We start from the raw sequence: 57,671 nt of genomic DNA on the forward strand, positions 1-57,671 counted from the left end.
AGAGTTTTAAGCGCGGCGTGATAATCAAAATCATCATCAAAGGGGGAGGTTTTACTGTCATGTTGATGAAGAATGTCGAGGTTTAGCGCGTTTGGCCACCAGGTTTTGTGTGCCATCGCTTCCGAGGTTTTGCTGCCGTGCATGACAGGGCACTGCCCTCCCGACGTTGAGCGTTGTTGAGACATTGCTTTCTCCTTGCTCTTATTGTTCGACAAGCTTTCTTCACAGCGAATCAGCTTGCGCATTGCGTTAATAGGCAATCAGGCGAAGTGTCTGATTGTCCCGACTAATACAACGTTAATAGGCATTAGACATCCGCGCTAATCTGTTTTGCCAATTACTGTGATTGCTGACACCAGAGTTACCAGTCAGCATACGCTTAATGCCACACCGCTAATGCATTGATAAATAGACACTCCTTTTCCTAACACCTTGTATGGCCACCAAAACACAATGGCAGCATGACTTCGTCAAATCGACATCAAGAAAAAGGCATTATATTTCAGTGTTTAGCGATTAAACTCCATCCCCCACAGAGAATTGTCTTCATCGACTGATGGAAAATAAAACAAAGCAAGCTAGCCTAGTTTTGCAGGCAGAATTTTGTTGTTGCCCTAAGCGATTGAAGCTCACTCAATCACGATTCACATTGTCGCAATTAGGAACACAATTATGAACGCTTCAGATGCACAAAACCTGACATCTCAATTTGATACTTGGTTGAATAGCCACCAAAGTTTGGTCTCTAACCAACTGCAGCACAGCGCGCTCTTTGCGGTACCACGCGATGGCGACAGCTCAGTATCTGGTCAAAATACCATCGGTGCCGGTAAAAATGCGCAAACGGAATCAGCGCAAGGTAAGAAATTGGATGATGCCATTAGCGCTGGCAATCACAGTGAAATTGTTCGCTTGCTCACCGAGTCTACCGGTAATGCGGTATCGAGCATTTTAGGCTTAGCTCAAAGCCGCACCGGCTGGAATCCGCTGGACCCAGATAATGACAAGAATGCCGAAGGGTTTCAGGAGTTTGTGAGCTCCATTCTTAAAGTGCCCTTTTTTAATGTCACCCAATCAGAGCGCACCACGGTGCATTACGAAGAAGAGAACTACAACTCTCTGATTGATAAAGTCGTTGGCCTCTATGACGGAATCACTGAGCAAGATGTTCCGCTGATTAAAAACAGTATTGTGAACCTTGCCAAGGCGTGTACTAGCCGAGTGAATACCCAAAACACCAAAACCTTGTTTGTCCAAAACACCATGAACGCGACTGGGACGGACATTGTCGTCGGTATTCAGCAAACCTTTATGATGATGGAGCGCAGTCACAGCTCAGGTAAAGGTGCGCCTAAAGATCAGTACAAAACTGAGATCACTGTGAATGTGATGGAACTGACCTTTAAAGGTGGACTGTGGAATGAAAGTGCGGCGGAGAAGCTCGCCGATAAATTTGTGAAAAGCTGGGATGACTGGCTGGATGGCACCACAACACCCGCTTCACCGAGCGCGGACCAAATTCAGTTCTGCTTTGGTCCGGCACATCGCGCACGTCAAAAACAAGAAGCGGACGCGATTAAGTAATCATCCTCTGCTCCCTTTATTCAACGGGGGAGTATTGGCCCATCTGTAGACAACACGGCAAGTCGATTGTTGGCTTGCCGTTTTTAATACGCCCACTTACGGTTTTGTAGTACCACACGATAACCGTCCAGATCTTCAAAGGTACGCCCGTCTTTATCCCAGTAGCTATTGTAACTCGGCACAGGTTTAAACCCAGCGGCTTCAATTTGTTGACACGCAGTCTGCCATGCAGCGTGATCCGGCAAGTAAAAGACCAACAGGTTTTCCTGTGACGGTGCTGGACCGACATGGGTGCCGCGATGATGGGTAAATTCAAGGTGATAGTTATGATGTGGGTGACCAATAATGGCGCCATCAAAATCATTATGGCCAGAAAACGTCGCCAATAGCTCAAACCCCAGCCCATCGCAATACATGTTGGTAATGTCGGCCAAATTGTCGGTGGGTCGTGCCACCCGCATCACGGTGTTTTTATCAATCATTGTGCTGGCTCCTCCGGCTCGCAATTCAATGTTTGCATCATGGTGATAGAGTCTGGGGTAAACCCCAGCGCATGGTAAAACGCCTGCGCATCCTGATTAAACGTCATCACTTCTAGTTTAATCACAGTGGCATGATTGTCTTTCGCCCATTGGGTACAGGCCGCCATTAACGCTTTACCTGCACCGGTTCCTCGCGCATCACGGTCAACCACAATGGTATTCACATGACACATGGGATCGTCGACCAGATGAGGAATGTGTTCAAACGACTCCAGCCTTGCCGACAAAAAGCCAATCACTTTGTTTTGATGCTCTGCCACCCAAAAGTACTTATCCGCTTCTTGCAGCGCTTGCTGCAAAAACGCCCGACCGCTTGAGCCAGGCGTTGCAAACAGATGCGGCGCATGTTGATAGTGCATGTCACCAATTTGTACATTCAGGGCGAAGATGGCATCCAAGTCCTCAACCGAGGCACGTCTCACTTGCATCCTTGTGTTCCTTTTCAAGTCTTGGGGTGTTCTGGCTCTCAACCGCCTGATGCAATTGTTTAGTCAAACTACCACACTAGATAATGGCCGATAAATCAGACTGATGCAGTGACTCTACCCACACCCTTGAAAGGAAACGTCCACTACTCGACGACTTGTGTCATGCCTGCCAAGTGGTGCCAATAGCCGTTGCAATCGTGGTTGAGCGGTTGCGGGTTATTGCCTGCTTGGTTAGCACGGAACTTGTCTACCCAGCGCAAGGTGTCAAGCGACAGTGGACTTAACCGCACCACGTCCACCAGTCCTTGCATCGACGGTAAATCGTTAATGAGATTGGTGCACTGCCCGGACTGGGTTTGAATGCCGTTCAGCACAAATACGGCCTGACCCTCTTGTGATTCCGTTAACCGCCCATTGGGATAGTTGATACAGCACAGTTCGCAGTCATCTTTGGCGCGGTTTTCTGAGCGCGCGGTAAAACAGCGTGCTGAATAAGCCAGTGGTAAGTAACCATAGCCAGTCACCTCCACCTCAAACCGGTCGCGAATACCCAGTGCATCGCAGCCGTTTAACATATTCACCAGCCAGTCGCGCGAAAGTTCCACCGGCATCACCCAGCGCGTCATGCCAAGGTCAACAAATTGCTTCAGTGTTTGTGGGTTATAGCAATTGATGGCGGACCCAACCACAAAGGGCTGCCGACGCTCACTTAAAAACTGCACCGCGCTCACGTCATTCGCTTCAATGCGAATATCATCGTTGTCGCAATAGCGTTTCAGCATGCTCAGCTCTGAGGGCGCTTCAATCAGCGCCATGGTCGAGAGCACCACTTGTTTGCCAGATTGGACCAGCTCACGCGCGAGCCCGATCCAGTCTTTGGTTTTCAGCTCTCGCCGCTTGGCACAGACAGTTTCACCGAGATAAATCACATCGGCTTGGCTGTCAGCCGCTGCTTGATAAAAGGCTTCAACCTCAGCCTTAGGCCAGTAATACAGGATCGGCCCGAGAGAAAATTGCATCATAATTCCTTATTGCCACTTGCGATGGTAAGCGCCTAAACTGGTTTGCACCCCTTCAGAAAGACTATCGAGCGAGTGCGCCCAATCCGGCGCAATATCAAATGCCTCGGGGTTTGCGATACAGCGATCAATCGCTTGACGCCATACCCGTGCAACTTGCTCCACATACGCAGGGCTGCGCTGACGACCTTCGATTTTGACCGATTTGATCCCGGCGCGATAAAGTTCAGGCAGGACACTTAAGGTATTCAAACTGGTGGGCTCTTCCAGTGCGTGATAGCGGTTGCCATCGACACAGAAACGACCTTTGCAAAGGGTGGGATACCCCGCTTTTTCATCAGCTTGGTACCGATCAATCAAGACCCCGTTTAAGCGCGACTCCAGCCCTTGCTCAGTATCTTGCCAGCGCACGAATGCGGCCGGTGAGCAAGCGCCCACGGTATTGGGCGATTGGCCGGTAAGATAAGATGATAAATAGCAGCGCCCTTCGGCCATAATGCACAAGCTGCCAAAGGCAAATACCTCTAAGTCGACATCGGTATCGCGTGCTAGTTGTTTAACCTGATGAATAGACAGCACCCGCGGCAATACCACTCGCTTAACGCCATATTGCTGCTGATAAAAGCGGATCGCCCCAGCGTTAGTGGCAGATGCTTGCACGGAAAGGTGTATATCCAAATCGGGATAGGTGTTGGCGGCGTAATCTAAACAAGCCATATCGGCAAGGATCAGCGCATCGGCACCATTACCAGCGGCGCTATCAATCGCATATTGCCAGCGACGCCAACCATCAGGATGGGCAAAGGTATTAATGGCAACGTGCAAGTCTTTGCCGTGGTCATGTACATACTGACTGGCACGCTGCAATTTGCTGTCGGTAAAGTTCAGCCCCGCAAAATGGCGCGCATTGGTGTCATCTTTTAAGCCGACATACACCGCATCGGCGCCATGTTCGATCGCTTTTTTAACCGCCGGAATATTGCCCGCCGGACAAAGGAGCTCCATAACATTGCATTCCATTTTATGATTGTCCGGCTAAGATAAGGGCGTTGCCAGTGTGGGGGATTGATGTGTATCAAGCACACTTCTCCATGATGACAAAAATCGCGATAAATGACGCTGTTGGCAAAAAAACTCCTCTCATTTTTGACTCGGATCCAATGGCGTAGCATTCAACCTCTCTACTCTAGTGGCATTCAACCATTGGCACCAAAGGAAAGCCTAATGCTCGTTAACCCAATCACCCAACAACCCCTTAGTCTTCCAATGCCCCAACCAAACCTGATTACACCGGGGCTAAAAGCGATCACTCAATTACCACAAGGACTGCAAGCTCAGGTGCTAACGAAGGTCATGAATACCGCTTTTGCGGTGCCGCTGGCAGAGGACGAGTTCGATTTTCTTGCTGGCCGCACTATTCGCATTGGATTGCGCGATCTCAACGCCAATTGGTTCGTGTCGCTCAACGAGAACAACCAATTATTGGTGCGTTTATCGGGGAAAGAAGACGCCAGTATCGAGGGAGATTGGTTAGCGTTTTTGAAAATGGCGACTCACTATTGCGATCCGGATACGCTGTTTTTCCAGCGCCAACTCAGTATCAGTGGTGATACCGAGCTCGGGCTGCATGTGAAAAACTTACTTGATAGCCTCGAAATCGATACCCTACCCAAACCACTGGCACGCTCACTGACGTTAAGCCATCACTACCTCACTAAACTCGCGTTGTAGTGCACGAGCGGCTGGGGTTGCAGACGCCCAGTCGCCTATTATATAGTCTTATTTCCTTTCTTTAGCGGAGTCTGTGCCAATGAACAACTAACACTCATTACACCGTTTTTATATTCGGTATCTTGGGGTTAGTCGGTATTCATGGTCACTGGGCTTACGTTTTCTCTGTAGCTAAACGGTCTCTACGCAGGTTTTCTGTGTAGCACATACCGCCGCCCCTTTGTGTTGCTTTACATAAAGGAGGCCTTATGCCTTACCTTATTACACATGATCTCAGCGTGACACTGCCCGATGGGCGAGTCTTATTTGAGCCTATCTCTATCACCTTTGAGCACGGCCCCATTGGCCTTGTGGGTGACAATGGCACCGGCAAATCACTACTCCTCGCGCTACTGGCGGGCCATACGTTGCCATCCGCGCAAGGAATTCATTATTCAGGCCATGTACAACGCGATGGTGATATTGCTTACCTATCGCAACATATTACCGCGCCAAAGACACAAACATTGGCTGAAGTACTGGGCATTGCCGAACAGCTTCATGCGTTGGCGGCCATTCGAGCTGGAAGCATCGACCCAACGCATTACGAGCGCGTAAATGATGACTGGGATATCGCTGAACGCTATCAGGCAATACTGACCCAGTTGGGTATTGATGCCGCTTTATCAGCGCCTTTGCATGAGCTTAGCGGTGGCCAATTGACCTTGTTGAGTTTGTATCGCGTCTTTCACTCCCAAGCGCATATCGTATTACTCGACGAACCGAGTAATCATCTTGACCGAACCGCACGACATAAGCTCGTAAGCTGGATCGAAAACTATCCTGGGTTAGTGATCACGGTGAGTCACGACCAACAGTTACTTCGCCATATGCGAGCTATCTATGCATTAACACCACAAGGTATCGCAAAATACACGGGCAACTATGACGAGTTCGTTCGCGCGCAACAGCAAGAACAGGAGGCACTCATCGCGAAACGAACGCACCTCAATAAACAGCACAAACAGGTATTACGTCAACAGCAACAGAGTGCTGAGAAGGCACAGAAGCGCGAATCAAAAGGTAAACAATTACGTAAAAAATCCAGTCAGGCAAAGTCGATTCTGGATGGCCAAAAAGAAAGTGCGCAAGACGCTAAGTCTCGAGCGAAAACACAATTTTCTCAGCAACTTAAGCGTTACCAAAAGCAACTCGACGCGCTGGATACGCAGCTTCCGGAAAACAACCCAACGTTGTATATGCATCACTCCGAGCCAATGAAACGGCGACGACTTATAAAAGCCACCCAGTGTCAGTTGCCATTCGGACACCCTGAACCACTTGATTGGTCTGTCTACGCGGGAGAGCATTGGCTACTAACAGGGCAAAATGGGGTAGGAAAATCCACGTTACTGCGAACGTTAATGGGTCATCACGCGCCTGTTAGCGGCTCAATCGACGTTATCGGTGACTGTGTGTATTTAGATCAACACTTCTCACTACTGGATCCCAAACAAACACTGCTATCTTGTTTGCGCCATCATAGCGACTTGTCAGAGTCGGATGCTCGAACCTGCCTTGCTAGCTTAGGGTTACGTGGCGACCGCGTTTATCAAACGATTGATAGTTTAAGCGGTGGCGAGAAGATGAAAGTGGCGATGTTAGCGGTATCTCACCAGCACGCCCAGCCACTATTACTGTTGGATGAGCCGGACAATCACCTCGACATCTCAGCCAAACACGCACTGGTCGACGCGCTTAATCATTATCAAGGTGCCTATATATTGGTCAGCCATGACGATGCCTTTATTGATGCGCTGCATCTGACCCATCAATGGGAGCTTGGATATCATGCTGCCAGCAGCTTGCCAAGTGATCGATAAAGTGGCGCACGACAGGCTGTTGATAACTACGCGATAAATAGACCGCCCACAGTGCGCTGGGCGGTAAGCGATAATCGGTCAGCAAGGGTATTAATTCCCCTTGCTTCACACAGGGAAAGTGGCGCCCACCGTCGCCAACGTATCGGTGTGGCCTACTAATCCAAGCTCATTGCCCAGCGTGCTCACCCGCCAACCAAGGTTGCGTGAGTGAGACCGTCTGGGCATCAAAATCAATACAGGCTTGAGCCCCCAAAGGTATGGTTAACATCGGATGCGTATGGCAACTGTCAAAACCATCAACCACAGCGAGCGGCTGGCCATCGAGTATTTCTTCAAGAACATCATAAGTTGAACGTCCCGTTCCTTTGTCATCAAACAGCTCATGTTTACCAAGTAACACCGCGCCGACCGAATCAAACACTCCGGCCAGTTTTAGGTGTGCGAGTGAGCGCTCGACCGTGGCAATATCAAGCAAAGAGTCCTCAATCAGCAGAATATCGCCTGTTTCAATCGCTGGCATATAAGGCGTTCCCCAGATCCCATTCAGCGTATTGAGATTGCCTCCAATAATACGCCCATTTACCTGACCTTTACCCATAAATTGCCATGCATTCTCATAGGTCGGTTTTGCCTCTGTCTGTTCGCCCCAATCGACCATGACATCCGTCCATTGGACAGGCATCTTATAGATCATGGGCAGCGTTACATTCTCAGTTGTTACCGCTCGAAACGCGTCAAAGGTTTCATCGACCAGTGGCGGGAACTCCCCAAAAGACGCCACTAAGGCTGGTCCATAAAACGTGATTAATCCTGTTTGGGCATAGATACCGAGCAGTAAAGCAGTGAGGTCCGAATAGCCCACGATAATCTTAGGATCACCAGCCAAGGCGGCGTAATCGATGTAGGGAAGTAAAGCATTGCTGTTCATTCCGCCAATCGTCGACATGATGCAGCGCACATTCGGATCACGGATGAGCTGGTTGAGCTCTTCCGCACGCGCCTTGATCGAGCCTGAGCGATAGTGATCCGATTGTCCGGTCAATGCCCCCGCCTTAAGATCAAAGCCTTGTGCGTTGACATAGTCCACCGCGCGTTCAAACCGTTGGGGCGCAAATACGGTGGCAGGAGATGATGGCGAGAAAAAGCCAACTGTCTCGCCTTTTTTAAGAGGAGGTGGCAGTAACATATTGTCTTCCTTGATATTTAATCTCCCCACCATTAAATCATCTGGACAAGACAGTCACAATATTCGCCGATTAATCGTTGTGAGGCGTACTGATAGTCTGACATTTTTTTGGATATCGCTGTTGCAACTGCCAAGCGGTGGCTACGCCGACGATACCGCCCCCAACGACCACAAAATCGTACGCCATTAGCTACTCCTTTCGTCACCCGTTAATCGGTCACGTCCAGAAAATAATACTGGCTAACGTCGTAAATAAAACCAAAAGATTCAAAAAGATGATGAGCGGCATGGTTGCTTTGATGGGCTTGTAGCAATAAGCAAGCGGCTTGGCGGGCACGAGCCTCCTTGAGAGCGTGCGAGATTAATGCCCGTGCGATACCTTGTCCCCGTGAATCCGGCTGCACGTACAAATCGTTAATAATTAAGCCACGGCGCGCCCTCGCCAGTGAATACAAAGGCGTTAGGTGGACAAATCCCACCATGGAAGATCGGTAAGAAGCGGTCAATATACAAGTATCTTGCTCATGCAACCGCTGCTCAGTAAACGCCCTTGTTTGACTGAGCGGCGGACGAATCGCGAGCCAGCGCTGGTACTGGTCAAATAACACCATGAGGGCGTCTAGATCATTTAACTCCGCTTTTGCTATATGCAACATTCTTTCTCTACCGCAGCGCTATGGTTACTTTTCAGTGTAAGCGCCGTCGCGACGTTCTGCTGCCAACACCTCAACAGACGAGCATAGAGAGCAAAATGTATTTCTTCACACTACGTTGAAATCGCCCACAGTATCTGGGTTGATATGAACACCAACATAAAAAGTTATAGTGCATAAAGTGCGATAAATAAGGCGGCTAAACGCCGCCTCAGTATATGCCGACCCCTGCACGGATATAGGATCGTTTGGCTAAGTCCGTATTGTGTCGTGTTCTGATTACGCTATTGAGCGGGTGCGATACCACTTTACTGTAACAGGCGCGAGCTCTTTTAACGCGTTACGCACCATGATAAATGGCACTTTGATGAAGTAGAACGACATCAAAACCATCATCATAGGATCCGCATAAACCGCATAATCCGACCAAGGTGAATGCGCCACTAACCAAGCACCTAAAAAGCCCAAGGTGACTGCGAGACTTAATAAGGTGTCCATTTGCCACTGGCGCGATTCCGCCTCCACCAACTGGCTTTGCCCTGTTTGGTTTTTGTGTGCAATCATCCACCATCCGTAACCACAACCCACTACGTTGACAATACCAAACAGCACCGCCAATGAAGGGTTAACCGCACGCCCACCCTCGACTAAGGACGAGACTGCTTCATACAGAGAATAACTTACCAGCAGCAAAATCACGGCGCCTTTAATGGCGACAACAAGCGGTGTCAGCAGCGCACGTGTGATCGGCCTTGCGTAACGCGAGTGGATATACCACGACGCGCCCAGTGACAACAAAGTTAACACTAGACTAATCAACGAGTAGATACCGTCGAACATAATCACTAAAGAGCCAGCAATCCATCCAACGGCAAGGCCGGCGATGGCAAACCCCAATGCGAGAAGGGCCGAAAACACTAATACTGACTTTTCATTGATCACGTTTTGAGAAGACATAAAACACCAAAAGTAGAAAACACGCACATATTCTTGGTGCTACTGCGCCGCTTTACAAACACGAACTTGCTGACATTTTCACCACCCTGCTAAGGTAAAAATAAAAGGCGTTTTATTTCAATAGCTTATTCATGAAATCAACTGTCAATATTTCTGACAGTGAGTGTTCTAAACAAATTTTAGTTATGAGATAGCGCTAAATCGCATTTTGCTTGCATATAACTTTTACGCATACTAAATCTAAATTTAGATTCTTTATGGACTAAAAAGATGAGAAAAGGCGTGTTACTCGCGGCAATTAGCTTGCAGCTTTTCCTCGCGATGACCAGCACAGGATGGTGGCAGTTTGGTGCGGCACTCAGTGCGTTTCTGTTGGTCGCGGTATTACGTTTGCCTCAGGACACGCCGCATGAGTGAACCTGAGGCAACGACGGAGACTAGGCAGCTAGCAGCAGCCAAGCAAGCGATGTACAGGAGATAATCACCCACAGCGCGACACCAAACAATAAGGGTTTGGGGCCTGCCGTGCGTAGCTGGGTGACAGAAATACTGCAGCCGATTAAGAATAAACACACCACTAATACTTGCTTTGAGATGGCGAAAATCACCTCATAGATGGGTTGCGCTTGGACAAAGACATCACTGATACCAATCGCTAGACAATAAAAAACGATAAAGTAAGGAATCGTGATTTTTTTAGCGTGGCTGCGAAACATGAGTGCGCTGACAAACGCCACAGGCACAATCCATAATGCGCGCGCAAGTTTGAGGGTGGTCGCAGTGGTTAGTGCTTGCTCACCATAAGCGGACGCCGCGCCCACCACCGATGATGTATCATGAATCGCGATCGCCGCCCAGGTTCCAAACGTGTGCTGATCTAAGCCCAGCGCATGCCCTACCATGGGAAACACAAACAGCGCCAATGAATTCAACACAAACACCGTGCCTAACGCGAGACCAATTTGTTTATCATCCGCATTGATAGCGGGCGAGACAGCTGCGATTGCACTGCCGCCACAAATGGCAGTGCCTGAGGCAATCAGATGACCAGTCTTTTTATCCAGCCCCATAAGTTTGCCCAGTAATGTGCCAAAAATCAGCGTGCCTGCAATGGTGGCAATAATCAGCCCTATCCCATCGCCTGTCACGGCGAGCGCCTCTTGCAGCGGGATACCAAACCCCAGACCCACAATCGAATAAGCCAGTAACTTTTTGGTGATTTTCGTGAGCGGAATTGCACTTGGCACCCAGCCTAGGGAGGTCAGCAAAAAACCCAATACCAATGCAATCGGCGAGCTCACCCAAGGGGTTAAACAGGCTAACACAGCCAATGAAAAAGGAAGATAACGCGTGTATGCGGTCATAATGATGCTCGGTGAAATTCAGTGACGGCATTGTAGCGCTCAGTGATTGTTCAGAAAATCTTAAACTTTTTAACCTGGGTTAATTTTTGCTTAACCTATATGGCAACCTATTGAAAAACCACTTATCGAGCCGCGTATTTAGAAATCAAACAAGTAGTTGGTAATGCTATCACTCAGCCATTGGATCCCAGGATGCTCGGCCATCCCTGAGGCGGTGAATAGGCAGTAGTCTTCTTGGGTTAAGCCATAGGTGTGTTTGATCACCGCTAAGCGCTGTTCTCGTAAGTATTGCCGGATCAGCGGCTCAGGCAACACGCCCCACGCTTCTTCTTGTAAGATGGTATTGAGCATATATTCAAAGCTCGAAAAGCCAATATAACGGCGTGAGAAAGGCTGCAGCTCGGGATTGTCTTTTTCATTGAGATAGACCATTACCGCTTGCATGGCATTACGCAGTTGATCATCACTGACCCGACGCAGTCGACTCAACGGGTGCTCGCTGTTGCACACCGACATCATGCGAATTTTACCCAACGGCTGATAGTTGATGCGCGGATCGTCAATGCGCTCGTAGTCCACTCCAAACGCAAAGTCGACTTGTTGGGTTTCAACCAAATTGGCCAAATCACCGCTCGAGGCCAAGACTAGGTTGAAGGACGTCGCCGTAAAGCGCTTATTGAGCTGATGCGCCCAGTCCTGCCAAAGCTGATCGGGGATCGCATCATCACGCGCGATCCATACTTCGGCATTAAAGCCCGCGTTCGCTTGATCGCACGTACGACGAATGCGGGCCGCGGTGACCGATATACTCTCGAAATCTTTGTACACAGCTTTGCCGATTTCCGACAGTGTCAGACGGTTACCAGTGCGATCGAACAACTCAGCGTTAAGTGATTGTTCTAGCGCTTTAATCGCCATGCTCAACCGTGAACGATTCACATCCAGCTGACGTGCAGCTTCAGACACCGAGCCAGTCTCTGCGACTGCACAAAACGCATCAATTTGGGTTAGATTCATGCCGCCCTCCTCACGCTATCCTACCGGAGCGCGGCAAAGACACAAAGCGCTATTACCGCTTGTCAGCACCCTTGGACTATCGGCGATCATGCATTATTATTAGCGACTTATTGCATATCAGAAGACGCTAAGCTCTCTGTGCTTGAGGCTAGACAGAATAAGAATCGTTTATTTGTGATAGAAGATAGATAGGGATAATGAGAGTGCTATGGTGCCCCGGGCCGGACTTGAACCGGCACAGCGCGAACGCCGAGGGATTTTAAATCCCTTGTGTCTACCAATTCCACCACCAGGGCACACAATCTTTTCAGCCGCTTACGCCACTGTTTTATGTTTGGAGCGACATACGAGGTTCGAACTCGTGACCTCGACCTTGGCAAGGTCGCGCTCTACCAGCTGAGCTAATGTCGCTTATTTATTCAAACGTTAAGTAACGCTTGGAAAACTGGTTGCGGAGGCGGCTTTAACGCTGAATGCAATTCGCGCCGTGCAACGGCACCGACCGAAGGTCGTATTGACTTATCATCAATTGTTAAGCGCTTCTATAGCAACCTAAAATTGGTTGCAGGAGGCGGATTTGAACCACCGACCTTCGGGTTATGAGCCCGACGAGCTACCAAACTGCTCCATCCCGCGTCCGTATTTTTTTAGCCAGAGTTCATGGAGGCGCGTCCCGGAGTCGAACCGAGGTCCACGGATTTGCAATCCGCTGCATAGCCACTCTGCCAACGCGCCCTCGCGCTTCACCTCTCGGCTAAGTGGTTTGAATTCTACATAAGTTTTTCCGCCTGTCACGCAAAAATTATCATTTTAGCGTCTAACCGACGATTATTTACCCAAACGTGACATTTCACTACTCTCTCGGCGCTAAGCGAGCCCTAAAAAGGCCGATTAGCCTGGCGACTCATGCAGCATTTACAAAAATGCCAGCCCGATTAATCCAGGCTGGCACCGACCAACACTCTATCCATTCATCTAGACGTCAGCGAGCAGCCGTTCACGTTCATCTTTTTCAATCAATTCCCAATGACGCCCCTGCTGTGCTCCAGCGAGCTTCCACAGTAGATTGATATCGATATCTTTACCGTGTGTCATTTGCACTCGACGAAACATTTCTTGCGGCGCCATGCTATAGAACGTCGACACGTCCTTCACACCCGACTTTTTCAGCATTCTTTCAATCGTTAATCGTAAGTTGGGTAAATCTCGCAGCCGAAGACTGGATGTCGATGTTTTCTGCGCTTTATCTTTGAGCGCACGCTGTAAAGACTGTTCAATCATCGTAGGCAAGTCGGGATCATGGCCTAAGTAGAGCGCGGTCACATCATAATAGTTAACCACCGCGGAGGTGCTTTTCTTTACATGAACAAATTTATTGCAGCCTTTGGCGATTAACTTGTCGGTGAGCAGGCCTCCTCCTCGTAGATAAACATGCTTTCCGGTAAGCAATGCAAACATCGCCTCTTGAGAGAAAAAACCAATACCACCAAACATAGAGCGTTGCTCCATCTCTCCATAACTATCCAGAAAACGCATTAATTGGGCTTCAAATTGCTTCGCCATCGAAAACTCTCCTTCAGCGAATAGATGTTCATATCGAGCCGTAAACTGGCTCACAAAAGTGACTGATAAGTTAGTCAGCGTGCATGATTATTTTAACGAAAAGAGGTTGCATCAAATGGCAACCGAATACTATGCATCTGATCACTTATCGCCAAATATCCCCTCCATTTAGTGCGGTTTTTGTCACATTTATTACAAACATTTTTTCGTCGTTAAATAAAGTCTTCGATGCATCTATGCTTAACGCAGGGCGATGAGTGCGCTAAATTAATAGTGGTAAGCTAATAGTCAGGGAGCCGACATGTCGAGACACCCGCTGTTAATAGAAGTAAGTCATTTATTGCCTGGGGGATTGCACAGCTATGTGCTGTCTGAGTCGTGTTACTTACAAATGCTCCAACAGGCAGGCGAACCACCTCGCCTTTTGGTCGCGATGAAAAATGAGGATGAAGGTCAGCAGCGCCCGCACGCCATTTCTCCTATCGTTACGCTTTGCGAGATTGCAGACTTCAATCGTCATGGTGCGCATGAAATCGCGTTGACGTTACAAGGGATTGAAAGTGTCAAAGTGAATGCGATTGACGCGGGTGAAGGTGACGTCAATATGGCGCGTTATACACCGTTGCCAAAATGGCAACGCCATGCTGTTCCCAAGCACTACCTCTATCTGAGTGAGAAGCTGCAGCAGTATTATCGATCGAATCCGACACGCCACGAACACTTCCAGTTAACACAGTACGATGAAATTGGCTGGGTTTGCCTGCGCTGGTTGGAGTTACTCCCCATCGAAGTGAAACAAAAACAGCTTCTACTCTCCCAGCCTACGGCCTTATTGGTGGCCGAGTTTATTGATAAACTATTGCGGTATCCACTTATTGACGACGACTAAGCGACAGATGAGTGACTGTGTAAATTATCATCAAAGACGCCAGCAGGCTCACTGATTCAGAGAAAGGCGGTTCTCTTTTATTCTTCGCCGCATTACTATGCAGTCTGCTGACAAATACTATCAGGACTTATGGATCATCTTTCATTTTTTTGGGTCTCACCGGATCGTGATAAGTACTTACGCTCCCTAGAAACCGAGTTTTACAAGCGTGCCGTCGAAACCATCCGTGTCAATCGCCTATCCCTACCTCCTTTACCGGATGCTGTTCTGTCAATACAACGCGCTAGCAAGCGGTCGGATACTACCATGCGGGATATTGCCCACCTCTTGTTGGACGATCCAAGCTTATGTGGGGCCGTGCTTAAAGCTGCAAACTCCGCTTTATTTGCTCCCCGCGCCACAGGTCAATGCAAAGATGTTCAAACCGCCGTCTCTCGGCTTGGCGTTGATCGCGTTTTAGGGATCATCACAGCCGCCGCCGTCTATCAGCTCAAGAGTGATGCCACGTTTTCCAAGGCCTGCAACGCACTATTGAAAAAAAGTGCGCAAAAATCTCGTGAACTCGCCGCTGCGATGGCACTGGTGACGCAAAAAGTCAGAAACTATTGTGATGAACCGCTTTCAGTGGAGCCCGAAAAAGCACTGATTGTGGGGTTGCTTGCTGATATTGGCTTATACAGCGTGATTGGCGAGTTTCAGCGCTTTGTGAATCAGGGACACTATCTAAAATTTGACATTGCAGAGCGCGTCTTCTTCTCACTGGCGGGCGACTGCAGCCGTCTTGTGCTCAAGCAGTGGCAGTTTGACCGTGACTTTATCGAAGTCGCCATTAACAATAAGCTCTACACTAAGCCGCGCCCCGATATCACCTATTTAGATATCGCGAGAATGGCAAATCACTTGTTAATGTTTCGCAATCAAGATGACGCAATAGAGGATCATGAAGTGGAAATCACTGCGCCTGGCGCAGAAGCTTTATATGAGCTATCCAACCTCGATGAAAAAGAGTTCTCTCGTCAGCTAAACCAAGTCATGGACGCAAGCAGTATCTGACCCAAGCCAGGGTGGTCTTTCCTTTAACCACCCTTGTCTGATTTTATTGACCAACCTATTAACCGGTTGATAACCTCAAGCTCTACTTTCTTAACACCGAGCAAAATCAGATGTTTTCAGGGATGCTACTCATCTTCTCGCCACTTATTATCGGCTATTTAATCCCCATTAAGCAGGCGCGCTACCTCAACGCAGTCAATACCCTGACGATGCGGCTAGTGATGGTCATTTTAGTGTTGATGGGCTTAAGCCTCGCAGGCTTAGATAACCTCGGGCAACATATTTCCACCATTTTGTATTTCGCTGCCACGTTCTTTATTTGTATCGGCGCGGCCAACCTGCTTGCCCTGCCTGTTCTCGATAAGCTCTTCCCAACCGAGACCCATGGCCACCAACATAAACTGACCCTCAGCGCCATGATGTCAGAGTCCGGTAAGCTGATTGCGGCTGTGGCCGTTGGCTTAGTCGTAGGGCTATTACTCAATCAAGATCTTTCTTGGGTCGATACGGCCAGCGAGGGGATTTTATTACTTTTGCTCTTATTGATTGGCATTCAGCTCCGCAACAGTGGCATGACGCTGAAGCAAATCATTCTCAATAAAAGTGGGCTGATGATTGCGGCTCTCGTTGTCGCGACCTCCTTGCCCGGTGGCTTGCTGGCGGCATGGTGGTTAGATATTCCTTATCATCACGGGTTAGCGATGGCATCCGGCTTCGGTTGGTACTCGTTGGCAGGGATCTTAATGGGCGACGGACTGGGGCCGGTCTACGGCGGTGCATCATTTATTCTCGAGCTCGCGCGCGAGCTTGTGGCGATTATGATTATTCCAGTGTTAATCCGGCGCTATCCGCTCACCGCAATTGGATATGGTGGTGCCACCGCGATGGATTTCACCTTGCCGATCATTCAAAGCACAGGCGGGATTCGCTGTGTACCGATTGCGATTGTCAGTGGGTTCATACTCAGCGTGTTGGTGCCCGTTTTGATGTTGTTTTTTCTCTCACTCGGTGCCCGTTGAACAAAAAAAGGGGTAGCAAGATGCTACCCCTCTTTTTACGTTTACTGACTTAGCGCATGCAATTATTGGCTGCGCATCCAGTTATCCATTTCAGTACGCAGGTTGTCTGACTTGGTACCAAAGATAGCTTGTACGCCACCTGATACCACAACTACACCCGCTGCACCTAGCTGCTTGAGCTTGTCTTGGTCAACAATTTCAGTGTCAGCCACTGAGACACGTAGACGAGTGATACAAGCATCAAGACCTGTGATGTTGTCTTTACCACCGAATGCAGCCACCAAGTCGCCCGCAAGCTCAGAGCCTGTCGCGGTTGACACGTCAGCGACCGCTTCGTCTTCACGACCAGGGGTTTTCAGGTCAAGGGCGCGAATCACTACACGGAACACGATGTAGTAGAGTACCGCATAACCAAGGCCCAGTAGCACCAGTGTGGTCACGTTCTCAGCACGTGGCATTTGCACGATGAAGTCGATAAAACCGTTCGAGAAAGTATGGCCGTGAACAACGCCCAACGCGTTAGTCAGAACATACGCCGCACCTGCCATGATAGCGTGGATACCATACAGCACTGGCGCGATGAATAGGAACGAGAACTCGATAGGTTCAGTGATGCCGGTCAAGAATGACGTCAGTGCACCTGATGCCATGATACCCATGATTTTGGCACGGTTTTCTGGCTTGGCAGAATGTGCGATAGCAAATGCCGCCGCAGGTAGACCGAACATTTTGAACAAGTAGCCGCCAGCTAACTGACCAAAGCCGTTACCTGCTTCACGAGTGACATCGTTTGCGGTCAAGAAACAGGTCATGATGCCGTTTACTTGCTCGCCTGCGTTGTTCACACAGCTACCCGCTTCATAGAAGAAAGGTACGTTCCAAATGTGATGCAGACCGAATGGGATAAGCGCACGCTCTACCACACCGTAAATACCAAATGCAGTAACAGGATCTTGTGTCGCCGCCCAGTGAGAGAAGGATGCGATAGCACTGCCGATTGGTGGCCAGATAACAGAGAGGATCACACCAAGCGCGATAGAGATGAAACCGGTAATGATTGGCACTGACCGTTTACCGGCAAAGAAACCAAGGTAGTCAGGCAGTTGAATCGTGTAGAAGCGATTAAAGGTCCACGCCGCGACACCACCGGCAAGAATACCGCCAAGTACCCCTGTCTTGATAACGTCAGCGCCCATAACTGGTGCCATCACGTCCAGTGTCGCCACCATGATGCCGTAACCGACAATCGCAGACAGACCCGAGACACCATCATTCTTGGTAAAGCCAAGGGCAACACCCACAGCAAACAGCAAGGCCATCTGACCAAATACAGACCCACCAGCTTGTTCCATCATTTGAGAAACAATATCTGGCATCCAGCTAAAGTTGGCAGCACCAACACCCAAGAGTATACCTGCAACCGGAAGCACAGATACTGGTAGCATCAGCGCCTTACCGACTTTTTGCAGATTCGCAAAGAGGTTTTTTGACATAGTTCTTGCTCCTGACAAGGACGTTTAACAATGTGTCTCGTCGGACTAACCTTCCGATTCCCCCGCAAGAGGCCAACCGATACCACAGGCGCCGAGAGCACAAACGATTTGTGATTATTGAACTCACCCAAACTATAAGGGGCGAATCATCACCTTGCCTATCAGTGACGATTTTACTGATTAAAAAGTAAATATAGATCACAATTAGAGTTGGCGACAAAAACAGCAAAAAATAACATAAGGTCATGATTTAAAATGACAAAAAATCTATTATCCAGGGAAAAGGATACGAACAAAAAAATAGCAACCCCTTCACCCCTAACGTTATTTTACGTAACGAATTAATACAGCGCGTAATGCCTAGGACGTAGATTGATAATTCCTAATCATTTCAAAAAGGTAGATGTGAAATTGCGCGAGATCAACTTTGATAGGCTAGCGATATAAATCGGTTATTTTGTTGCAAACATAACCGAAAAATGACGCAGAATTGACCAAGTGGGATGGTGTCTTATCAACGCCGAGATAATCAAAAAGCGGTGTTTTCTTGCGGCGAAAGGAGCGTGACGTTCTAAGCAAGAAAAACGCCCGACAAGGTTATCGGGCGACTTGAATTATTGCGGGTTTGCACCAGAAAAAAGGGTAAAAAAGTTACGGCTGGTGATCTCACAGACCGTTTCCACCGATTCACCCTTTAACATCGCGACGTACTCAGCAACTTCTTTCACATAAGCTGGCTGGTTTTGCTTGCCACGATGGGGAACAGGTGCCAAGTATGGCGAGTCTGTTTCAACCAGCAGGCGCTCAAGCGGTATACGACGCACCACATCTTTCAGCTCTGTGGCCTTGTTGAACGTCACTATCCCAGAAATTGAAATGTAGAAACCGAGTTCAATCGCCGCCTCTGCCATCTCATAGCTTTCTGTAAAACAGTGTAGCACACCCCCGACGCGCTCAGCGCCCTCCTCACGTAAAATCGCAAGCGTGTCTTCACGTGCCGCGCGAGTATGGATAATCAAGGGTTTGTTGAGCTCAACCGCGAGACGGACGTGCTGGCGGAAGATCGCTTGCTGCTGCTCAGCAAGCTCTGGCTGATAGTGGTAATCAAGCCCTGTCTCTCCTACTGCCACGACACGCTCATCAGCCGCTAAGGCTTTCAATCGGTCGTAATCGAAACCATTTTCGATATCCAAAGGGTGCACACCACATGAGGCAAAAACATGCGAGTAAGGTCGGATCATGTCTAGCATCGCCGGAAAGCTATCTAGCGTTACCCCCACCGAAAGGAAATAGTCGACGCCCCTTGCCTGCGCTTTATCTAAAACATCGCCAACATTCTGGTGCAGCGAGTCGTAATCCAGTTTGTCGAGATGGCAATGAGAGTCTATTAACACGTTATTCTCCAATCGATAATAACCACTGGCTAACAACCAATTCGGTATTTAGCCCTGTATGAATTTGTAACTGACGCTGTAATTGATGCAGCGCACGTAGTAGTGAATGAACTTGCTGGGTGGTCAGCACATTGGCCACCTCGGCAACCCGTTGATGATGATGCCGATGTACAATGGTCTGCCCCACACCTTGACGCCATTTAAGTACATCAAGCAGAAAATGACTGAGCCAGTTCAATGAAGCGGGATAGTGTGCGACCAACACCTCGATAGTGTCAAACAGGCCCGTTCTCTCGCGCACATAGGTAGAAAAGCCTTCCACCACACTATGGTGATGATCTAACCCGCCCGATGCCACAAAGTCACGAGCAGCCAAGGGGGCGCCCCGATATAAGCTTACCGCATGGTCTGGCACCGAGCGCTGCAATGCTTGCTCTACCCAAGTTTTGGCTGTTTCAGCCTCCGCCTGCGGGGCTTTCCACACACTACAGCGACTGATAATCGTCGCGAGTAAACTATCCAGCGAGTCTGTCAATAACACGAAGTAACACCCTGAAGGTGGCTCTTCTAGCGATTTAAGCAACGCATTGGCCGCGGCTTCCCCTAAACGCTCGACACACTCTATGACAATAAAGCGCGCCCCGCCCAATTGCGACGTTTCCAGCGCTTGTCGTTGCACTTTGCGCACTGCATCAATACCAATCTGCTTGCCGGGCTTCTCGGGGGCTAGCCAGTGAATATCGGGGTGGTTACCCGCCGCGAAAAGCTGGCAATGATGACAATGCCCACAGGCGCTATCGTTTTGATGGCCACACAGTCGCACCTTGGCAAGCTGGCTTATCAATGCGCGACGGCCGCTGCCCGGAGGCGCGGCCAACAAGAGCGCGTGCGGAAAGCGCGCACTCGTTAATAGTTGCTGCCAATGCGCCCAAACGCCTTCAAACCAGGGATAAACGTAAGGCGCTGGGTATGCCAATGTTATCTTGTCACTCATACGCCTGGTTGCTGCTTAAGCCAATTTTCTAGTGCCGTTTTAATCTGAGCGGTCACTGTGTCTAGCGACTGGCCCGCATCAATCACCACCACACTGGGATCGTCGTTTGCCAGTGCCAGATAACGCGCTCGCGTGCGCTCAAAAAAATCCAGTTGCATGGTCTCAATCCTATCCAACTCACCTCGACCCCGCGCACGTGCAAGGCCTACCTCTGGGTCGATGTCCATATACAAGGTCAGTGAGGGGGCAAACGTCCCCAAGACCGTTTCTTTTAGGCTTTTCATCAGCGACGTGTCCATACCCCGTCCCCCACCTTGGTAGGCCTGTGATGACATATCATGGCGATCACCCACCACCCATTGGCCCTTCGCCAGGGCGGGTTTGATCACGTTTTCGACAAGCTGTACCCGTGCGGCGTAAAGCATGAGAAGCTCGGCTTTATCCGTGAGCGGTTCATCTGGGTGACCTTGTTTGACAAGCGTACGCAACTGTTCCGCAAGCGGCGTACCGCCGGGCTCTCGCGTAGTGATCACATCCTGGATTCCGGCGTCGAGTAACACCTGTTTGATCTGATTGATGGCCGTACTTTTGCCCGCGCCTTCAAGGCCTTCTACAACGATGAAATGGTTCTTCATTGATTCTTCAACACTTTTAAGTAGTCACGCACGGCCCGATTGTGTTCGGCCAAGGTGGTAGAAAATTGGTGGCCGCCTTTACCCGTGGCGACAAAATAGTAGTAATCCGTTTTTGCTGGCTGGGCAGCGGCAAAGATGGCCGCTTTACCTGGCATCGCGATCGGCGTCGGGGGCAAGCCATTAATCACATAAGTGTTATAGGGCGTCGGTGTACGTAAGTCACGTTTACGAATATTCCCCTCATACTGATCGCCCATACCATAAATCACGGTGGGATCGGTTTGTAAACGCATACCGCGTCGCAACCGATTAACAAATACCGACGCCACCTTTTCTCGTTCACTCGCCACCGCGGTCTCTTTTTCAATGATGGAAGCCAGGATTAATAGCTGATAAGGGGTTTCTATCGGTAAGTCCTCGATACGTTGCTGCCAAGCCTGCTCCAAGGCCACTTCCATTGCACGCGTGGCGCGTTTTAGCAATGCAATGTCGGTATCCCCCACATCATAGGCGTAGGTCTCAGGAAGCAGTAATCCTTCTAATTTATCGTGTGTGAGCCCAAGCGCATCAGCAATTGCCTGTTCACTCATGCCATCCAATGTTTTGTCGAGATGCGGCGCGGAGGCAAGCTGCTTGCGCCACTGGGCAAACGTACTCCCTTCGACAAAGGTGATTTCATCTTGATATTGCTGCCCTGAACGCAGAGTCGCGAACGCCTCGGCTAATGTTTGTCCAGGTTGAACCTGAAAGGTGCCCGCTTGTACTCGAGTCAGCTCTGGATAAATCCGTGGCGCAAACTTCGACCAGATGCTTGATGCCATCCAACCGTTGTCTTCAAATTTTGCAATGACCTTATGGTAATGTGCACCGCTAGGGACAGTGAATAGCTGAGGCGTCTGCAAGGATAACGGCGTGGAAATAAACGCCTTCGTTTGCCAAAGCACCCCAGCGACTGAGGCCAAGACTATCGCCATCAATACGCTCACCAGCCCCAAAAATCGCTTTTTTAGCACGCGTTTAACCTCTGTTGTAATCGCCTTGTCAGCGTATGCGTTTTATAACTTGTTTCATTGATGGATGTCACTGGCACCACCTTCATCAAGGTATTGCAAATAAACACTTCATCGGCACACCACAGCGCCGTCTCATCGACCGCGACCGTTTTACATTGGTAGTCCGTGAAACCTTCAATCACGGCCATCACTTTTTCTCGCATCAGTCCCGCCACACCGGCATATGCCAAATCAGGTGTATAAATGACATGGTCTTGGCACCAGAAAAGATTGGACGCCGTGGTCTCAACCAGGTTGCCAAACATGTCCGCGACCACGAAATCATCGGCCTCCACGTCTTCCAGTGCCAGCTTTAGACGCACCTGCTCTAACCGATTGAGATGTTTAAGCCCCGCAAATGGTGACGCGCCAAGTTGCATCTGCGTCGTCGCCAACGCCACCCCACGCTGTTGCCAATGATGATAATGGCGAGGAAACGGATGTAGGCTAACAATAACGGTTGGCGACGAGCAGCCTTTGGGACTGTAACCGCGTCCCCCCTGGCCTCGGGTGATAATCACCTTCAACACCTGTTCATCCTGCGAATACTGACACGCTTGATCGAGCGTTATCGCGAGTGCCGACCAATCAACCTCGCGAATGGCTAATCGCTCACAAGTGCTTTGTAAACGCAGTATATGTGCATCGCGATCAAGTAATAGCCCCTGATACACATGGCCAGTGGTAAAGCAACCATCACCAAATTGGAGCCCTCGGTCAGCGACCGCTAATTCGCGACAAGGATGTCCGTTTACCCAGATCATCTATCAACCTCGACAGTCAACTATTCTTACCGACAATAAAAACCTTACCGACAATAAAAAACGGCCCGAATCGTCGGGCCGTTACTATAGCAGACTCTTTTTAGGCTGTATAAACGCCTATGCGTATTACAGCTTTTTGAAGATCAAAGAGCCGTTGGTGCCACCAAAACCAAAGGAGTTACACAAGGCGTACTCCATTTTTACGTCACGCGCTTCGTGCGGTACGTAATCTAAATCGCAACCCTCATCGACATTATCAAGGTTGATCGTTGGTGGTACGGCTTGATCAATCAGCGACATGGCAGTGATAATTGACTCGGCAGAGCCTGCCGCACCGAGCAAATGACCGGTCATCGATTTGGTTGAAGAGACCAATACACTGTCCGCAGCCTCGCCCATTGCACGACGGATCGCTTTACTTTCCGCAACATCGCCTGCCGGTGTCGAGGTACCGTGCGCGTTAACGTAACCAATTTGTGCCGGGTTAATCCCCGCATCACGAATCGCTGCTTCCATCGCCAGTGCCGCCCCTGAGCCATCTTCACTGGGTGACGTCATATGGTAAGCATCCCCGCTCATGCCAAAACCGGCTAATTCACAGTAAATGGTCGCGCCACGTGCTTTCGCGTGTTCATATTCTTCAAGCACCATGACGCCAGCACCATCACCCAGCACAAAACCATCACGATCTTTGTCCCATGGGCGAGAGGCCGACTGTGGATCATCGTTACGTGTTGATAATGCTTTGGCGGCGGCAAAACCGCCAATACCAAGCTCGGTAGAGGCTTTCTCTGCGCCGCCGGCCACCATAGCGTCTGCATCACCGTATGCAATCATACGGGCGGCATGACCAATATTATGCAGGCCTGTGGTGCATGCGGTGGAAATCGAGATGTTTGGGCCACGCATGCCGTAGTTAATCGACACGTGCCCTGCAATCATATTAACGATGGTTGATGGGACAAAGAAGGGGCTGATTTTACGTGGACCCTTCTCCATATACGCACGATGGTTTTGTTCAATCAAACCAAGACCACCAATGCCTGAACCTATCGCGACACCAATACGGTGTGCATTGTTGTCATCAACTTGCAGTCCGGAGTCTTTAATGGCTTGCACACTGGCAGCAATGCCATATTGAATGAACAAGTCCATTTTTCGTGCATCTTTTTTCGACATGTAGTCTTCACAATTGAAGTCCTTAACCATGCCCGCAAATTGAGTAGCAAAGTTAGTGGCATCAAAATGCTCAATCGCTGAGATACCGCTTTGCCCGGCTAGCAGAGCTTTCCATGAAGACTCAACTGAGTTACCCACGGGTGACAACATACCCATGCCAGTCACAACAACACGACGCTTAGACACGATGATATTCTCCGGAGAATATAAGTTTGGAAATTAGAATAGCTTAAAAAGAACACAGGCGGTCGAGGAGACCGCCTGGTAGGATTCTGAGATTACGCTGAAGCGCCGACAACGTAGTCGATAGCTGCCTGTACAGTAGTAATCTTCTCTGCTTCTTCATCTGGAATCTCTGTATCGAATTCCTCTTCAAGAGCCATTACCAGCTCAACGGTATCCAGAGAGTCCGCGCCCAAGTCGTCTACGAATGAAGCTTCGTTTTTCACTTCTGCTTCGTCGACACCTAGTTGCTCAACGATGATTTTCTTTACGCGTTCTTCGATGTTGCTCATATTAATACTAGTCCTTACAAGATTCGCAGATGCGATATGTGCTGTAGTTTATTCATTAATGTGGAAGTTGCAAGACCTCCACGGCTGGTCAAACCACGATTTGGGGACAAATCAATCGGAGTTTGACGTGTGTCATTCGAGATTGCAACGGTCTCGATCAAATCATGTACATACCGCCATTGACGTGCAAGGTCTCGCCCGTCATATAAGCAGCATCATCAGAGGCTAAAAACGCCACCGTTGCAGCAATCTCTTTTGGATCACCCAAACGCCCTGCTGGCACTTGTGCCAGCGTCGCAGCGCGCTGTTCATCATTTAGCGCCTTGGTCATATCGGTTTCGATAAAACCAGGCGCGACTGTATTCACTGTGATGCCACGCGCAGCCACTTCACGTGCCATGGATTTGGTAAAGCCAATCACGCCGGCTTTTGCTGCCGCATAATTTGCCTGTCCCGCATTACCCATCACACCGACCACAGAACCAATATTAATGATTCGGCCACAGCGTTTTTTCATCATCGCACGCAATACTGCCTTTGATAAACGGAAGATTGACGTTAAGTTGGTGTCCATAATGTCCTGCCACTCATCGTCTTTCATCCGCATCAATAGGTTATCACGAGTGATACCCGCGTTGTTAACCAGAATATCAACGTCGCCAAATTCTTTTTTGATCGTATCAAGCACCTCTGCGACCGACTCTGGCGAGGTCACATTGAGTGCCAGGCCTCTACCGTTTTCACCGAGATAATCGCTAATTGCAGCGGCGCCTTTTTCGCTGGTCGCCGTACCAATCACGGTGGCACCACGCTCCGCTAAAAGCTCTGCCGTTGCTCGGCCGATCCCACGGCTTGCGCCTGTCACCAGCGCTACTTTTCCGTCTAGTTTCATTCGGTTACCCTTTTAGTTGATTCTGCCGGCATGCACCGGCAGTCACAAAGTGTCTTCGTAATACGGTTTATGCCTTCGCAGTGGCGAGGCTGGCGCTATCATTGACGGCCGCGCTGCTCAACGCCTTGTTGATGCGTTTGGTCAAGCCAGTCAGTACTTTACCTGGGCCAAATTCCAACAGCTGTTCCACCCCTTCAGCCGCCATATGCTCAACCGTTTCGGTCCAGCGCACCGGGCTATGTAATTGACGCACTAAGGCTTCTTTAATTGCAGCCGGCTCTATCGGCGTTTCTACATCAGCGTTGTTGACCACAGGAATATGTGGCGCATTAAACGTGACAGATTCCAGTGCTTGCGCCAGTTTTTCTGCTGCCGGTTTCATCAGCRCACAGTGAGAAGGCACCGACACTGGCAGCGGTAATGCACGTTTTGCACCCGCGTCTTTACATAACGCATTGGCGCGCTCCACCGCTTCTTTATTACCCGCAATGACCACTTGGCCTGGCGAGTTGAAGTTAACCGGTGAGACCACCTGGCCTTGCGCCGATTGCTCACAGGCTGCCGCAATCGCATCGTTATCCAAGCCAATAATTGCCGACATCGCTCCCACACCGGCTGGGACCGCCTCTTGCATCAATTGACCGCGCAGCTCGACAAGCTTAACGGCTTCTTTAAAATCCAATACACCCGCACAAACCAAAGCAGAATATTCACCCAAACTATGGCCAGCAAGCATCGCGGGCGCGGCACCACCTTGTGATTGCCAGACGCGCCAAATAGCCACAGACGCCGTCAACAAAGCTGGCTGTGTGCGGTGCGTTTCATTTAAATCCGCTTCTGGCCCTTGCTGGACCAATGCCCAAAGGTCATAGCCAAGCACTTCTGAGGCTTCTGCAAACGTCTGCTGGACAACACCATATTGTTCGGCGAGCTCCCCGAGCATACCCACGGTTTGGGAGCCTTGACCGGGAAAAACAATCGCAGTTGAAGACGTCGCTGTTGAAGAACTAGCTGTTGAAGACATAGCTGTTTTCCTATTAATTTTAGAATCTTACGAGCGCGGATCCCCACGCAAAACCACCACCAAAGGCTTCGAGTAACACGGTGTGTCCGCGTTGAATACGCCCATCTCGTACCGCCTCATCCAGTGCGGTCGGTACTGACGCTGCCGACGTATTGCCATGACGGTCAAGCGTCAATACCACTTGATCCATCGACATCGACAGTTTTTTCGCTGTCGCTTTAATAATGCGGTAATTGGCCTGATGCGGCACCAACCAGTCAATGTCTGTCTTTTCAATTTGGTTGGCCTGAAGCGTTTCTGTCACAATATTGGCCAGTTGTGTCACCGCCACTTTAAAGACTTCATTCCCCGCCATATAAAGCCAAGCTTCATCGGCCTCTAACGATTGACCACGCTCTGGATACTTAAGTTTCAAGAGCTCGCCAAATTTACCGTCGGCTTTTAAGTGGGTGGACAAAATGCCATCATTTTCATCGGCGGAAAGCACGACGGCGCCTGCACCATCACCAAACAAAATGATGGTGGAGCGATCATCGGGATCACAGGTATGTGAAAGGCGATCAGCGCCCACAACCAGTGCATTTTTGGCTAACCCGTTTTTAACATATTGATCCGCGACACTTAACGCATACACAAACCCAGAGCATGCCGCCGCAATATCAAAAGCGGGACAGCCTTTAATCCCCAACATCGCTTGCACATCACAAGCGGCAGCGGGAAAGGCACGCTCACCACTGGTGGTCGCCACAATAATCAGGTCAATGTCATGTTTATCAATGGCAGACATCTCTATCGCCTGCACGGCGGCCTGATAAGCCATCGAGGCAACGGTATCTGTGGGTGCAGCAATGCGGCGCTCTTTGATCCCCGTACGGGTCACAATCCATTCATCACTGGTGTCTACCATCTGTTCAAGGTCAGCATTGGTGCGAACCTGTTCAGGCAAATAGCTGCCTGTGCCCAAAATCTTACTATACATGAAGACTACTAATGCCTCTCGAGAAGAACTGCCTCTAAACGGTCACTTATCTTAGTTGGGATTTGCCGTTCGACCTCGTGCACCGCTTCAAAAATAGCGTTTTCGTAAGCGGCGATATCAGCGCGTCCGTGACTTTTTACAACGATGCCGCGCAATCCTAGCAAACTTGCGCCGTTGTACTGGTCGGGTTTCAGCTGTTGGAGTTGATTTAAAAGATCAGAAAATAGCCATTTCGCGATCCAACGCTTAATAGGATGCGGGTGGAGATGGGCTTTCACCTTGTCGATGATCAAGCGTGCGACACCTTCGCTGGTTTTTAACGCCACGTTGCCGACAAAGCCATCACAGACAATCACATCGGTCTCGCCTGTATAGATTTGATCGCCCTCAACGTAGCCGGTATACCGCACTGCCTCACTTTGCTGCAAGAGATCGGCACAGCGGCGCACCAAGTCATTCCCTTTGATCGCTTCTTCACCAATGTTTAGCAGCCCGATTCGAGGTGTAAACCCCAATTCAGCCTCCGCCAACACCGCGCCCATCACTGCAAATTGGAATAAGGTATCGGCATCACAGGCCACATTGGCCCCTAAATCCAGCAACCATTTACGTTGATAATTGGCACCTGGTAAGGCTGTCACTAGAGCGGGACGGTCGATGCCGGGTAAGAGCTTGAGCAAGTATTTGGATAACGCCATAAGCGCGCCGGTATTGCCCGCACTCACACACGCATCTGCTTCACCACTGGCCACCTTTTCCAGTGCGACACGCATAGACGTGCCATGGCTGCGACGCAGCGCCGTGGATGGTCGCATGTCATTAGGAATAACGTCCGGGGCATGGACGATAGATAGTCGGGAATGATGCTGGGCATGGCGTTGATTCAGTGACGCCTGGATGCGAGATTGGTCGCCCACCAGGATCACATTTAGGTCCGCAAAACGCGACAATGCCTGCACGGAGGCAGGCACTGTGACTTGGGGACCGAAATCCCCGCCCATCGCATCGAGTGCAATGGTTAACCTAGTCAAGGGTCAACCTTACTTGTTGATAACCTTGCGGCCGCGATAGAAACCATCTGCCGTCATGTTATGACGCAGGTGAGTTTCACCGCTAGTTTTGTCTACAGATACAGCTTGAGTACCCAGTGCATCGTGTGAACGACGCATACCACGCTTAGAACGGGTTTTACGGTTCTTTTGTACGGCCATTGACCCTACTCCTCGTTACTTTGCTTTAAGTTTTTTAGTACGGCAAACGGATTTGGACGCTCATCAGCAAGTGGGATTTCCCCATACACCATGTTGTCTGCACTGACCTTACAGTCGGTGTCTTCGTGCATGGCGACTTGTGGCAAGGCCACAATCAACTCGTCTTCGACTAATTGAATCAGATCAATCTCACCGTTTTCGTCGACTAATGCCGGCTCATAAGCATCCGGTAAATTGCCAACCTGGTCATCATTGAAAACCGGGCTATAAACGAATTCAGTTTCACAGCGATATGAAAATGGTTCCCCACAACGTTGACACTCAAGACTCACTGTTACGGTCGCACGACCGGTGACAGTTTTGAGCCCTTGGGCGTCAATGTCGAACGAAAGCATCACTTCCGCATCACTATCGATGCTTTGGGTTGCCTCACCGAGACGCACTAAACGCTGCTTGTCTACAATACCATCATAGTCAAGTTGCTTTTGTGCACAACGGAACGGATCAACCGTCAGCGGTAGCTTTACCTTCTGCATAGGGCGCGAATATTAGCCTCCAAATGCGCTGGAGTCAAAGAAAATGTTACCTGTGTCAGGCGCGAAAGGATGATAGAGACAAAAGCGCACAAGCCATTGGTGATCGGGATGCCTCTGGCGCCGCGTTTACTCAGACCGGCAACGATGAAAACCAACCCTTTCACCGCGGTCAACAAGCCAGCCAGGCATACCTCTCCCGCTTTGCCCGACTCAAAGTCGCGCCCGCTATTTTTTCAGGTTAGACTGAGAGTTGAAAATAAACAATCATCGACCACGCAGATTGTTTAGTCACCTTCAACTGCGCGCAATATAAGGAACGATCATGCACACGACGCAACCTCCCAAAATTGTGCTGGCTTCAAGCTCACCGTATCGTCAAGCCATCTTTAAAAAGTTTGCGCTTCCGTTTACTGCATTCGCGCCGGCGATCGATGAAAGCCGGCATGAAAATGAGCGTGCCACCGACATGGTTGAACGCTTGGCACTCGAAAAAGCCATGGCGGGGATGCCGCTATTCGATAATGCTCTCATTATCGGTTCAGACCAAGTTTGTGTGATTGACGAGGAGATACTTGGTAAGCCGCATGCGCGAGAGGTAGCGATCGAGCAGCTAAAACGGGCAAGCGGAAAGCAAGTCACCTTTTATACAGGAATCGCGTTGATTAATAGTGATACGGGAGAACATCAATCGGATGTTGAGCCCTTTCATGTCGATTTTCGTGATCTAAGCGAACAAGAAATCGTTCGTTATATCGACAAAGAACTGCCGCTAGATTGTGCTGGCAGCTTCAAATGTGAAGGTTTGGGTATTGCCCTTTTCAATGCCATGCACGGGCGTGATCCGAATACCCTTGTAGGCCTCCCACTGATACGCTTGCGTGAAATGTTAGAAAAGGAAGGTATCTCAGTTATTTAATGCGCTAACTCATCGTCAGCGCACTCGTATTTGCAACTGTATCAACACGCACTTAAGCATAATCAAAGCGGCCAATTAGCTCACCAGCTCGTTTAGGCTGTTTAGTACGGCAACTGGCTCATAGGTCGAGAGGCTGGCGGCGCCTTCTACGCCCCAAGTGACGGCAAGCCTTGCCATATCCGCATTGATGGCCAATTGCATATCATGGCCGGTATCACCAATCATCAGTGCTTTATCACGTGGAATACCTGTTTGCGCTAACACTTCATCCAACATTTGAGGATCCGGCTTAGAGGCCGTTTCATCGGCGCATCGGGTCACCGAAAACAAATCGTGAGTTCCCGTTTCCGCCATGGCCCGAGCGAGTCCAGCGCGTGATTTCCCAGTTGCCACCGCGAGCGTAAACCCCTGCGCTCTCAAAGAGATAAGGGTGTTTTTTACGCCAGGATAGAGCTGACAAGGCGTCGGGTTATCGTAGACAAACTGTTGACGGTAGTGCTGAATCCAATCGGCATACCACGCCGGATCAGCGTCAGGGTAAAGCCGCTGATAGCCCTTTTCTAAGCTCAAGCCAATCATGGTTTGCAAGCGTTCTGGTGGCAATATAGGCAACTGCTCAGTCAGCCGAGCCGCCGCGTCCAGGCTTGAGACAATGCGCCCAATCGAATCCATCACAGTGCCATCCCAGTCAAAAATTAACAGTGAATATGGCGCAATCACGGAATTCGAAGGTTGCTTGATCTCGCTTGCGCCAGGTTGCCAAGGGGAAGTAAACGGTGATTCAACTGTCATTGCTTTAACCTCTGAGTGATGCTGTTTTCGTCCGTAGTCCCTCAAGCGCCCGCTCAAGCTTAGGCTCCATCGGCGCATTAAGCGTCATGCTTTCATCCTTGCCCGGATGTAGGAAGCGGATGGTGGCCGCATGTAAAAATAAACGATCCAGCCCAAACGACTTGGTATACGCATCAAAACGTGGATCGCCATAACGATCGTCCCACGCCAACGGATGACCCATATACTGAGCGTGCACACGAATTTGATGCGTTCTCCCAGTCACAGGGCTTGCTTGCACTAAGGTTGCTTCAGCGAAGCTTTCAAGCACTTTAAAACGGGTTTCTGACGGCTTACCTTTAGGGTTAACGCGGACAATACTGTTCACCTCATTTTTCAATAAAGGTGCCGTTACTTTGCGCTGTTTAGCGGGCCATTTGCCCATCACCAAGGCGTAATAGTCTTTACGTACTGTTTTTTCGCGAAATTGCGCTTGCAAATGACGCAACGCGGAACGTTTCTTCGCAATCAGCAAAATCCCAGACGTATCTCGATCGATCCTGTGTACGAGCTCCAAAAAACGTGCCTTAGGGCGAAGCGCGCGCATCGCTTCTATTGCCCCAAATTGTAACCCACTTCCTCCGTGCACCGCTGTCCCCGAAGGTTTATTGAGCACCAACAGATGGTCATCTTCATAAAGAATGCAATGCTCAAGCGCGGCCACTTTGTCTAATTTAGTACTGGGCGCGGCTTTCTCATCGCGCTCTGGAAGGCGGATGGGAGGCACCCTCACCACATCTCCGGCTTGCAGCTTATACTCTGGTTTTATGCGTTTTTTATTAACTCGCACTTCTCCTTTACGAAGTACGCGATAAATCATACTTTTTGGGACGTTTTTCAGCTGATTTCGCAGAAAATTGTCAATTCGTTGACCGGCGATGTCGTCATCGATGTCGATGAATCGCACTTGAGTTTTTTGTTCTGTCATAACCTTCATTCTACCGCTAAGCACAGCGACATGCACCTGCTACGGCAAGTCACCCCTCACTTAGCACAGCAGCGGGTTGTGTTCCCCCCTGTAACCGCGAGCGGCATAAGGCATTATCGTGCAAAAAAACACCACATCTGCGCGGTTTTACTACCAACACAACATAAGCGAATAAAGCCGATTGCTGGACTTTAGTCTCCCTGCTATAGTTGCGGCGTTAATCAGAAAAGCAAACGCTTATCTGAAACACAGCTTATCGCCTGTGACAGCGATTTCATCAGTGGAACATGCACTTTTCGACAAAAGGCTGGTCTGCGATGAGTCAATCAAGTGATAGCTGTATACGGTTATATCCGTAAAAGAACCATAATTCCGAATGCTTTTAAGGCGTTACGCGGCAATTGGCGTAAGACGTAAACCAAAAGCACCCGTTTAGTGTGTTGACACGAGACTGTTAGTCAGTGTCAGAGCTCTCCGCCATCGGTAAAAACGGCGGACGCCAACTGCGTAATCCGGTGAGCCATAAAAACCGTTGCAGCTGGCCGATTAAAACTTGCCCGAGCGCACCCCTGATTTTCTCCAGCCGGGAGGCTGCACCATATCAGACTTGGGGTCAGGCAGCATTGACGACTGCTCTCGTCATCAACCGCTAATAACAACGATAAATAAATGAGAAAAATCAGATGAAAAGAATGTTGATTAACGCAACTCAGAAGGAAGAGTTGCGCGTCGCATTGGTTGACGGTCAACGGCTATACGATCTCGATATCGAGAGTCCTGGCCATGAATCGAAAAAAGCTAATATCTATAAAGGACGCATTACCCGTATCGAACCTAGCCTGGAAGCGGCATTTGTTGACTATGGCGCCGAACGACACGGTTTTCTCCCTCTAAAAGAAATTGCTCGCGAATACTTCCCTTCCGGTTACACCTATCAAGGCCGTCCAAACATCAAAGATGTGGTGAAAGAAGGCCAGGAAGTGATTGTCCAAGTGGACAAAGAAGAACGCGGCAACAAAGGGGCTGCACTGACTACATTTGTCTCGCTTGCGGGCAGCTATTTGGTATTAATGCCAAACAACCCACGTGCTGGCGGGATTTCTCGTCGCATCGAAGGGGAAGAACGCAGTCAGCTAAAAGAAGCCATGTCTGGCCTCGAACTGCCACAAGGGATGGGCTTGATTGTACGCACTGCAGGTGTGGGTAAATCGGCCGAAGAGCTTGAATGGGATTTGAAAGTCCTGCTCAATCATTGGCAAGCGGTGAAAGAAGCGGCTGGCGCCAACCCTGCGCCTTTCCTGATCCATCAAGAAAGTAACGTGATTGCCCGTGCAATCCGTGACTATTTGCGCCGTGATATCGGTGAAATCTTGATCGACAGTGAGAAGGTCTTCCAGCGCGCCCAAGAGCACATCAAACTGGTTCGTCCTGACTTTGTCAGCCGCATCAAGTTTTATGAAGGCGAAGTGCCGCTATTTAGCCACTATCAGATTGAAAGTCAGATCGAATCTGCCTTCCAACGCGAAGTGCGCTTACCCTCAGGTGGTTCGATTGTCATTGATCCTACCGAAGCCCTAACCTCAATCGATATTAACTCTGCCCGAGCCACCAAAGGCAGTGATATTGAAGAGACGGCACGCCAAACCAACATCGAAGCAGCAGAAGAGATTGCACGCCAATTGCGTCTGCGTGACTTGGGTGGTTTGGTCGTGATCGACTTCATCGATATGACCCCTGTCCGCCACCAGCGCGAGGTGGAAAACAAATTGCGTGACTCTGTCCGCATGGACCGTGCACGGGTACAAATTGGCCGCATTTCACGCTTTGGTTTGCTGGAAATGTCACGTCAGCGCCTCAGCCCGTCTCTGGCAGAAGCCAGTCATCATATCTGCCCGCGCTGTAAAGGCACTGGTGTAATTCGTGATAACGAATCGCTAGCATTGTCCATTCTTCGTTTGATGGAAGAAGAGGCAATGAAAGAGAACACGGCGCAAGTACTGGGTATCGTCCCTGTCCCCGTCGCCTCTTACCTACTTAACGAAAAACGTCGCTCGGTCCAGCACATTGAGAAATACCACAATGTCAAAGTGGTCGTGGTACCCAATGCCGACATGCAGACGCCACACTTTGATGTGGTTCGCGTCCGCGGCGGTGAAGAAATGGCGAACCTGTCTTATCAGCTGCCAAGCCAGATTGATGCGCTCAGAGAAGTAGAAGCACGCGAAGAGCCACAACAAGCGCGTCCAGCGAAAAAACGTGAAGAACCTGTATTACAAGGGTTTGCAGCGCCAAGCTCGCCGGCACCAAGCGCAACCACCACGTCTGCCACTGAAGCCGAGACAGCCAAGCCAGGCCTGTTCGCGACAGTCGGTAAGTTTTTCTCTCGCCTGTTTGCCGCGCCAGCGGAGGATACCGCAACCGCGTCGTCACAGCCTGCCGCTGCACCTGAGCCAGCTCAGACGAAGCAAAACCAGAAGCCATCACACGACTCACACAACCAACGCAATAAGTCGCGTGGCCATAAGCCACAAAACCGCGATGAGCAAAGTGATAGCAACAACGGCGAACGTGGACGGAACAACAAACAACGCCGCCAGAATAAGCCGCAAGAAGAGCGTCGCGATAACAATCGTAAAGGGAAGAAAACCCGTAACGATAACCGCAACGACAAAGCGAAAAAGCCTACGACGCAACAAGATGAGGCCAAGGTAACCAAGCCACAGTCTGACAATGCGGATAAAGGCAACAAGCAGCAAGACCAAAAGGCGGAGAAAACCGAACAGGTTAAACAACGTCGCCAGCGTCGTAAGCTGAACCGCAGCGTACGTATCAACAAAGACAATGCGGAGACGCGGGCCACCACAGACGCTACATCTGATCAAAGCAAAGACTTGCAACAGGTCGGGGCGGAAGTGGCACAACAAGCCAAGCAGCAGCCTGATAACGCGAAGAAAGAAGGTCAGCAGGACAAGCGCCGTAACCGTCGCTCACCGCGCCACCTTCGCGCCAGTGGACAGCGTCGTCGCCGTCGCCCAATGGTGAAAAGCCCAATGCCACTCACCACCGGTATGGCATCACCCGAAATGGCGATGGGCAAGGTGTGGTCGGCAGAGCAACCGGTGAAAGTGAAGCAAGATCGCCGCCGCCAGGACAAGCGCCAAAACAATAAGGCCATTGTCAGTGGTGTTGCCCGTCCAGAAATGGCCATGGGTAAAGTCATTATCATGCAAGCTAAATCGGAGGAGACGGACGCAGTGTCGACCCAACCGATGGCTTCGATAAACACCCCTGAGCCTGCACCGCAACCGGCACAAAACCAAGCAACACCTGTGATCGACGCTGCGCCTAAGGTCGCGACGCCAGACGCGCCAGCGACAACCCCTGAGCAAGACTCAGAGGTCGATTTGGTGACCGAGAAAGTGATTGAGCGCGAAGCGGAAATCAACGCCCCGACGGCAACGATTCAATACCGCCGCGCTACGTCACCAATGATGAAGGCTCCGGCACCGAACGAAACGGTTGATCACAGCCCTGTGGCAATCGCTGCCTTTAAAGCGCCTAACCCAGAAGCGAAAGCATTACTGCTTACCCATTTAAACGCCTCCATCACACCTTGATGCTGGCCTTCCTGCTATTAAGCCTCCTCCCTCTGATTTTGGTCGCCTTGTTTTTTCTTAACGCCCATAGCCAAGATCTACAAGAACAAAGCACGGCACACCTTTTATCGGTTCGCGACGGTAAGCAGCAGCAAATCAACGATTACTTTGAGGCGAAAGAGGCGGAAGTCCTTGGATTTGTTGCTTCAGAGCTCGCCTACGCCAGTGGTGGGCATTTTTATGGTTTGGTCAATGCTTTTCAGCGACTACGACCAAACATCGACGCCGCTCGTGATTACGCACAACGTCGCTATTACCTTGGGTCCGGTGAAAGGGTCAAAACGCCTGTACACAAGGACGATCCCAATTATTCCGCCACCGAGCGTTATCGGCTGCTACACAAACGCTACCACCGCGCTTATCAAGCTTTGCTCGCTCGCGCAGATTTTGACGACCTCCTCTTGGCCGACAAGCAAGGCAACGTCACCTATTCGGTGAAAAAGCTGGACAATTTTGGCACTAACCTACTCTCAGGCCCGCATCGCAATGCACGACTGGGACACACTTTCGCGGCCCTAAAACAGCAAACGCAACAAACAAAAGGGAAGTTAGATCCGACGCCTAAGGTGATTATCTCGGACTTTTCTGCTGAAGATACCGACGCACCCGTTGCATGGCTTGGCGCCCCCATTATTCAGCAAGGGTACCTGCATAGCTACGCGATCTTCCGGCTTCCTAATCATGCCCTTACCAGGCTAATGGCCCCCAGAGAAACCAATGCGATTGAAACACACCTCGTCGGCGATGACGGCAAGACTCGAGCGCATTCAACCAGCAACAGTCAGCTTGTCAATAACACGCCTGCCATAGAAAAAGCATTAGCCGGAGAAACGGGCGTCACCCGCTATCAAACCCAATCAGGCCAAACCGTGCTCGCTGCCTACACCCCCATTCACGCCAACGGTCTAAAATGGGGGCTAGTGGCTGAAGTCCCTACGCAAGTGGCCTACGCTCGAATCCACCAGCTGCAACAGCTTTTTATCGTTGCCATGTTACTTGCGATTCTCGCGGTGATCATTGCCTCGCACTATATGTCCAACTTTATTACTCGCCCACTGCTTCAGCTTACATGGGCGGCAGAAAAAGTCAGTGCAGGTGACCTTGATACCCAAATCCACCACACGCGTCGTCGTGATGAAATCGGGCGTTTGGCGGTGAGCTTTGCCCGCATGCGCCATGCCATTCGCGAAAAACTGGCCTTAATACGCCAACAAAACCAGGCCTTAGAAGCTAACATCACCACCATACGTGCTCAGAATGAAGAGCTGCATGTCGCCAACAAGCTGAAAGATGAATTCCTGGCCACCACCTCTCACGAACTTCGTACCCCATTACACGGCATGATAGGGATTGCCGAAGCACTGATTGACGGTGCGAACGGTCCGATTAGTCGCGATCATCAGTATCAACTATCGATTATCGTCAACAGTGGCCAGCGCTTGGCCAAGCTGGTTGATGATCTCTTGGACTACCATAAAATGCGCTATGGGCAATTGGATTTGGAGCAAGGTCCTGTCAATCTCAACGCCATCACACAGCTTGTGCTGTCACTCGCCAAGCACCTGAAAAAAGAGAAGCCGCTAGACATCATTAATCAGCTCAGCGACACGCCAATCTGGGTACACGCGGATCCCCAACGGCTTGAGCAAGTTATGTACAATTTACTGGGAAATGCGATTAAGTTCACCGATGCGGGTAAGATTGTTATTAGCGCCGACACCTTGGACGATCGCGTTCGCATCCAAGTGGTTGATACGGGTAAAGGGATCCCCGCGGAACAGCTAAGCACCGTTTTYGAACCGCTCGCACAAGCAGTGAGTAGCCACTATCATTATCAACACGGCGCAGGTCTCGGTCTATCCATCAGTCGTCAACTTGTTGAGCTGATGGGCGGCCAGCTGTACGTCAGTAGTCAGCCGCAAGTGGGGACCACCTTTAGCTTCACCCTTCCGAGCGTCGATGAGCCTCCGGTGTTGACCACCGAGCTTTCCGCCGTCTCTACCCAACACATTCATCAAGATGACACGCGAGAGACCCTCGCTCACTCCTCTTCGGACGTTGTTTCGCAAAGCCAGCATAATCACAATGGCTTACATATTTTAGTGGTCGATGATGAGCCAACCAACCAACAAGTACTGACCAGTTTTCTTAATATTGAAGGCTATCAGGTCAGTACAGCCAGTGATGGACGTACAGCGATTGATCATATCGCCACCACAAAGCCAGATCTCATCTTACTCGATGTGCTAATGCCCGGAATGAGTGGATTCGAGGTCTGTGAGCAGCTGCGTGCACGCTATGACCATGCTGCACTTCCGATTATCATGCTAACCGCCTTAAATCAGCCTGATGATCGCATCTATGGCTTTGAGGTCGGCGCGAATGATTATCTCTGTAAGCCCTTTGATAAAAGAGAGCTCGCCGCACGGATAGCAACACATCTTGCCGCTAGCCAAGCGGAACAGCGCCGCCAAGAAAATCAGCGCCTCGAGCAGGCGCTTGAACAAAGTGCTCGGCAACAGGCCAGTCTACTCGAAACCCAGTCTTGGTTGATTTCACAGCTCTCTCTCGCTCCTGAAGCTATGTTAGGTATGCGAAAAGATGGCCAGGTTCGCTTTGTTAACCAAGCGGCAGCCTCCTTGTTTGAGCGTGAGCAAGACGAGGTAAAACGGATGCATGGCCAAGCCTTAGTGAAAGCGCCCGAGCAAGCCAATCAGATGGAGCGCTATCAAGGCCCACTGACCATTTATATTGAAGGACGTCCCCGAGACGTCGACGGTATGGTGCTGCGTTTTCCCGCAGAGTCTGACATTGACAGCCTGTATGTCATCAACACAGACGCTCCCGTGTCTCAGTCTCGTATACAGAGCCTAGAAAGCGCCATCGAAGCCTTATCTGGCTACGCATTAGGCGGAGACTCGCGCCAACTTGAAACGCTAAAAGCCATGGGGGGCGAATTTGAAGCTATCGCTGAAAAAGCGCAACACCAACAACAAGATAAAGCCAACGCACGCAGACAGCTAATTGTTGATGCCATGGTAGCCAGCTTGCATTACTGGGAAGAAGCCACAGGCAAAAGCAAATTCGATTTTGCCGAGCAAAGTGGTCTTTGGCGCGTCTACCTTGACCGTAGTAGCTTACAAACCCGCACATTGGATAAGTACCTGCTCATCGAAACCCTGCCAAAAACCCCGCGATGGCGCACAGTGCTGAGCTCCATTCGCTTTATCCTCGATCATTGTGACAAACGTAGTACGACCCGTACTCAGCTGGAGTCCTATTACCAACAACTTCGCCAGCTACTGCTAGAAGACTAACACAGCCAAATCGCTCCTTCTCCCAGTGCCTCTCCTATCGGGACAGGCACTGCTGCGTTCCCGCTATCGTTTCTCCACCCTCTTAAGCATCCCTTCTTCTGAGGACAGGCACTTTTACCCTGACAAGCACCCTCTTAAGGCACCCTCTTACGGGGACAGGCACTGTCTCTTATGAGGACAGTCGTACTTCTTGCGCTCTCATTTCTTGTAAGGACAGGCACCTACATGTTAGCCGCAGGCCCCTCGTTCTGTCCGACACACTATCAGCTCTTGTGGGGACAGACACTTATAGCACTCCCTTTTAGCGCCCTATCAGGACAGGCGCATCGAAGTAAGTGAGCAAACCTCGGTGACTGTCCTATGAATAGTTCGCGGGAACAGACACTGTCTCTTATGAGGACAGTCGTATTTCTTGGGTTCTCTTAACGTGCCCGTCCTCTGACTGACGAGCTAAAATCGCTCATTAATAATCTTTGCGAACCAACCTCATTTCAATCGCAATGCTTCTTAGCAAAAATCCCCTTTTATGTCGGATATAACTCAGAAATGCGCGACTTGTCACAACAAAATAGATACTGATTTTTCTCGTTAAAAAATAAGAGTGTTTTGGTGTGTGACATGCATCGCCCAAAAGATAATTAAACATAACATTATGATTTTTATATTATTATAATTCCATCCAGGGTCGTTATCAGGAGATAATCGTAATTGCATCCTGAAGCGGACAACCTTTTTAGCTGTTTTTTTTAACGAAAATAACGTCAACGTCGCGCTTTTTTACGGTTTTAACGATTATTCACATTGCAGCCTTCACTTAACTTGGGCTTAGTGAAGATGTTTGCTGGCCTGGAGCAACAAGTATCGCTTGGGGCATCCCATCCATAATCACAACGTCAGGGTCGGCAACACAGTAAGCTTGAGCTCGCGAAGGTTGTAAGCAACGAGCTCACTATCCATCACGTGAACTGAAAGCAACAGTAAGGAATGGCTATGTTTTCGAGTAACATTAGAGTTGCCAGCAAGACCCTACTTGCCTCTGCAATCATCGGTGCGCTGAGCGCAAGTGCTGGCGTTAGTGCCGCCGAGCGCAGTGAGCTCACTATCCACCCGAAAGAATTCAATACTTTTGTCCGTAACTTTAACCCTTTCCTCGGCGCTACCTATCTGCACACCACCACTGACTTTATCTATGAGCCTTTAGTGGTGTTTAACGAAATGAAAGGCAACCAACCTGTCTTTCGTCTCGCGAGCGGCTATGAAATGGCGGATGACCTGAAAAGTGTCACCTTCACCCTTCGTGAAGGGGTGAAATGGTCAGACGGTGAGGCCTATACCGCCGATGATGTGGTGTATTCGTTTGATTTGGTCAAAAACCACCCTGAGTTGGATCAATCTGGGATTAACCAATGGGTTGATGATGTGAAGAAGCTAGACGACTACACCGTCCGCTTTGAACTCACTGAGGCAAACTCGAATGTCCCCTACGAAATTGCGAAAGTACCTGTGGTGCCTGAACACGTCTGGAAAAATGTTGAAGAGCCCGCGTCTTACACCAATGAAAACCCGGTAGGCTCTGGCCCCTTCACCACCATCGATACCTTCACGTCACAGCTCTATATTCAATGTCGTAACCCGCATTATTGGGATAACGACAACCTCGATGTTGACTGTCTGCGCGTACCACAAATTGCCAATAACGATCAGTTTTTAAGTAAAGTGATCAACGGCGAAATGGACTGGACCTCATCGTTTATTCCTGACATTGATCGCACCTATGCCGCCGCTAATCCAAACCATCACTATTGGTATCCTGCCGCCGGCACCCAAGCCTTTATGGTTAATTTTAATGACCCAGACCCTGCCAAGCGTGAAGCGCTAACCAATGTCGACTTCCGTCGCGCCTTTTCGATGGCGCTGGACCGTCAAACCATCATTGATATCGCGTTTTATGGTGGTGGTACGGTAAACGACTTCGCCTCTGGCTTAGGTTATGCCTTTGAGTCTTGGTCCGACGAAGCAGTGCATGAAAAATATCGCCAATACAATACGTACGATCTAGACGGCGCCAAAGCACTGCTCGCTAAAGCCGGCTTTAAAGATCAAGACGGCGATGGCTTTGTGGAAACGCCATCAGGTAAGTCGTTTGAGCTCGAGATCCAATCCCCCAATGGCTGGACCGATTTCAACAACACCGTTCAACTAACGGTTGAGCAACTTGCCGAGGCCGGTATCAAAGCCAAAGCACGTACCCCTGATTTCTCGGTATACCGCCAAGCGATGCTCGAAGCCGACTACGACGTCGCCTACACCAACTACTTCCACGGTGCTGATCCTTACACCTATTGGAATAGCGCGTATAACTCCAACTTACAGGAAGGGGATGGCATGCCGCGGTTCGCAATGCATTACTACCAAAATGCCGAGCTCGACAAGCTGTTAGACAGCTTCTACAAAACCGCGGACAAGGCTGAGCAGCTGGAAATTGCCCACCAAATCCAAGCGATTATCGCCAAGGATCAGGTCACTATTCCGGTGCTTTCTGGTGCACAAATGTATCAATACAACACCACCCGCTTCACCGGTTGGTGGAACGAAGACAATCCGAAAGGTCGCCCCTCTATCTGGGCCGGCATTCCTGAGCGTCTTCTTCATGTGCTGGACCTTAAGCCCGTTCAGTAACCAATATCGGGCGCCTTGCGCGCCCGCTTTTCCACGGTGTTCACGCCACGAACATCACCACTTCGCTGTGTAAGGTGTGGGTTATGGGTTATTTTTTCCGACGGCTAACTTTTTACATGATTGCCCTTTTAGTGGCAGCAACACTCAATTTTATTATTCCTCGTGCCATGCCCGGTGATCCTGTCACCATGATGTTTGCCAACGCCTCGGTGCAAGTCACTCCAGAGCGAATTGAGGCAATGAAACAACTACTGGGCTTTGTCGATGGCCCCCTCTATATGCAGTATTTCACCTACATGAAAAACGTGTTGAGCTGGGATTTAGGCACCTCCATCCAATTTTATCCGTTGTCAGTAAACGAGCTCCTCGGCAAAGCCTTTGGCTGGTCGCTGTTTCTCGCCGGCAGTGCAGTGCTGCTGTCTTTCTCGTTGGGCTCGATTTTGGGGATTTTTGCCGCTTGGAAGCGCGGCGGAAAATACGATGCTGTGATCACCCCAGGAATGCTAATCATCCAAGCGGTACCACAAGTGGTTATCGCCATGTTGGCGCTGTTTATTTTCGCGATTGGGCTGAAATGGTTTCCAACCGGATACGCCTACACGCCGGGCGTTACCCCTGACTGGACCAGCTGGGCCTTTATTAAAGATGTGGCCTATCACGCCGTACTCCCGCTTTTTTGTGCCTCCATCATTCAAGTGGGCGGCTTTTTGGTCAACATGCGCAACAACATGATTAACCTGCTTGCGGAAGACTACATCACCATGGCCCGCGGCAAAGGGTTAAGTGAAAACCGCGTGGTATTTAACTACGCCGCCCGGAACGCGCTCTTGCCCAGTGTCACGGCGCTATCAATGTCGCTGGGTATTGCCATCGGGGGCCAACTGATTGTGGAGATCATTTTTAACTACCCCGGTCTTGGCTCGGTGCTCTTGAATGCGATCAACGCGCGTGACTACCAAGTCCTGCAAGGCCAGCTACTGATTATGACCTTGTTTATGCTCTCGTTTAACTTAATTGCTGACATGCTGTACGTGGTCCTTGACCCACGCCTGCGCAAAGGAGGCAAATAATATGAAAGATCTCCTCACGCTTATCGTACGCAATAAAATTGCCCGCGCTGGCTCCATCATTGTTGGTTTATTTATATTGATGGCGGTCTTCGCGCCTTTATTAACCCAGCACGCGCCAGATAAACGCACCGGTAATCCGCATGAATACCCCAGCTTTATCGTCAAAGCGGCGCAAGCCAATCCAGACGGCTGGGTCGCCACGCACTTAGCGGATGATCGTCGCACCCTACTGATGTCGAAAAAGGCCGACCATGTCCTTGGTACCACCCGTATGGGTCGTGATGTCTGGTCGCAGTTAGTACATGGCGCCCGTGTTTCGTTAGCGGTGGGTTTTGGGGCAGGTATCACCGTGTGTGTGCTCGCCACCTTAATTGGTATTACCGCCGGCTATTTAGGCGGTTGGGTTGACGATGTGCTCACCGCCGCGATGAACATTATGTTGGTGATCCCGCAATACCCACTCTTGTTCGTGCTCGCCGCGTTTATCGGCGAAGCCGGACCGCTGACGATTGCCATCATTATTGGCTGCACCTCGTGGGCGTGGGGCGCACGGGTGGTTCGGTCGCAAACCCTTGCCCTGCGCGAAAAAGAGTTCGTGAAAGCCGCCGAAGTGCTGGGTGAATCGCGCTTTCGTATCACCTTTGTCGAGATCTTGCCTAATCTCGTGCCCATTGTTGGCGCTAGCTTTATTGGTTCGGTGATGTATGCCATTGCCATGGAGTCGATTATCTCCTTTCTAGGCCTTGGCGATCCCAACACCATCAGCTGGGGGATCATGCTCTACAACGTGCAAACCTCTTCATCCATGTTAATTGGCGCGTGGTGGGAGCTGCTCGCGCCTTGTATTGCGCTGACTTTACTGGTTACGGGGCTTGCGTTACTCAACTTCGCAGTGGATGAAATTGCCAACCCGCAATTACGTGCGCAAAAAGGGATGAAGCGCTGGAAAAAACTCAGCCAACAAGAAAAGAAAGCCCGCGACGAGAATCCCGTTGCCGAACACATGCTGATCAGTGGAGATAAATCATGAGTCGCACCCCACTTATCTCAATCCGTGACCTGTGCGTGGACTACATTACCGATGCCGGCGATGTCCGAGCCTGCGATCATGTCAGTTTTGACATTGCCCCCGGTGAAGTATTCGGTCTGGCTGGCGAATCGGGATGCGGTAAATCCACCGTTGCCTTTTCGCTGATGCGTCTGCATAAGCCACCCGCCTTTATCACCGGCGGCGAAGTCATCTTTAACGGCGAGAATATCCTCGATTACAGCGACGCTCGGATGCACGACTTTCGCTGGCGGGAGATGTCGATGGTGTTTCAAAGCGCCATGAATGCCCTTAATCCAGTGCTGACGCTCGAAGAACAGTTTTGCGATGTGTTGATGCGCCACACCAACCTGACCCGCAAACACGCGGTCAAACGGGCTCAAGGCTTGCTGGAAATTGTCGATATTCACCCTAGCCGCCTGACCGATTATCCGCACCAATTTTCGGGCGGGATGCGTCAGCGCTTGGTAATTGCCATTGCGCTAGCCTTAAATCCGAAAATGATCATCATGGATGAGCCCACCACCGCATTAGACGTGGTGGTACAGCGTGAGATCTTGCAAAAAATCTATGCGTTAAAAGAAGAGTTTGGCTTTTCGATTCTGTTTATCACCCATGATTTATCGCTCATGGTCGAGTTCTCCGACCGGATTGGAATCATGTATTCCGGCGAGCTGATTGAGGTCGCGCCGTCCAAACAAGTACTCACCAATCCGTATCACCCCTACACCGAAGGGCTGGGCAGCTCATTCCCCTCACTTACCGGACCTAAGCGCCAGCTCACGGGGATCCCAGGCAACCCGCTCAACTTGCTCGAAATCCCGACCGGCTGCCGCTTTCAAGCACGCTGTGCTCAGGTGCATGATCGATGTCGCACCACCCAAACGGCGCTGCGCCAAATCGAACCGGGACGGTATTCCAACTGCCATCTATACGGCGAGCCCATCGCCCAACAAAAACTCTAATAACGCGACAATGTGAGGAAGTCAGTGATGAGTACAGGTTTTGGAGAACTGCTGGTTGAAGGGAAAAACGTGGTGAAAGATTTTCCCATTAACAGTCATGCCCTTAAACAACCCATGATGCGAGCGATCAATGATGTCTCGTTCAAAATGTACAAAGGCCGTGGACTTGCCGTGGTGGGGGAGTCGGGCTCGGGCAAATCAACCACCGCGAAAATGATTGCCAAAATGTATGCCCCGACCGATGGCTGCATTGAATATCGCGGCCGCGATATCACCACCATTAAAAAACGTGATGAGCTGATGCGCTATCGCGAAGGCCTGCAAATGGTCTGGCAAGACCCTTTTGGCTCGCTCAACCCCACGCATAATGTGTTTCATCATATTGCGCGCCCATTATTGATCCACAAAAAAGTCGCCAAGCGCGACAAAGCACAACTGAAAGAGCGAGTGTTCGAGCTACTCGAGCAAGTGGGTCTCACTCCGGCCAAAGAAACGGCGGAGAAATTTCCCCACCAGCTGTCGGGCGGCCAGCGTCAGAGGATTAACCTGGCGAGGAACATCGCCGTCGGCGCGGAAGTGGTACTCGCCGATGAGCCAACTTCGATGCTGGATGTGTCGATTCGTGCCGGTGTACTTAATCTGATGGAAGAAATGAAAGTGGAGAAGCAAATGTCGCTGCTCTACATCACCCATGATATCGCTACCGCACGTTACATTGCTGAAGACTTGGCAGTGATGTACGTCGGCCATATGGTCGAATGGGGAGACACCGAAGAGATTATTCATCGCCCTCAGCATCCTTACACCCAGCTATTGGTCTCAGCCGTGCCCGACCCGAGCAAGTCTATTCACGAAAAACTAAAGGGCAACAAGGGTGAAATTCCTCTGTGGACGCCGGATTCTGTCGGCTGCCCTTTTGCTGGCCGCTGCCCACATGCGACAGCCAAATGCACTGAGCAGTTGCCCCGCGTGACCAAGCTCGCCGACAACCACTATGTGCGCTGCTATTTGTACGAGCAATAGCGACCAATAAGGATACCATCATGCAAGTGCTGACCAATCACATTGGCTACTCGTTACACGGTGACAAATACGCGGTGATCGTCAGTGACAGCGACCGCCTCACCGGTACGCCCGTGGCACTGATTTCCCTGCCTCCTCTTAAGGGGACAGGCACATTTAGCTCGGCGGACAAAGCTGCCTCCTCTTCTGGGGACAGGCACTTTAATGAAGCCGCAGAAGGCGCGCAAAATTTTACGGGGACAGGCACTCTTACTCACGGGACAGACACTTTTGTTCGTGGGACAGACACAGCACCACTCGATAACGTGGTCGCGCAGTTTGAATTACACCAAGGCACACAGTTAAGCAACTGGCAGATGGGTACGGCTTATACCCTCGATTTCTCTGCCTTTGCACATCGCGGAAGCTATCAACTAGCATTACTAACAGAAACACCTGTGTATTCGCATCCGTTTGAGATCATTGACGATGGCCTGTTTCACACCACGTTTTCCGATTTGCTGCATTATTTTAAATCGCAGCGGTGTAGCGGCATCTATGAACACGCGGATCAGCACGCCAAGGTATTCGGCTCTGATGAACGCGTGGATGTATCCGGCGGTTGGTACGATGCCTCTGGCGATGTGAGCAAATACCTGAGCCACCTTTCCTACGCCAATTACTTTAATCCGCAACAAATCCCGCTATTGGCTTGGGGACTGGCCGATCTTACCAGCCAATTTAGCTCGGACACGCTCCCCGCGTTTATGCGCACGCGCTTAGCCGATGAAGCGAAACACGGCGCTGATTTTCTTCTCCGTATGCAAGACCCCAGTGGCTTTTTTTATATGACGGTGTTTGATCAATGGTCGAAAGACCCAGAGCGCCGCACTCTTTGCGCTTACGCGACGCAAGATGGAGTGATGAGTGAGGCTTACCAGGCCGGTTTTCGTCAAGGCGGCGGCATAGCGATTGCTGCCCTTGCCGCCGCAAGCCGATCCCCGCTTTGCGCGGATCCAGACCAACAAGCACGCTATTTAGACGCCGCCATTCGCGGCTACTGGCATTTGGTTGAACATAACCATCATTACCTTGATGACGGAGAGCCCAACATTATTGACGAAACCTGCGCTCTTCTCGCCGCATGTGAGTTGCATCACGCCAATCGGCAGTCTACCGAGGAGCAACCTACCGGGGACAGTCACGCTTATTTGACGGGACAGGCACCTTTAGGTTCTGGGGACAGACATATTAGTGCGAACAGTGACTGTCCCTTCTTGAACGAGGCACGAGGCTGGATGACAAAGCTGATAGCACGGCAGTGCAGTGATGAAACTTGCCAGTATTATTGGTCAGCAAATACTGATGGCGGCCGCCCGTTTTACCATGCCGCCGATGCCGGTCTACCCGGCTTGGCATTAGTTCGCTACCTCGATGTGGAAACCGACCCCAGCCATCAAGCTATCGCGCAAACAGCACTGGAACGCGCCTGTCAGTTTGAGCTCAACCTAACACAAACAGCCGATAATCCATTCGCGTATCCGCGTCAGTACGTCAAACCCGTCGATGGCGTCAAACAGGTACGTCACTTTATTCCTCACCACAATGAAACCGGCTATTGGTGGCAAGGCGAGAATGCACGCTTGGGATCACTGGCAACCTTTGCGTGTCATGCCACGCGCCACATTCAAGACAATGCGCTAAATGCGGCCCTCCACACCTTTAGCCAACGGGCGCTTAATTGGATCCTCGGTTTAAACCCATTTGATATCTGCATGCTCGATGGACATGGTCACAACAACCCAGATTACCTACCGCACTTGGGATTTTTTAATGCCAAAGGGGGGATCTGCAATGGCATTACCGCAGGGATGGAGGATGAAACACAGATTGCCTTCAACCCCGCGCCATATTGCGATGATATGGCGCAAAACTGGCGATGGGGCGAGCAATGGTTGCCACATGCAAGCTGGTTTATGCTCGCCATCAGTGCGCAAACACTGGTTGGCAACGGCCACTCGAACAAGGAGAACGCGTGATGACTTACCGCCTCGATCTTAGTGTGATCAACGAGTATCCCAATGACACCCCACCGCGCAGCCGAATGGGGTTAACCTTGCATAATCTCACCGACCGCCCGTTAGAAACGCTGTCCATTGCGGTATTGTTTGATCGCTTCATCAACCCCAATACCCTGTCACAAGGCAGTATTGAGCAAATCGGTAGTTATTGCGTCATCACACCGGCGCATCAAACACTCGATGCCAATCAAAGCTTATACATCGAGTTTGATGCCCACACGCCGCCGTTGCGGTTCCTTTGTGCCGGCTTTAAAGATGCGCTGATCTATGCCAATGGCGAGCAATATTCAGTGATGCTCACCCCCATTAACTTGGCGCACACTTACACCACACGATCACCGATTCCAGATGTTCATCCCGCCGAGCACGCCATTATTCCGGTGCCCAAATCAGTGCGCCACCAACCAGGGTACTTTACGCTTTCACCCACGACACCGTTAATCGCGGTGGATCCACAGGCCGTTCCCGCCGCGCAGTGGTTAAGTAACGAGTGGGTTCGTCTATACCCGCAGGCCGATATTGCACTCGACCCACGCCACCAAGATGCAGTCACTGGCGATCATGCCATTATCTTACGGCCGTTACCCGACTCGGCACTTCGAGATATCGCCCACCGTGATGAGGCCTATCAGCTCACCGTCACCGACCAAGGCGTGGTTATCCAAGCCTGTGCTGAGCGAGGGTTTATTCACGGCTGCGCATCACTGTTACAACTTTGCCAAGAGCATGAAACACAGCTTCGAATACCGGCAATCAAAATCAGCGATGCACCACGCTTTGCTTATCGAGGGATGATGCTCGATTGCGCGCGCCATTTTCATTCGGTGGACACGGTAAAGCGACTGATTAACCAGTTGGCCTACTTTAAGTTCAATACCTTTCACTGGCATTTAACCGACGATGAAGGTTGGCGACTGGAGATTAAAGCCCTGCCTGAATTGACGCGCTATGGAAGTCAACGCGGCCCCAATACCCGCCTTGCTCCGCAGTTCAGTCATATTGCAGAACGTCACGAAGGCTATTATCGCCAAGAAGAGGTGCGTGACGTGATTGAATACGCCGCGGCCCGAGGTATTACCGTCATTCCAGAAATTGATATTCCCGGCCACTGTCGCGCAGCCATCAAAGCGCTGCCTGATTGGCTACACGATGCCGACGACCGCTCTACTTACCGCAGCGTACAACACTACACCGATAACGTATTATCGCCAGCCCTTGATGGCACGTATAGATTTTTAGATACGGTATTAAGTGAAGTCGCCGAGCTTTTTCCTGCCTCATGGGTCCATATTGGCGCCGATGAAGTCCCTGACGGGGTATGGACGGATAGCCCAATTTATCGGGACAGACGCATGAACGGAGAAACGACCGCTTCGCTACAGGGACAGATACTGACCTACGCTGAGCAAAAGCTACGCGCCTTGGGCAAACGTATGGTTGGCTGGGAAGAAGTGCAGCACGGCGATAAAGTCAGCAAGAATACCGTGATCTATTCATGGCAAAGCGAAGACGCCGCATTGCACTGTGCGCAGCATGGTTTTGATGTGATTTTAACCCCCGGTCAGGCGACCTATCTCGATATGGTGCAAGATTATGCTGCCACCGAGCCTGGGCTCGACTGGGCGGGCGTCACGCCATTAGAAAAAGCCTACCAATATGAGCCGCTGGCAAGCCTCGCCAGTGACGACCCCGCCCGTGAGCACATACTAGGCGTGCAATGTGCACTCTGGAGTGAACTGATCACCAATCAGGACAGGCTCGATTACATGGTATTTCCAAGGCTTACCGCCATTGCGGAAGCGGCTTGGAGCCACAGTGAGCGCCGTGACTGGCTCGATTATCTAGCCAGACTCAAAGCGCAATTACCGCGTTTAGACAAGTTCGGTATTCAATACCGTTCCCCTTGGGCATCGAACAAGTAGGCCGAATTCGCCCACCTGGCAGCGCGCCCTGCGCTGCCAGCTCTTTGCGCTCACATCCCATCTGTTTATAATGCCCAACCATTGTTGTCAGTCTGAGAGTGTTTCCGGCATGCTACGCCAAGAAATTAATACCCTACTCACCCCTATTCATGGTTTTCTGCACTGTCAAACCCCCGACAGTTGGATTGACGCGGCCATTCAGCCTGACAATCAATCGATTCTTTTGCGCGATCACGCAAACTGCGAATTAAAAGCCAGCCAAACCGCGATGTGGCTGATCCGTAAATATGCCGTTGATGCGGCGAGTGGCGAGCAACTGCTGGCATGGGCCAAACCCTATGAGGACTTTGTCTATCGCGGCGTTCGCGATGAAATTTTTCATGGACGCAAAAACGGTCTCAGTGCACCTTTAACCCCTAAAGCGGGCTTTGCCCACGGCCAAGCCTTGATTGATAAAATGGTCCGATTAATCAAAGAAGAGTTTCATCACTTTGAGCAAGTGATTGAAATCATGGACGCACGCGGCATTCCTTATCAACCGTTAGAAGCAGGCCGCTACGCCAAAGGATTAATGCGCGCGGCACGCACTCATGAGCCCGCAACCTTGGTCGATAAATTGATTATTGGCGCCTACATTGAAGCACGCTCCTGCGAGCGCTTTGCTAAAGTCGCCCCACACCTTGATGATGAACTGCAAAAGTTCTACATCTCGCTATTGCGCTCGGAAGCACGCCATTATCAAGATTACCTCACGCTTGCAGAAACTATCGCCGGCGGAGACATTCGCGACCGCATTCAAACCATCGGCGAGCGCGAAGCCGAACTCATCCAAGCACCCGACAGCCAATTCCGCTTTCACAGCGGCACCCCTGCTTAGCTTCTTCTTATAGGGACAGGCACTTGTTATTTCTCGCGAGGACAGTTTCCTGCCAGGACAGACACCTTTACGCATCCATAATTGATTTCTAGCGAGGACAGTCACCTCTTGATGACTATCCTCGTCGTTTTTCTCCAACGTTCGAACCTTTTCCCCTATCAGGACAGGCACTCTGTAGTGACTGTCCCTGTTATGACTTCCTACGCCATCACTACTCACTATTCTCGAGAAGTACTTCTTGGGACAGACATGTTAAGAAAATAACAACTCTCACAATTACACCACTTCTTGCACTGTCACCAAAACTCTAGCTAGAAAAGATGAAGACTGTTCATTTATACAGTACCTTTTAGTCATACCAAGATGCTAAGAGGGACCGACGATGACTAAAGCTCGCGCATCGCAAATAAATTTAGCCGCCACACCTTATTACCATTGTGTCTCACGTTGTGTGCGCCGCTCGTTTTTGTGCGGCTATGATGCGCAGTCACAAAAAAGCTATGAGCATCGTCGCACATGGATAGAAACGCGTTTACTTACACTCGCCAAAGCATTTTGTATCGATATCTGTGCTTATGCCATTATGAGCAATCACTATCACGTTGTTTTGCATATCAACGCCAAAGCGGCTCAGTCTTTAACCAATATCGAGGTTGTTGAACGCTGGCTAGCCTTTCATCAAGCGCCTGCGCTTATCCAACGTTTTTATCAGGGTGAATCGCTCTCTCACTCAGAGCGAAAAGCGTGTTTTCGCATCATTGAGAACTGGCGCGAACGTTTGATGTCTGTCAGCTGGTTTATGAAGCTGCTCAATCAATATATTTCGACGCTAGCGAACCGAGAGGATCAATGTTCAGGGCATTTTTGGGAGGGACGCTTTAAAAGCCAAGCCATATTAGATGAAAAAGCACTCGCTGCGGCGATGGCCTATGTCGATTTGAACCCAGTGCGAGCAGGTATCACCAAGCAGCCTAAACATGCCAATTACACATCGATTAAAAAGCGCGTTGAATCACTCGAGCAAAATAAAGCGACCCCAGCCGGCTTATTCCCCTTCGCCGGGAACCCGAGAAAGCCGATGCCCGACGGTATCCCTTTTCGCCTTATGGACTATTTGGCTCTGGTAGAATGGACGTGCGATCAGGACCAGAACGCCAATTCACTCCCAAGACCACAGCTACTCACACAGCTGAACATCTCACGTGAAACCTGGTTAAGTACATGCTCTCACTTAGAGGGCGGGAATATCGTAGGTTCACTATCGAGTATTCAGGCGGTCTTGCCGACACTCGGTCTAAAACGCATGACCGGCGTCATGATCTAAAGTGAGTTGGGCTTGTCGTTGAAGGCATCCCAATAACGTAAACACGAAATAAACTCGCTAAGACCTCATCCAATCCAATAGGCCAGCACCATTATCAGTACAAACAACACACCCACCGCTTTTAAGAGCGGCTTTAGCCCTTTTGCTCCACCTTCCGGGGATTGATTACAGCATCCCATATTATCTCCTGACCGTTTTTCCAGAAGAATAAGCCTTCCAGTAACAGGAAGGTAAAGGGCTATCCAGTTTTTGATCTTGTTGGGACAGGCACGTTAAATACTTAAGAATGCTTAAGTGTCTGTCCTACTCTCGGTAAGACACTTTTAACCTTGGTGCCTGTCCCCCCAACACACTCACTAATACACTGTACTCAGAAATCTAGACTCTGTATCCTAGTGGCTATAAACATCTATCAAGGACAATGACGATGTGGTATCTCATTTATTCGCAAGACGTCGAGAACAGCCTACCGCTACGCAAGCAAGCGCGCGACGCACACCTTGAGCGCTTACACCAACTGGAAAAAGAAAACCGCTTGATGATTGCAGGACCAAACCCTGCCGTTGATAGCGACGAGCCGGGCGAAGCTGGGTTTACGGGGTCAACCGTTATTGCATGGTTTGAGTCATTATCAGCCGCCCAAGCCTGGGCCGACAAAGACCCTTATATTGCCGCTGGCGTCTATGCAGACGTGACCGTTAAACCTTTCAAAAAAGTGCTTCCTCAGGATCCTGTCTAATGCGATTAGTAAAAGTATTGATGATGACAGGCCTTGGGCTAATACTGAGTGCATGTAGCAGCACCCAGCATGATCAAGCCGCAGAAGCAGCAACCCAACGTGCAGACATGATTGCACAGTTACTGCCGATGGATATTGAAGGCTACTCACTCGTTCGCGCTCGTGCGCAAGATGCCATTATCGAGCTGACGCTTCTGGAGAAGAATGCCAAAAAAACACCGGGGCAGCTCTTTTCCGGCTTAGAGCGTCGTTATTGTGAGGATAACGATATCCGCAATATGTTAGACAGTGGCATCAGCTATACCATTTTGGTTCGCGATACCCGTGGTCGACAAATCCTCAAAAACGCCATTACTGCACCAAGCTGTGCTAGCTAAAGAAGGGGGGGCTAGATGAAGCCCTCTCCAACGGTAAAGCCGAGAGGTACTTACCTGTGATAGCCGCCTTGCTCTATATTATGACGGTTGGTTTTTATCTCTTTACCAACTCTAAGGAAACCTCACTCAAAGAAGCGATCATTTGCATCAGCGTCGTGGGGATTTATTGTCTTTGGCACCTAGCTATTCCACCTTTTGCTGCCACCCCTAATTTTTACACAGAAAGAGCGTTTGGTATCGTGCCATTTGTTTCGATGTGGGCAATCCTATTCCCACACTTTGCTATCAATCAAATCCCCACCGTTACACGTACATTAGGTTGGATTGGTCTGTTCACGATGACAGTTATTCTCGCGATTTTTAAGCTACTTGTTTGGTAACCTGTGCATCACTTCCCAGCGCTCAGTGAAACAGAATTAGAGCAGTGAAAACGGGACATCCCACTCCACCGGTAAGGCTGGCCACAACTCGCCTTCGCTCGGGGGCAGCACATAGCTGTAGTGCTTGGCTGGCTGATCATCGGCAAAACGACACGTAAATTGCAGCCCATAAGCGTGTAAGTAGCCACGATCGGCAGGCTCGCCGCCATAGTAATCATCACCGATGAGCGGAGAGCCAATGCTTTTCATCGCCACGCGAATTTGATGGGTTTTGCCTGTGTAAGGACGACAGAGAAAAAGTCGCCGCCCCTCACCACCAGCAATAGAGGTAAAACGCGTTCTCGCAGGGTTATCTTTGCTGGTCAGTAATTTCCAGCTACCTCGCCGCCCCTTAGTCATATCACCAACGATCAATCCCTGCTTCTTACGCGGCTTGTTGGCACTTAATGCCAAATAGAACTTTTCTATCTCGCGAGAAGCAAACAGCCCAGAGAGGACAGACGCCGCATGAGAAGAAGTTGCCAGCAGCAGCAAGCCCGATGTCATCTTGTCCAACCGATGCACAAGGTAGACTTTCTCAACCCCAATGTGCGCCGCCACGGCCGGTAAAAGTGCCGCGTGATCGGCTTCTTTTTGCACGCTAACGCTGTGGTGCTTATTGATCACCACAAAGTATTGGTTTTGGTCGACAATTGAAAACATAACGAGGCGATTTACCGGTTGGCCACTGAGGACAGGCATCATAACGACTTCACACTTACGTCGCTAGGGCAATCATATAAGTGACTGTCCCCCGAGTGTTCACCCTAGAGCAATTATAAAGGTATAAAGGTGCCTGTCCCGTTAGTTCTAGCTCTTAGCTTAAAGTGCCTGTCCCCAATAGTCGCCCAATAGTCGTTAACTTAAAGTGCCTGTCCCCGATAGATCGCCTAATAGCTCTATACCCGCTTCACACTCTCGCGCACTACCAGCGTTGGCTCGAGCTGAACGGTTTGGCTGTCACTTTGAGGGTCATCCAGTTTGTGGAGTAGCGTTTCGACGGCCGCTTGACCGAGACGGTACTTGGGCTGGTGAATAGTGGTCAGGGAGGGCGAGACAAATTTTGCGAGGTGGATATCATCGTACCCCATGATAGAAAGATCCTCGGGTACCCGAATGCCGAGTGCATTGGCAGCATTGATCGCACCCATCGCCATCATGTCATTGCCTGCAAAAATCGCGCTCGGCAAGGAGCCGCTCGCGGCGATCGCTTGCATGCCTTGATAGCCGCCCTCACACTCAAAGTCCGCTTCTACCATCCAGTCGGCGTTCTCAGTAAGTCCAGCATCGCGCAGCGCATCTTTAAAGCCTTGAAAACGGCGCTGTGCTTGTTGTTTAAGCAAAGGACCACTGATACAACCAATCTGGCGGTGGCCGCAGTCAATCAAGTGCTGGGTCGCTAAATAGCCGCCTTGATAGGAATTGTCTTGAATTTTATCGCAAGCAAAATCAATCGGCCCCCAATCCATCACCACCACGGGAATATCCGGATAACGATCAAAGCCTTCAATCCGCTCACCTTCCAAGGTCGAACACATCAAAATCAAACCATCGACCCGCTTTTGCAACAGCGTATCAATTGAAGCACGCATACGCTCAGCATCGCCTTCCGTGTTGCATAAAATCAAACTGTAGCCATTGTGATAACAGCTGCGCTCGACGCCTTTTACTACTTCGCCAAAAAACGGATTGGTGGAAGTGGTCACCAGCATGCCAAATGTTTTAGTTCGATTCACTTTTAGGCTGCGAGCCAGTGCCGACGGGGCGTAATAGTTAAGCTCTTTCGCGGCTTGGTTTACCTTCTCAGCAATCGCCTCACTCACATAACGGGTGTTGTTAATGACATGACTGACCGTCGATGTCGACACGCCCGCCCGTTTGGCAATATCTTTCATGGTCGCCATTTATCGCGCTCCGCTGACTAAGGTGAAATAACGATTAAGCATCTTGATGGGCCAAAAACGCCTCAACCTCTGAACGAGAAGGAATCGAAGTTTGTGCGCCACGCTTTGTCACGGATAATGCCGCCGCGGCATGCGCAAAGCGAATTGCCTGATAAAGTGTCTGTCCCTCTATCAGTCCTGTCACCAATGCCCCATTAAAGGTATCACCCGCGGCAGTGGTATCGACAGCATCGACACGGAACCCAGGAATAAGCTGGCCCGATTGTTCGCCTTTTTCACTCAGCCATACGCCTTGTTTGCCGAGGGTGATCAGTACAGTCCCTACCCCTTTTTCATGAAGCACGTCCGAGGCCGCTTGGGCGCTGGCGGTGTCTGTTACCGCGATACCCGTCAGGCTTTGGGCTTCCGTTTCATTCGGGGTGATAATATCGACCGCGGCAAGAAGCGCGTCGCTCAGCGGTGCGGCAGGGGCGGGATTAAACACCACCTGTGTCTTTGCCGCTTTAGCATGAAAAGCCGCCTTTTCAATGCCGCACATCGGTGTTTCTAACTGCATCAGTAAATAGTCAGCGTCGGCGATTTTAGTGAGATTATCGCTGATGGTCTCCGCTGTCAGATTGGCATTGGCTTCTGCCGAGAGCGCAATACTGTTCTCACCTTGATCAGTCACTTGGATCATCGCAATCCCAGTCAGCGTATCAGGCTGTACTTTTATCGCACTGACATCCATCCCCTCTTGCGCGTAAGACTGACGAATCTGCTGGCCAAAGGCGTCGTCACCCACACTGGCAATAAAGGCAACATCGGCACCGCAACGCACCGCCGCGACTGCTTGATTGGCCCCTTTGCCGCCCGCAATTACGGCATAATCGTGGCCGTGTAACGTCTCGCCCGGACGCGGAAAGTGAGGGACGCGTAAAACATGATCAGCATTGACGCTGCCAAGAACAACCAATCGGCTCATTACTATTCCTTACCGTTTTTAAATCAAAAAAGCACCACCCAGTGCGAACCCGATGGTGCTCACTATACGTTTCCCTGACGGCTTATTCAGCGATCGTTTCTTGGCTAATCACCTTAAGCGGCACAGGGATGTAGCTGTCTACCGACTCGCCTTTCAGCACTTTATCCGCGGTTTCGACACCCAGCTCACCAATCATACCCGGTTGCTGAGCGATGGTCGCTGCCAGATGACCACGCTCGACGGCCGCAATACCATCTTTGGTGCCATCAAAACCAACAATGGTGACATCTTTGCCTGATGCTTGCACCGCGCGCAACGCGCCAAATGCCATTTCATCGTTTTGGGCGAATACCGCTTCAACATCTGGGTGGGCGGCAAGCAGGTTTTCCATCACATTCAGGCCTTTGGTGCGGTCAAAATCCGCAGGCTGACTGGCGAGTAGTTCAACGTCGGTACCTTCAATGGCATCCATAAAGCCTTCACCACGCTCGCGTGCTGCTGACGTGCCGGCAATACCCTCAAGTTGGATCACTTTAGCTCGCTCACCGACTTTGCCGATGATGTATTCCGCCGCCATTTTACTGCCTTGAGCGTTATCAGAAGCAATATGACTCACCACTTCCCCACGGCTCGCGCCACGGTCTAGGGTGATCACCGGGATCTCGGCGCGATTCGCAATACGAATGGCGTTTGAGACCGCATCTGAGTCAGTCGGATTAATCAAAATGGCTTTAACGCCACGGATGGTTAAATCCTCCACATTCGATAGCTCTTTACTGGCGTCGTTTTGCGAATCAAGCACCAAGAGCTCATAACCAAGATCTTGTGCTTTTTGCTCTGCGCCCTCTTTCATGGTGACAAAAAATGGATTGTTTAAGGTTGAGACCACGATTGCCATTCTATCTTCCGCTTGCGCACTGATGCTCAGCGTTGACGACAGTAGCGCAGTGGTAATCAAGGTAGTCAGTTTTTTCATGCGTTCAGTCCTTTTGTGTTTGTAGGGTATTGTTTTTGCTTGCTAATAAAACAGAAATAAAAGTGTCTGTCCTGCTAAATTCTGCTGCTAACTAAAAGTGCCTGTCCCAACAAGCTACTATTTCGAAAAGCTTTGTCTAAA

At 50.4% G+C, this 57,671-nt stretch carries 52 protein-coding genes, 4 tRNA genes and 2 pseudogenes (1 of these 58 only partly in view); 22 read left to right on the plus strand and 36 right to left on the minus strand.

The window, feature by feature from the left end; translation table 11 throughout:
• Window positions 1–185: the 5' end (the start) of a catalase/peroxidase HPI gene (katG, locus tag BZG73_RS03380; protein ID WP_077667589.1), read on the minus strand. It extends 1,993 nt beyond the left edge of the window; only the first 185 of its 2,178 coding nucleotides appear in the window; the start codon lies at window positions 183–185; its stop codon lies beyond the left edge, outside the window.
• A gap of 487 nt (window positions 186–672) precedes the next feature.
• Between katG and BZG73_RS03385 the strand changes: the two genes are divergently transcribed.
• Window positions 673–1,584, plus strand: coding sequence for a hypothetical protein (locus tag BZG73_RS03385; RefSeq protein ID WP_077667590.1), 912 nt, complete (start codon window positions 673–675; stop codon window positions 1,582–1,584).
• A gap of 83 nt (window positions 1,585–1,667) precedes the next feature.
• Here the strand turns inward: BZG73_RS03385 and BZG73_RS03390 are convergent, their stop codons facing one another.
• The 4 genes from BZG73_RS03390 to ubiU all read right to left on the minus strand — a co-directional run bounded on the left by BZG73_RS03390 (window position 1,668) and on the right by ubiU (window position 4,578).
• Window positions 1,668–2,066 (minus strand): VOC family protein, encoded by a 399-nt coding sequence (locus tag BZG73_RS03390; RefSeq protein ID WP_077667591.1) that lies wholly within the window; start codon window positions 2,064–2,066, stop codon window positions 1,668–1,670.
• Window positions 2,063–2,554: a GNAT family N-acetyltransferase gene (locus BZG73_RS03395; RefSeq protein ID WP_077667592.1), complete on the minus strand. Its 492-nt coding sequence runs from the start codon at window positions 2,552–2,554 to the stop codon at window positions 2,063–2,065. Before BZG73_RS03395 ends, BZG73_RS03390 begins: the two co-directional genes overlap by 4 nt.
• Window positions 2,555–2,697: 143 nt before the next feature.
• Entirely contained in the window at window positions 2,698–3,573 is an 876-nt protein-coding gene (locus BZG73_RS03400; protein WP_077667593.1) for a U32 family peptidase, read from the minus strand.
• 9 nt (window positions 3,574–3,582) lie between these two features.
• On the minus strand, window positions 3,583–4,578 hold the full coding sequence (gene ubiU, locus BZG73_RS03405; RefSeq protein WP_077577931.1) for a ubiquinone anaerobic biosynthesis protein UbiU: 996 nt from the start codon (window positions 4,576–4,578) through the stop codon (window positions 3,583–3,585).
• 219 nt (window positions 4,579–4,797) lie between these two features.
• Here ubiU and ubiT point away from each other — a divergent pair, with 219 nt between their 5' ends.
• Both ubiT and BZG73_RS03415 read left to right on the plus strand, forming a co-directional pair.
• The gene (gene ubiT / locus BZG73_RS03410; protein ID WP_158075263.1) at window positions 4,798–5,304 is read left to right on the plus strand and encodes a ubiquinone anaerobic biosynthesis accessory factor UbiT; all 507 of its coding nucleotides are present in this window, start codon (window positions 4,798–4,800) and stop codon (window positions 5,302–5,304) included.
• 248 nt (window positions 5,305–5,552) lie between these two features.
• Window positions 5,553–7,166, plus strand: coding sequence for an ABC-F family ATP-binding cassette domain-containing protein (locus BZG73_RS03415; protein WP_077667595.1), 1,614 nt, complete (start codon window positions 5,553–5,555; stop codon window positions 7,164–7,166).
• Window positions 7,167–7,332: 166 nt separating this feature from the next.
• Here the strand turns inward: BZG73_RS03415 and BZG73_RS03420 are convergent, their stop codons facing one another.
• From BZG73_RS03420 to BZG73_RS03430, 4 genes and pseudogenes are all read right to left on the minus strand, one after another.
• Window positions 7,333–8,352, minus strand: a complete 1,020-nt coding sequence (locus tag BZG73_RS03420; RefSeq protein WP_077667596.1) for a S66 family peptidase — start codon at window positions 8,350–8,352, stop codon at window positions 7,333–7,335.
• 103 nt (window positions 8,353–8,455) lie between these two features.
• Window positions 8,456–8,539: pseudogene (locus BZG73_RS15975) on the minus strand (FAD-dependent oxidoreductase); the annotation flags it as partial.
• A gap of 22 nt (window positions 8,540–8,561) precedes the next feature.
• Window positions 8,562–9,008 (minus strand): GNAT family N-acetyltransferase, encoded by a 447-nt coding sequence (locus BZG73_RS03425; RefSeq protein WP_077667597.1) that lies wholly within the window; start codon window positions 9,006–9,008, stop codon window positions 8,562–8,564.
• A gap of 321 nt (window positions 9,009–9,329) precedes the next feature.
• A pseudogene (locus BZG73_RS03430) lies at window positions 9,330–9,962 on the minus strand (cation transporter); the annotation flags it as partial.
• A gap of 270 nt (window positions 9,963–10,232) precedes the next feature.
• Between BZG73_RS03430 and BZG73_RS15990 the strand changes: the two are divergent.
• Complete coding sequence (locus BZG73_RS15990) at window positions 10,233–10,379, plus strand: hypothetical protein (RefSeq protein WP_157891195.1); 147 nt, start codon at window positions 10,233–10,235, stop codon at window positions 10,377–10,379.
• A gap of 20 nt (window positions 10,380–10,399) precedes the next feature.
• Here BZG73_RS15990 and BZG73_RS03435 read toward each other — a convergent pair whose 3' ends face one another.
• From BZG73_RS03435 to BZG73_RS03465, 7 genes are all read right to left on the minus strand, one after another.
• The gene (locus tag BZG73_RS03435; RefSeq protein ID WP_077481661.1) at window positions 10,400–11,326 is read right to left on the minus strand and encodes a YeiH family protein; all 927 of its coding nucleotides are present in this window, start codon (window positions 11,324–11,326) and stop codon (window positions 10,400–10,402) included.
• Window positions 11,327–11,464: 138 nt separating this feature from the next.
• Entirely contained in the window at window positions 11,465–12,343 is an 879-nt protein-coding gene (locus BZG73_RS03440) for a LysR family transcriptional regulator (RefSeq protein WP_077638961.1), read from the minus strand.
• Window positions 12,344–12,552: 209 nt separating this feature from the next.
• Window positions 12,553–12,639 (minus strand) — tRNA-Leu (locus BZG73_RS03445).
• Window positions 12,640–12,678: 39 nt separating this feature from the next.
• Window positions 12,679–12,754 (minus strand) — tRNA-Gly (locus BZG73_RS03450).
• Window positions 12,755–12,902: 148 nt separating this feature from the next.
• A tRNA-Met gene (locus BZG73_RS03455) sits at window positions 12,903–12,979 on the minus strand.
• Between the two features lie 25 nt (window positions 12,980–13,004).
• A tRNA-Cys gene (locus BZG73_RS03460) sits at window positions 13,005–13,078 on the minus strand.
• 240 nt (window positions 13,079–13,318) lie between these two features.
• Entirely contained in the window at window positions 13,319–13,906 is a 588-nt protein-coding gene (locus BZG73_RS03465) for a TfoX/Sxy family DNA transformation protein (RefSeq protein WP_046075449.1), read from the minus strand.
• A gap of 301 nt (window positions 13,907–14,207) precedes the next feature.
• Here BZG73_RS03465 and BZG73_RS03470 point away from each other — a divergent pair, with 301 nt between their 5' ends.
• The 3 genes from BZG73_RS03470 to BZG73_RS03480 all read left to right on the plus strand — a co-directional run bounded on the left by BZG73_RS03470 (window position 14,208) and on the right by BZG73_RS03480 (window position 16,867).
• On the plus strand, window positions 14,208–14,795 hold the full coding sequence (locus BZG73_RS03470; RefSeq protein ID WP_077607434.1) for an LON peptidase substrate-binding domain-containing protein: 588 nt from the start codon (window positions 14,208–14,210) through the stop codon (window positions 14,793–14,795).
• Window positions 14,796–14,924: 129 nt separating this feature from the next.
• Complete coding sequence (locus BZG73_RS03475; protein ID WP_077667599.1) at window positions 14,925–15,848, plus strand: HDOD domain-containing protein; 924 nt, start codon at window positions 14,925–14,927, stop codon at window positions 15,846–15,848.
• A 110-nt stretch (window positions 15,849–15,958) separates the two neighbouring features.
• Window positions 15,959–16,867 carry a lysine exporter LysO family protein gene (locus BZG73_RS03480; protein WP_077639021.1) on the plus strand — a complete coding sequence of 303 codons (909 nt, stop codon included), beginning with the start codon at window positions 15,959–15,961 and terminating at the stop codon, window positions 16,865–16,867.
• A gap of 62 nt (window positions 16,868–16,929) precedes the next feature.
• Here the strand turns inward: BZG73_RS03480 and ptsG are convergent, their stop codons facing one another.
• The 14 genes from ptsG to yceD form a co-directional block, all read right to left on the minus strand.
• Window positions 16,930–18,360 (minus strand): PTS glucose transporter subunit IIBC, encoded by a 1,431-nt coding sequence (gene ptsG, locus BZG73_RS03485; protein ID WP_077667600.1) that lies wholly within the window; start codon window positions 18,358–18,360, stop codon window positions 16,930–16,932.
• Window positions 18,361–18,974: 614 nt separating this feature from the next.
• Complete coding sequence (locus BZG73_RS03490; RefSeq protein WP_077667601.1) at window positions 18,975–19,754, minus strand: TatD family hydrolase; 780 nt, start codon at window positions 19,752–19,754, stop codon at window positions 18,975–18,977.
• A gap of 1 nt (window position 19,755) precedes the next feature.
• A complete protein-coding gene (holB, locus tag BZG73_RS03495; protein ID WP_077667602.1) occupies window positions 19,756–20,748 on the minus strand; it encodes a DNA polymerase III subunit delta' in 993 nt (330 codons plus the stop codon).
• Complete coding sequence (gene tmk, locus BZG73_RS03500) at window positions 20,745–21,383, minus strand: dTMP kinase (RefSeq protein WP_046075443.1); 639 nt, start codon at window positions 21,381–21,383, stop codon at window positions 20,745–20,747. The genes holB and tmk overlap by 4 nt, the downstream gene beginning before the upstream one ends.
• Window positions 21,380–22,396: an endolytic transglycosylase MltG gene (gene mltG / locus BZG73_RS03505; protein WP_077667603.1), complete on the minus strand. Its 1,017-nt coding sequence runs from the start codon at window positions 22,394–22,396 to the stop codon at window positions 21,380–21,382. Before mltG ends, tmk begins: the two co-directional genes overlap by 4 nt.
• Window positions 22,390–23,199, minus strand: a complete 810-nt coding sequence (gene pabC / locus BZG73_RS03510; protein WP_077667604.1) for an aminodeoxychorismate lyase — start codon at window positions 23,197–23,199, stop codon at window positions 22,390–22,392. Before pabC ends, mltG begins: the two co-directional genes overlap by 7 nt.
• 126 nt (window positions 23,200–23,325) lie before the next feature.
• Window positions 23,326–24,564, minus strand: coding sequence for a beta-ketoacyl-ACP synthase II (fabF, locus tag BZG73_RS03515; RefSeq protein ID WP_046075440.1), 1,239 nt, complete (start codon window positions 24,562–24,564; stop codon window positions 23,326–23,328).
• 92 nt (window positions 24,565–24,656) lie between these two features.
• A complete protein-coding gene (acpP, locus tag BZG73_RS03520; protein WP_046075439.1) occupies window positions 24,657–24,893 on the minus strand; it encodes an acyl carrier protein in 237 nt (78 codons plus the stop codon).
• Window positions 24,894–25,050: 157 nt separating this feature from the next.
• The gene (gene fabG / locus BZG73_RS03525) at window positions 25,051–25,785 is read right to left on the minus strand and encodes a 3-oxoacyl-ACP reductase FabG (RefSeq protein WP_046075438.1); all 735 of its coding nucleotides are present in this window, start codon (window positions 25,783–25,785) and stop codon (window positions 25,051–25,053) included.
• Between the two features lie 67 nt (window positions 25,786–25,852).
• The gene (fabD, locus tag BZG73_RS03530; protein WP_077667605.1) at window positions 25,853–26,809 is read right to left on the minus strand and encodes an ACP S-malonyltransferase; all 957 of its coding nucleotides are present in this window, start codon (window positions 26,807–26,809) and stop codon (window positions 25,853–25,855) included.
• Window positions 26,810–26,828: 19 nt separating this feature from the next.
• On the minus strand, window positions 26,829–27,788 hold the full coding sequence (locus BZG73_RS03535; protein ID WP_046075436.1) for a beta-ketoacyl-ACP synthase III: 960 nt from the start codon (window positions 27,786–27,788) through the stop codon (window positions 26,829–26,831).
• An 8-nt stretch (window positions 27,789–27,796) separates the two neighbouring features.
• Entirely contained in the window at window positions 27,797–28,819 is a 1,023-nt protein-coding gene (gene plsX, locus BZG73_RS03540; RefSeq protein WP_077667606.1) for a phosphate acyltransferase PlsX, read from the minus strand.
• Between the two features lie 9 nt (window positions 28,820–28,828).
• Window positions 28,829–28,999 (minus strand): 50S ribosomal protein L32, encoded by a 171-nt coding sequence (gene rpmF / locus BZG73_RS03545; RefSeq protein ID WP_046075434.1) that lies wholly within the window; start codon window positions 28,997–28,999, stop codon window positions 28,829–28,831.
• A 5-nt stretch (window positions 29,000–29,004) separates the two neighbouring features.
• Entirely contained in the window at window positions 29,005–29,535 is a 531-nt protein-coding gene (gene yceD / locus BZG73_RS03550) for a 23S rRNA accumulation protein YceD (RefSeq protein WP_077667607.1), read from the minus strand.
• Window positions 29,536–29,857: 322 nt separating this feature from the next.
• Here yceD and BZG73_RS03560 point away from each other — a divergent pair, with 322 nt between their 5' ends.
• Window positions 29,858–30,451 carry a Maf family protein gene (locus BZG73_RS03560; RefSeq protein WP_077667609.1) on the plus strand — a complete coding sequence of 198 codons (594 nt, stop codon included), beginning with the start codon at window positions 29,858–29,860 and terminating at the stop codon, window positions 30,449–30,451.
• A gap of 75 nt (window positions 30,452–30,526) precedes the next feature.
• Here BZG73_RS03560 and BZG73_RS03565 read toward each other — a convergent pair whose 3' ends face one another.
• Window positions 30,527–31,243, minus strand: coding sequence for an HAD-IA family hydrolase (locus BZG73_RS03565; RefSeq protein ID WP_077667610.1), 717 nt, complete (start codon window positions 31,241–31,243; stop codon window positions 30,527–30,529).
• A gap of 4 nt (window positions 31,244–31,247) precedes the next feature.
• Window positions 31,248–32,210 (minus strand): 23S rRNA pseudouridine(955/2504/2580) synthase RluC, encoded by a 963-nt coding sequence (rluC, locus tag BZG73_RS03570; protein ID WP_046075430.1) that lies wholly within the window; start codon window positions 32,208–32,210, stop codon window positions 31,248–31,250.
• Between the two features lie 683 nt (window positions 32,211–32,893).
• On the opposite strand from rluC, the gene rne reads away from it, so the two are divergent.
• From rne to BZG73_RS03640, 14 genes are all read left to right on the plus strand, one after another.
• A complete protein-coding gene (rne, locus tag BZG73_RS03575) occupies window positions 32,894–35,827 on the plus strand; it encodes a ribonuclease E (protein ID WP_235606012.1) in 2,934 nt (977 codons plus the stop codon).
• Window positions 35,827–39,183: a hybrid sensor histidine kinase/response regulator gene (locus BZG73_RS03580; protein WP_077667611.1), complete on the plus strand. Its 3,357-nt coding sequence runs from the start codon at window positions 35,827–35,829 to the stop codon at window positions 39,181–39,183. Before rne ends, BZG73_RS03580 begins: the two co-directional genes overlap by 1 nt.
• Before the next feature lie 990 nt (window positions 39,184–40,173).
• Entirely contained in the window at window positions 40,174–41,862 is a 1,689-nt protein-coding gene (locus tag BZG73_RS03585; protein ID WP_046075429.1) for an ABC transporter substrate-binding protein, read from the plus strand.
• 83 nt (window positions 41,863–41,945) lie between these two features.
• On the plus strand, window positions 41,946–42,932 hold the full coding sequence (locus BZG73_RS03590; protein ID WP_077579530.1) for an ABC transporter permease: 987 nt from the start codon (window positions 41,946–41,948) through the stop codon (window positions 42,930–42,932).
• Between the two features lies 1 nt (window position 42,933).
• Window positions 42,934–43,962, plus strand: a complete 1,029-nt coding sequence (locus tag BZG73_RS03595; RefSeq protein WP_046075427.1) for an ABC transporter permease — start codon at window positions 42,934–42,936, stop codon at window positions 43,960–43,962.
• The gene (locus tag BZG73_RS03600; protein ID WP_077667612.1) at window positions 43,959–44,945 is read left to right on the plus strand and encodes an ABC transporter ATP-binding protein; all 987 of its coding nucleotides are present in this window, start codon (window positions 43,959–43,961) and stop codon (window positions 44,943–44,945) included. Before BZG73_RS03595 ends, BZG73_RS03600 begins: the two co-directional genes overlap by 4 nt.
• Window positions 44,946–44,972: 27 nt before the next feature.
• Window positions 44,973–45,968, plus strand: a complete 996-nt coding sequence (locus tag BZG73_RS03605) for an ABC transporter ATP-binding protein (RefSeq protein WP_077579532.1) — start codon at window positions 44,973–44,975, stop codon at window positions 45,966–45,968.
• A gap of 20 nt (window positions 45,969–45,988) precedes the next feature.
• Entirely contained in the window at window positions 45,989–47,986 is a 1,998-nt protein-coding gene (locus tag BZG73_RS03610) for a glycoside hydrolase family 9 protein (protein WP_235606013.1), read from the plus strand.
• Window positions 47,986–49,950, plus strand: coding sequence for a beta-N-acetylhexosaminidase (locus BZG73_RS03615; protein ID WP_077667613.1), 1,965 nt, complete (start codon window positions 47,986–47,988; stop codon window positions 49,948–49,950). Before BZG73_RS03610 ends, BZG73_RS03615 begins: the two co-directional genes overlap by 1 nt.
• Before the next feature lie 109 nt (window positions 49,951–50,059).
• Entirely contained in the window at window positions 50,060–50,827 is a 768-nt protein-coding gene (gene miaE, locus BZG73_RS03620; RefSeq protein WP_201247884.1) for a tRNA isopentenyl-2-thiomethyl-A-37 hydroxylase MiaE, read from the plus strand.
• Between the two features lie 382 nt (window positions 50,828–51,209).
• A complete protein-coding gene (locus BZG73_RS03625; protein WP_077667615.1) occupies window positions 51,210–52,151 on the plus strand; it encodes a transposase in 942 nt (313 codons plus the stop codon).
• Between the two features lie 427 nt (window positions 52,152–52,578).
• The gene (locus BZG73_RS03630) at window positions 52,579–52,890 is read left to right on the plus strand and encodes a YciI family protein (RefSeq protein ID WP_077667616.1); all 312 of its coding nucleotides are present in this window, start codon (window positions 52,579–52,581) and stop codon (window positions 52,888–52,890) included.
• On the plus strand, window positions 52,890–53,267 hold the full coding sequence (gene gspS2 / locus BZG73_RS03635; RefSeq protein WP_077667617.1) for a type II secretion system pilot lipoprotein GspS-beta: 378 nt from the start codon (window positions 52,890–52,892) through the stop codon (window positions 53,265–53,267). Before BZG73_RS03630 ends, gspS2 begins: the two co-directional genes overlap by 1 nt.
• A gap of 56 nt (window positions 53,268–53,323) precedes the next feature.
• On the plus strand, window positions 53,324–53,647 hold the full coding sequence (locus BZG73_RS03640; protein ID WP_077667618.1) for a hypothetical protein: 324 nt from the start codon (window positions 53,324–53,326) through the stop codon (window positions 53,645–53,647).
• Window positions 53,648–53,683: 36 nt separating this feature from the next.
• Here the strand turns inward: BZG73_RS03640 and BZG73_RS03645 are convergent, their stop codons facing one another.
• The 4 genes from BZG73_RS03645 to rbsB form a co-directional block, all read right to left on the minus strand.
• Window positions 53,684–54,349 (minus strand): TIGR01621 family pseudouridine synthase, encoded by a 666-nt coding sequence (locus tag BZG73_RS03645; protein ID WP_077667641.1) that lies wholly within the window; start codon window positions 54,347–54,349, stop codon window positions 53,684–53,686.
• A gap of 236 nt (window positions 54,350–54,585) precedes the next feature.
• The gene (locus BZG73_RS03650) at window positions 54,586–55,590 is read right to left on the minus strand and encodes a substrate-binding domain-containing protein (protein WP_046075418.1); all 1,005 of its coding nucleotides are present in this window, start codon (window positions 55,588–55,590) and stop codon (window positions 54,586–54,588) included.
• A gap of 34 nt (window positions 55,591–55,624) precedes the next feature.
• Window positions 55,625–56,554, minus strand: a complete 930-nt coding sequence (rbsK, locus tag BZG73_RS03655; RefSeq protein WP_077667619.1) for a ribokinase — start codon at window positions 56,552–56,554, stop codon at window positions 55,625–55,627.
• A gap of 82 nt (window positions 56,555–56,636) precedes the next feature.
• On the minus strand, window positions 56,637–57,530 hold the full coding sequence (gene rbsB / locus BZG73_RS03660) for a ribose ABC transporter substrate-binding protein RbsB (protein ID WP_077458572.1): 894 nt from the start codon (window positions 57,528–57,530) through the stop codon (window positions 56,637–56,639).
• Between the last annotated feature and the right edge of the window lie 141 nt (window positions 57,531–57,671).

Source organism: Salinivibrio siamensis (assembly GCF_001996005.1).
Lineage (GTDB): Bacteria > Pseudomonadota > Gammaproteobacteria > Enterobacterales > Vibrionaceae > Salinivibrio > Salinivibrio siamensis.

Coding starts and splice junctions, on each gene's coding strand:
- BZG73_RS03385 (WP_077667590.1), top strand. CDS start 673: ATGAACGCTTCAGATGCACAAAACCTGACATCTCAATTTGATACTTGG.
- BZG73_RS03390 (WP_077667591.1), bottom strand. CDS start 2,066: ATGATTGATAAAAACACCGTGATGCGGGTGGCACGACCCACCGACAAT.
- BZG73_RS03395 (WP_077667592.1), bottom strand. CDS start 2,554: ATGCAAGTGAGACGTGCCTCGGTTGAGGACTTGGATGCCATCTTCGCC.
- BZG73_RS03400 (WP_077667593.1), bottom strand. CDS start 3,573: ATGCAATTTTCTCTCGGGCCGATCCTGTATTACTGGCCTAAGGCTGAG.
- ubiU (WP_077577931.1), bottom strand. CDS start 4,578: ATGGAGCTCCTTTGTCCGGCGGGCAATATTCCGGCGGTTAAAAAAGCG.
- ubiT (WP_158075263.1), top strand. CDS start 4,798: ATGCTCGTTAACCCAATCACCCAACAACCCCTTAGTCTTCCAATGCCC.
- BZG73_RS03415 (WP_077667595.1), top strand. CDS start 5,553: ATGCCTTACCTTATTACACATGATCTCAGCGTGACACTGCCCGATGGG.
- BZG73_RS03420 (WP_077667596.1), bottom strand. CDS start 8,352: ATGTTACTGCCACCTCCTCTTAAAAAAGGCGAGACAGTTGGCTTTTTC.
- BZG73_RS03425 (WP_077667597.1), bottom strand. CDS start 9,008: ATGTTGCATATAGCAAAAGCGGAGTTAAATGATCTAGACGCCCTCATG.
- BZG73_RS15990 (WP_157891195.1), top strand. CDS start 10,233: ATGAGAAAAGGCGTGTTACTCGCGGCAATTAGCTTGCAGCTTTTCCTC.
- BZG73_RS03435 (WP_077481661.1), bottom strand. CDS start 11,326: ATGACCGCATACACGCGTTATCTTCCTTTTTCATTGGCTGTGTTAGCC.
- BZG73_RS03440 (WP_077638961.1), bottom strand. CDS start 12,343: ATGAATCTAACCCAAATTGATGCGTTTTGTGCAGTCGCAGAGACTGGC.
- BZG73_RS03465 (WP_046075449.1), bottom strand. CDS start 13,906: ATGGCGAAGCAATTTGAAGCCCAATTAATGCGTTTTCTGGATAGTTAT.
- BZG73_RS03470 (WP_077607434.1), top strand. CDS start 14,208: ATGTCGAGACACCCGCTGTTAATAGAAGTAAGTCATTTATTGCCTGGG.
- BZG73_RS03475 (WP_077667599.1), top strand. CDS start 14,925: ATGGATCATCTTTCATTTTTTTGGGTCTCACCGGATCGTGATAAGTAC.
- BZG73_RS03480 (WP_077639021.1), top strand. CDS start 15,959: ATGTTTTCAGGGATGCTACTCATCTTCTCGCCACTTATTATCGGCTAT.
- ptsG (WP_077667600.1), bottom strand. CDS start 18,360: ATGTCAAAAAACCTCTTTGCGAATCTGCAAAAAGTCGGTAAGGCGCTG.
- holB (WP_077667602.1), bottom strand. CDS start 20,748: ATGAGTGACAAGATAACATTGGCATACCCAGCGCCTTACGTTTATCCC.
- tmk (WP_046075443.1), bottom strand. CDS start 21,383: ATGAAGAACCATTTCATCGTTGTAGAAGGCCTTGAAGGCGCGGGCAAA.
- pabC (WP_077667604.1), bottom strand. CDS start 23,199: ATGATCTGGGTAAACGGACATCCTTGTCGCGAATTAGCGGTCGCTGAC.
- acpP (WP_046075439.1), bottom strand. CDS start 24,893: ATGAGCAACATCGAAGAACGCGTAAAGAAAATCATCGTTGAGCAACTA.
- fabG (WP_046075438.1), bottom strand. CDS start 25,785: ATGAAACTAGACGGAAAAGTAGCGCTGGTGACAGGCGCAAGCCGTGGG.
- BZG73_RS03535 (WP_046075436.1), bottom strand. CDS start 27,788: ATGTATAGTAAGATTTTGGGCACAGGCAGCTATTTGCCTGAACAGGTT.
- rpmF (WP_046075434.1), bottom strand. CDS start 28,999: ATGGCCGTACAAAAGAACCGTAAAACCCGTTCTAAGCGTGGTATGCGT.
- yceD (WP_077667607.1), bottom strand. CDS start 29,535: ATGCAGAAGGTAAAGCTACCGCTGACGGTTGATCCGTTCCGTTGTGCA.
- BZG73_RS03560 (WP_077667609.1), top strand. CDS start 29,858: ATGCACACGACGCAACCTCCCAAAATTGTGCTGGCTTCAAGCTCACCG.
- BZG73_RS03565 (WP_077667610.1), bottom strand. CDS start 31,243: ATGACAGTTGAATCACCGTTTACTTCCCCTTGGCAACCTGGCGCAAGC.
- rluC (WP_046075430.1), bottom strand. CDS start 32,210: ATGACAGAACAAAAAACTCAAGTGCGATTCATCGACATCGATGACGAC.
- rne (WP_235606012.1), top strand. CDS start 32,894: ATGAAAAGAATGTTGATTAACGCAACTCAGAAGGAAGAGTTGCGCGTC.
- BZG73_RS03585 (WP_046075429.1), top strand. CDS start 40,174: ATGTTTTCGAGTAACATTAGAGTTGCCAGCAAGACCCTACTTGCCTCT.
- BZG73_RS03590 (WP_077579530.1), top strand. CDS start 41,946: ATGGGTTATTTTTTCCGACGGCTAACTTTTTACATGATTGCCCTTTTA.
- BZG73_RS03595 (WP_046075427.1), top strand. CDS start 42,934: ATGAAAGATCTCCTCACGCTTATCGTACGCAATAAAATTGCCCGCGCT.
- BZG73_RS03600 (WP_077667612.1), top strand. CDS start 43,959: ATGAGTCGCACCCCACTTATCTCAATCCGTGACCTGTGCGTGGACTAC.
- BZG73_RS03605 (WP_077579532.1), top strand. CDS start 44,973: ATGAGTACAGGTTTTGGAGAACTGCTGGTTGAAGGGAAAAACGTGGTG.
- BZG73_RS03610 (WP_235606013.1), top strand. CDS start 45,989: ATGCAAGTGCTGACCAATCACATTGGCTACTCGTTACACGGTGACAAA.
- BZG73_RS03615 (WP_077667613.1), top strand. CDS start 47,986: ATGACTTACCGCCTCGATCTTAGTGTGATCAACGAGTATCCCAATGAC.
- miaE (WP_201247884.1), top strand. CDS start 50,060: ATGCTACGCCAAGAAATTAATACCCTACTCACCCCTATTCATGGTTTT.
- BZG73_RS03625 (WP_077667615.1), top strand. CDS start 51,210: ATGACTAAAGCTCGCGCATCGCAAATAAATTTAGCCGCCACACCTTAT.
- BZG73_RS03630 (WP_077667616.1), top strand. CDS start 52,579: ATGTGGTATCTCATTTATTCGCAAGACGTCGAGAACAGCCTACCGCTA.
- gspS2 (WP_077667617.1), top strand. CDS start 52,890: ATGCGATTAGTAAAAGTATTGATGATGACAGGCCTTGGGCTAATACTG.
- BZG73_RS03645 (WP_077667641.1), bottom strand. CDS start 54,349: ATGTTTTCAATTGTCGACCAAAACCAATACTTTGTGGTGATCAATAAG.
- BZG73_RS03650 (WP_046075418.1), bottom strand. CDS start 55,590: ATGGCGACCATGAAAGATATTGCCAAACGGGCGGGCGTGTCGACATCG.
- rbsK (WP_077667619.1), bottom strand. CDS start 56,554: ATGAGCCGATTGGTTGTTCTTGGCAGCGTCAATGCTGATCATGTTTTA.
- rbsB (WP_077458572.1), bottom strand. CDS start 57,530: ATGAAAAAACTGACTACCTTGATTACCACTGCGCTACTGTCGTCAACG.